Genomic DNA, 49,643 nt, shown 5'->3' on the forward strand with positions numbered 1-49,643 from the left:
CCCCCCCCCCCCCCCCCCCCACGGCTGTGCCCGGGCTCGTACGGCGGCGATTCGTACGGCACCAGGCTGTACGGCACCGGCCCGTGCGGCATCGGCCTGTACGGCGCTGGCGGCTCGTACAACATCGGCCCGTACGAGACCAGCCCGCTGCCCGCCCCCGGTGGGACCGCCCTGGTCGTGGGCGGGGGCGCGGGGTGCGGGTGGTCGTGTGGGGTGCCTCGGGGCGCCCCCGGTGTGCTCCCGAAGCACCCCCGGTGCGGTGCAGCGCCCGGCCGGCAGGCACAATCATGCTGATTCCCGTGCGGGGACCCGGCCGTCACGGGCCGGGACCGGCACGGCGCACCGTCGTGCGTTCCGGCCGCCGTGGGCAGCCGGAACGGTTCCGCCAGAAAGCAGAAGCCAGGCAAGCAGGCAGCCAGGCAGCGAGCGTGCCGGCCGGGCGGCCGGGTAGACAGCCGGCCAGCCGATCGGACGCCCGGCCGGCCGGCAAGGCGGGCAGCGGCCCGAGCGAGCCAGCCGCGTGTGCGGCCGGTGGGCGCGGGGCGGGCGAGCGCCTCCGGCTGCCGTCGCGGGCTCACGCTACGTTGCGTGGTTGCCGCGGAACGTCCGCATCGGGCCCGATCGGTGCCGTTCCTGGTGGTAGGCCCGGGCAGCGTGAGTCAACAAGTTTTCTGTCAACGGGCGTTCGGATATCGGTGACGACGTTCCGGATGTTGCGTTAACAGTCCGTTTCGCGGCTGTCTGTCTGCGATGCCTTTGTCCGGATTTCGGTACTCCGTCCCCGGGTGATGTGACCAAAGCGAGACCCTTTAAGTGTGGTTTACGAGCCAGGCGTGCTCAATCATGGGGTCCATTGAGCTCGGGTCAATGGGTCACGCGCTGTGGGGAGCGCCGACCTACGAGCACACTCGGGGTGCCGGGTCTTATGTCGCTGTCAGGGGTGTCAGCGCGTATCCGGTGCCCTCTCTCGTAGTGACAGTGGACTCCTGAGGAGGCAAACCCATGCGCGGTGCCAGTAGCGCCAAGTGGGTCGCGATGGCGGCGGTCGTGGCGCTGGCCGCGACGGCTTGCGGCGGCGGCGACAGTGACAGCGACGGCGGCAACAGCGGCCCGGTCGACAAGAGTGGCAAGGTCGTCTTCGACAACGGCGAGCCGCAGAAGCCGCTTCAGCCGGCGAACACGATGGAGTCGTACGGCAGCGCCGTCATCCGGTCGCTGTTCCAGGGCCTCGTTGACTACGAGGCGGGCACCGGCAAGATCGTCAAGGAGAACGCCGAGTCCGTCACCACGAAGGACAACAAGCTCTGGACGATCAAGCTCAAGAAGGGCTGGAAGTTCCACAACGGCGAGACGGTGACGTCGAAGTCGTACGTGGACGCCTGGAACTGGGCGGCTGCCACCAAGAACAACCAGCAGAACAGCTCCTGGTTCGCCGACATCAAGGGCTACGAGGACGTCCACCCGGAGAAGGGTGACGCCAAGAGCGACAAGATGTCGGGCCTGAAGGTCGTGGACGACACCACCTTCACCATCGAGCTCGTCACGCCGGTCCCGTACTACGAGTACAAGCTCGGCTACGAGGTCTTCTCGCCGCTCCCCTCGGGCTTCTTCCAGGACCCGAACGGCTACGGCCAGAAGCCGGTCGGCAACGGTCCCTACAAGTTCGTGAAGTGGGACCACAACAAGCAGATCGAGGTCGAGACCTTCGCCGGCTACCAGGGCTCCAACAAGCCCAAGAACGGCGGCGTGATCTTCAAGAACTACGCCAAGCCCGAGGCCGCGTACCAGGACCTGCGCTCCGACGCCGTTGACGTCATCCGCCAGGTGCCGCCGAACGACCTGCCGAACTACAAGAGCGACCTCGGCGACCGCGCGATCGACCAGGACTACTCGGCGATCCAGACGATCAACCCGGCGTTCTACAACACCCAGTTCAAGGACATCGACGTCCGGGTCATCCAGGGCCTGTCGATGGCGATCGACCGCGAGACGATCACCAAGACGGTGCTCCAGGGCACCCGCGTCCCCGCCACCGGCTGGGTCGCCAAGGACGTCCTCGGCTACCAGCCGGGCGCCTGTGGTGAGTTCTGCAAGTACGACCCCGAGAAGGCGAAGAAGCTCATCGCCGACGGTGGCGGCGTGCCGAACAAGGCCATCAAGATCCAGTACAACGCCGACGGCGGCCACAAGGAGTGGGTCGACGCGGTGTGCGGTTCCATCCGCAAGGCCGTGGGCATCGAGTGCGTCGGCGACGGCAAGGCCGACTTCCAGGCCGACCTGGAGGCCCGCGACAACAAGCAGGTCAAGTCGATGTACCGGTCCGGCTGGGTGCTGGACTACCCGTTCAACGGCAACTTCCTCCGGGACCTGTACGGCACCGGCGTCGCCGGTAACAAGGGCGCCTTCTCGGACAAGAAGTTCGACGACCTGGTGAAGAAGGCGGACAACGCCAAGACGCTGGAAGAGTCGGCCAAGGAGTACAACCTGGCCGAGCAGCAGCTCAAGAACACCTTCCCGGCCATTCCGCTCTGGTACTACAAGGTCAACTCTGGTTACTCGAAGAACGTTTCGAACGTGAAGTTCAACCAGAAGGGCGACCCGATCCTCACCGACATCACGGTGAAGCAGAAGTAATCGTCGGACGCTGATGCCAGGGGGCGCCCCGAACCGGGCGCCCCTTGGGCCACGGGGGCAGCCGGTTCCTTACCAGGAACACGGCTGCTTTCGGCCGACCCCAGGACGGAGGCACGATGGGGCGATACGTCGCGCGGCGACTGCTCCAGATGATCCCGGTGTTTATCGGGACGACTTTTCTCATCTTCTTCATGGTCCGGACCCTGCCCGGCGACCCCATCCGGGCGCTCTGGGGCGACAAGGAGCCCGACCCCACACAGCTTGCCGCGCTCCGTCATGAGTACGGGCTCGACGACCCGCTGTGGCAGCAGTACCTCGACTACATGAAGGGCCTCTTCCAGGGCGACTTCGGAACCACGGTCGGCGGCCGTCCGGTCTCCGAGATCCTGGGCGACGCCTTCCCGGTCACCATTCGGCTCGCGCTGATCGCGCTCCTCTTCGAGATGATCCTCGGACTCGTCCTGGGCGTCTTCGCGGGCATGAAGCGCGGCAAGGTCGTGGACCGCGCCGTGCTGGTGCTGACCCTGCTCGTCATCTCGATCCCGGTCTTCGTGCTGGCGTACATCTGCCAGACGGTGTTCGGCAACGAGCTGCAATGGACCAAGCCAACGGTCCAGGACTCGCTGGACATCCAACAACTCGTGCTACCAGGCATCGTGCTCGGTTCGCTGTCGCTGGCCTACGTGGCCCGGCTGACGCGCACCACCGTCGCCGAGAACCTGCGCGCCGACTACATGCGCACCGCACTGGCCAAGGGCCTGCCCAAGCGGCGCATCGTCGTCAACCACCTGCTGCGCAACTCGCTGATCCCCGTCGTCACCTTCCTCGGCACCGACCTGGGTGCGCTGATGGGCGGCGCCATCGTCACCGAGGGCATCTTCAACGTCCAGGGCGTGGGCGGTGCGCTCTATCAGGGGCTGCTCCGACGCGAGGGAAGCACCGTGGTGGGCATCGTGACCTGCCTGGTCTTCGTCTACCTCGCCATGTCCTTGATCATCGACCTGCTGTACGCGGTCCTGGACCCGAGGATTCGCTATGCCTGACATCACCAAGACGCCGGACTCCTCGGCGCCCAAGGCAGCCGACACCACCAAGGCCACGGCCACGGCCGCGGTGGCCGACGCCGCGCCCGAGAAGGTGCGCAGCCTGTGGGGCGACGCCTGGCGCGACCTGCGCCGCAACCCCTTCTTCATCATCTCGGCGCTGCTCGTGCTGCTGCTGATGGTCATGGCCTTCTTCCCCGGCTGGTTCACCAGCGCCGGGCCGCGGGACGCCGACCTCCAGAACCACTACCTGAGCAAGCCGGAGCTGGGGAAGTTCTTCTCGCCCGACTGGTTCGGCTATGACAACCAGGGCCGCAGCATCTACGCCCGCGTCGTGTACGGCACCCGCGCCTCCATCGAGGTCGGCGTCGGCGTCACCGCGCTGGTCACCATCTTCGGTGGCCTGATGGGCATGCTCGCCGGCTACTTCGGCGGCTGGCTCGACGCCCTGCTGTCCCGCATCACCGACGTGTTCTTCGGCATCCCGTTCCTGCTCGGCGCCCTCGTCGTGCTGAACGCGTTCACCGAGCGCTCGGTGCCGGTCGTCATCGGCGCGCTGGCCTTCCTCGGCTGGACCCAGATCGCCCGCGTCATGCGCGGTTCGGTCATCACCACCAAGCAGGCGGACTACGTGATGGCGGCCAAGGCGCTCGGCGCCGGCACCGGCCGCATCCTGCTCCGGCACATCCTGCCGAACGCCATGGCACCGGTGATCGTCGTCGCGACCATCGCGCTCGGCGGGTACATCTCGGCCGAGGCGACCCTGTCGTACCTGGGCATGGGTCTCGCGGAGCCGACGGTCTCCTGGGGCATCGACATCTCGACCGCGTCCCAGGTGGTGCGGAACAACCCGCACGCCCTGTTCTTCCCGGCCGGCATGCTGACCCTGACCGTCTTCGCGTTCATCATGCTCGGCGACGCGGTGCGCGACGCCCTCGACCCCAAGCTGCGCTGAGGGAGGCGTACGTGACCACCATCGACAAGACCGCGAGCGCCCCCAGCCGGCGCATCGAGGACGACGGCAACACCCCGCTGCTCGAAGTACGGGACCTGCACGTCGAGTTCAAGACCCGCGACAGCCTGGTCAAGGCCGTCAACGGCGTGAACTACAGCGTGCGAGCCGGCGAGACGCTGGCCGTGCTCGGCGAGTCCGGGTCCGGCAAGTCCGTGACGGCCCAGGCCATCATGGGCATCCTCGACATGCCGCCGGGCCGCATCCCGCAGGGCGAGATCCGGTTCCGCGGCGAGGACATGCTCACCATGTCCAACGAGGCGCGCCGGCAGATCCGCGGCCGGAAGATCGCGATGATCTTCCAGGACGCGCTCTCCTCGCTGAACCCGGTGCTCTCCGTGGGCTACCAGCTCGGCGAGATGTTCCGGGTGCACCAGGGGCTGTCCCGCAAGGCCGCCAAGGCCAAGTCCATCGAGCTGATGGACCGGGTCCGCATCCCCGCCGCCAAGGACCGGGTGAACGACTACCCGCACCAGTTCTCCGGCGGTATGCGCCAGCGCATCATGATCGCCATGGCGATGGCGCTGGAACCCGACCTGATCATCGCGGACGAGCCCACCACCGCTCTCGACGTCACCGTGCAGGCCCAGGTCATGGACCTGCTCGCGGAGTTGCAGAGCGAGTACAACATGGGGCTCATCCTGATCACCCACGACCTCGGCGTGGTCGCCGACGTCGCGGACAAGATCGCGGTGATGTACGCGGGCCGCATCGTGGAGACCGCGCCCGTGCACGAGCTCTACAAGCGCCCCGCGCACCCCTACACCCGCGGCCTGCTCGACTCGATCCCGCGCCTGGACCAGAAGGGCCAGGAGCTGTACGCGATCAAGGGCCTGCCGCCCAACCTGACGCGCATCCCCACGGGCTGTGCGTTCAACCCGCGCTGCCCCAAGGCGCAGGACATCTGCCGTACCGAGGTGCCCGCGCTGCACCCGGTGACCGAGCGGGACGGCGCCGACCTGCCGGGCCGCGGCAGTGCGTGCCACTTCTGGAAGGAGACGATCCATGGCTGACCCCGGAAAGAAGGACGAGGCGGCCGGCCAGAAGGGCGCGTCGCCGGACACCACCCCCAACGTCACCAAGGTGGAGGTCGTGGACGCCACGACCGAGGCCGAGGTGGAGGCGGTGCTGGACGCGCCGGTCGAGCGCGGTGAGCCGATCCTCCAGGTCCGCAACCTGATGAAGCACTTCCCGCTGACCCAGGGCATCCTCTTCAAGCGGCAGATCGGCGCGGTCAAGGCCGTCGACGGCGTCTCCTTCGACCTGTACCAGGGCGAGACGCTGGGCATCGTGGGCGAGTCCGGCTGTGGCAAGTCCACCGTCGCCAAGCTGCTCATGACGCTGGAGCGGGCGACCGCGGGCGAGGTCTTCTACAAGGGCCAGGACATCACCAAGCTGTCCGGCCGCGCGCTGAAGGCCGTACGCCGCAACATCCAGATGGTCTTCCAGGACCCGTACACCTCGCTGAACCCGCGCATGACGGTCGGCGACATCATCGGGGAGCCCTTCGACATCCACCCGGAGGTCGCGCCCAAGGGCGACCGGCGCCGCAAGGTGCAGGAACTCCTGGACGTGGTGGGCCTCAACCCGGAGTACATCAACCGGTACCCGCACCAGTTCTCCGGCGGTCAGCGCCAGCGCATCGGCATCGCCCGCGGCCTGGCGCTCAACCCGGAGATCATCATCTGCGACGAGCCGGTCTCGGCCCTGGACGTGTCGGTCCAGGCGCAGGTCATCAACCTGATGGAGAAGCTCCAGGACGAGTTCAACCTGTCCTACATCTTCATCGCGCACGACCTGTCCATCGTCCGGCACATCTCCGACCGGGTCGGCGTGATGTACCTGGGCAAGATGGCCGAGATCGGTACGGACGTCGAGATCTACGACCACCCGACGCACCCCTACACCCAGGCGCTGCTGTCGGCCGTCCCGGTCCCCGACCCCGACGCCCGCGACGGCCGCGAGCGGATCATCCTCTCCGGAGACGTCCCCTCGCCGGCCAACCCGCCCTCCGGCTGCCGCTTCCGCACCCGTTGCTGGAAGGCGGAGGACAAGTGCTCCAAGGAGGTCCCGCTGCTCGCGATCCCGCAGCGTTTCGTGGGCAAGAACACCCCCGCGGCACACGAGTCGGCGTGCCACTTCGCGGAGGAGAAGGACGTCGTCCACGCGTGAGCCGTGACGCCCGCCGCTGCGGCGGGCACCGGAGAAGTCCCACCGGGCGCCCGGGCCGATCTTTCGGCCCGGGCGCCCGGTGCGTAGGGGCCCTGCGGGGCGTCCGCAGGCGCGGTCGGCGTGGGCGCGGGGCGTTCTCGTACGGGCCGGCCGCAGGACGGCGCGGGGGCCGGCGTGCGTAGATGCCGCCCCCGGCTGCTGCTCACACCCGTCGCCACCGCGCCAGTGCCAGCGAGAAGAACCCGAACAGCACGAGGCCCACGGCGATCGCCGCCAGCAGCCACGGGCCGGCCGGGGTGTCGGCGAAGCTGCGCAGGGTGTCGTCCATGCCCTTCGCCTGCCCCGCGTCGTAGTCCAGCGCCGCCCGTACGGCGAAGGCACCGGCCACCGCGAACAGCGCGCCCCGCGCCACCCCACCGACGACGCCCAGCACGTCGACCGCCCGCCGCGCGGCCCGGGACATCCGCGCGTGCTTGAGGTGCTTGTGGAACGAGCGCCGGGCGGCCCGCAGGAGAATCCACACCCCGGCGCCCGCCACCACCAGCCCGGCGCCGGCCACCAGCCACTGCCCGGCGGGCCAGCCCAGGGCGTCGGCCGTCACGTCGCGGGAGCGTTCGTCGCTGGACCCGCTGCCCCGGTCGGTGAGGGCGAAGGAGATCATCGAGTACGCCGTGAACGCGTAGAACACGGCGCGCCCGGCGGACGCCAGCCGCTTGCGGGCGGTGTGCCCGTCCGGCCCGGCCGCCCCGAACAGCGCCTCCGACAGGCGCCACAGGGCGAGGCCGGCGATGCCCGCGCCGACGGCCCAGATGAGGAAGCCGCCGAAGGGCTGTCTGCCGAGTTCACGCAGGGCGCCGCCGTTGTCGGCCTGCTCGCCGCCGCCGAAGGCGATGCGCAGCGCGAGCAGCCCGACGAGGCAGTAGAGCACGCCGCGGGCGGCCAGCCCCCAGCGGGCGGCGGCGTCCATGGCCGTACTGTTCGCCGCCTTGCGGGCCGCGCCCCGGCCTTCCCGTACCGCAGTCATCGTCCCCATGCCGCACCTCCAGGGCCGTCCGAATCGGGGGAGAACCCTCTTCGGATGCCCCGGAGCGGGGCGGGCTAACGGCTGGTCGGGTCCCACCGGGTCAGGCGGCTGACGCCGCCGTCGCCAACGGGCGTACGTTGCGCGGCAGTTGGGTTCTCATCTGTGGCAAGCCGGCGGGGCCGGTTCAGCCGCGGTTCAGCGTCTCCCGGTGCGCGCGCCACTCCGGGGCCAGCACCGACCACACCTCGGCGTCACGGCGCTCGCCGTGCCGGACGAAGCTGCTGCGCAGCACGGCGTCGCGGCTGAGGCCGAGGCGCGCGGCGGTCTTCAGGCTCGCCGCGTTGGCCGAGTCCGCGTGCCACTCCACGCGGTGCACGCCGCGGACGTCCACGGCCCAGTCGATGAGATGGTGCAGGGCGCGGGTGATCAGGCCGCGGCCGGTGGCGGACTCCTCCAGCCAGCAGCCGACCTCGCAGGTGCCCTGCGCCGCGTCGAAGGTGCGGAACAGCACGCCGCCGACGAGCGTGCCCTCCAGCCAGATGCCGTAGATGCGCCCGCGGTCGGCCGCCAGCTTCTCCGCGTACGACTGGAGGAACGCGCGGGCCGCCGGCAGGTCGGCGGCGGCGTCGGCGAGCCCGATGTAGCGGCCGATGTGCGCGCGGGAACGATCGATGTGCGCGAGGTACTCCTCGGCGTGCCAGGGCTCAAGCGGCCGGAGCTCCGCGCCGTCGTCCCCCAGCGGTATCGCGAACATCGCATCCTCCACACATCGCCCCGACAACCGGCCAGCCCCGCGGCGGACCACCGCCCAGCGTGCCCCGGAGCGGCGGTGTGGATCAAGCGATTTCGGCCCCGGTGGGGGCCGACGGCCAGCGGTGACGGAGGTTTGCCAGGTGCCCGGGCGGGGGCCGTCCCCCTTCTCGCCCGGGCACCAGGGGTTCGAGGGCCTGCGGCGGCCTAGCGGGAAAGTCGCAGGTGCCAGCCGTCGGTACCTCGGGTGAGCACCGGGCTGTAGGTCTCGGGGGCGGGGCGGCCGGCTTCTTCCCAGGCGGCCAGCCAGCCGCGCAGGACAGCGAGAGACGAGGAGCCGGGGCGGTCGGCGAGGACCGTTCCGTCCTGCTGGAGGACGGCGGCCGTGGTCGTAGTGGAGTGCCCGATGGCTGACAGGCCCGGGGTGAGGCCGGCCATGGTGAGCTGAGGGTCGGCCTGGGCGGCGGCGAAGGTCCGCCAGGACGGCCAGTCGAGTTCGCCCTCGTCGTACGGCTCGGTGAGGGCGTCCCTGAGCAGGCGGGCGAGTGCGGTGCGGGCGCCGGTGCGGAGGCGGTCGTCGTGCTCGCGCCAGGCGATGGAGATCCAGGACGGGGCCGGGGTGCGGTTCTCCCAGTCCAACCACCGACCCGGTAGGTCGAGGTTGTCCTTGGGGGAGCCGGTCGCCTCGATGTAGCCGCCGTTGAACACCGCATCGACGGACGGCTCGCCGTCGGTGACGCGGATCTTGGCGACCACGGTCAGGTGGGGGACGGCCGCGATCGGGAGCGGGGCGACGATCACGCCGCCGTCGGCGACCTGGTCCACCCACGCCTGCGGCAGCAGGGGCGGGGTGCACCAGGCCACCATCCGGTCGTACGGGGCGGATTCCGCGAAGCCGGCGGTGCCGTCGGCGACATGGCAGCGGATGTGGTCGAGTCCGCGCTCGTGGTGGATGAGGTTCGCCCAGCGCACGAGGTAGGCGGCGATGTCGAGGCTGGTCACCGCGCCATGGGGACCGACGAGTTCGGCGAGCAGGGCGCCGGAATAGCCGGAGCCGGTACCGAACTCGACGACGTTCATACCGGTGTGGACATCGAGGGTGGTGAGCTCGCGGTGGATCACGGCCGGGTTGGAGCGGTGCGGGGTGGCGCCGCGGCCGTCGTGGTGGGTGTAGTGACGTTCGGGGACGGTCGTGGCGGCGTCGGTGACGGTGGTCACTGCTCACTCCTTGGCGCGGCTACGGGTACTCGTATGCGACAACTCCTCCGGGCGGGTGAAGGACACGCGCCCGGGGCCCGTTGCCGGGGTCAGACCGTCAGGGCGGTGTGGTGGTGCCACCCGGCGGCGGTGTACTCGCCGACGGGGCCGTGCCCGGGCACGGCGGCCCAGGCGTGGTACTCGACCGGCGGCGGGGCGAACCGGCACCCCAGACACCAGTCGAGACGACGGCCGAGTAGGGCGGCGGCTAGCACGGCACCCAGCGAGGTCTCCATGCAAGCGGCCCGCCCGGGCCACCAGCGGGCGGTGTGCCGTACGGCGCTGACCACGGCCGTGGCCTGGGCCGCTTCGAGCTCGCGCCGGCCCGGGCGGCGGGCGAGACGGACGGCCCGCACGGTGTGCCGGAAGGGCAGTCGCAGCAGCACCAGGGCGAGCGCGAACCCTGCCGCGGCGGCCAGGCGTTCGCGATGCGTGCCGGTGCGGGCGGTGGAGTACGCCTCCATGCTGGTCACGACGGCCACCCCCACCGCAGGCGGCGCGGCCGGGCTGGCGCCTGGCCGTTCAGGGCGAGGCCCTGTGCGACCAGCGCCTCGGCGACCGTGCGGACGTCGGCGGCGGCCTGCCCGGCGCCAATGCCGTACCGCTCGGCGTACCGATCAGTGGCTTCTTCCTGGCTGGTGGAGGTGAGCAGGAGCATCAGCGCGGCCGACGCGGTAGGCGTCAAATGAGTCCAGCGCCCGGTCTGCTCGCTGAGGATCGCGCCACCCTCGTCGGTGAGCACGGGGTGGGCGCCTTCACGCAGTTGCCACACGGCTGCTCCTCTCCTCCCACCAGGTTGGTGCGGCGGCGTGCTGCCGCAGCCACACCTCGGCGGCCACCACCAGGTGCAGGGCCCCCTGGGCGGTGGGTTGCCCGGCTGAGGCCCGGGCGAGCGCGTCGGCGACGGGTCGTTCGGTCACCAACCCGAGTGCGGCCAACTGTGACGACGGCCCCAACAGGGCCATCAGAACAGGGGCGTTGTCGCGCAGACCCGCGTACGCGAGCGCGTTGAACCCGCCCTTCGTCGTACGGGCCAGCACGGAGCCGGGCAGTACCCGGCTGCCGGCGAACGCTGCGTTCAGCAGCGGCTTGTAGGTGCCGGGGGCGCCGCGCTCGTCCGCGGGGACGGCGAGGCAGGCCCGGATCACCTCGTTGTCCAGGAACGGGGCGGCCAACTCGATGCCGTGTCCGGTGAGCGCGAGCGCCCGCCATCCGGCGCTGTCCGCGCCGACCCGTGCGAGGTCCTGCCGGTCGGACCACTCGGCCAGCCGGGCCGGCACTTCGGTCAGTGCGTTCGCGGCCTCGTCCACGGCGGCGGCGAGCATCAGCCGGGCGCCGTGGGTCATCCAGTCCGCCGAGGCCAGCAGCGGCGTCCAGGCGAGCGGGAGCTGGGCTTGGGGAATCCAGTCCCATGCGGGCCGGCGCAGTGCGGCGGCCGTCTGCCACCAGGCGCCGGCCAGGTCGATCTTGGAAGCCGGGCGGGCCCGGGCGAGTACGCGGAAGGCGGAAGTGTGCCGCAGCCGAGCGTGGGTGAGTGCGTGCCGCACGGCCCGGCGGTGCCTGCGCTCGCGCAGCAGATCCGCCAGGTAGGAGGAAGGGGCGGACAGGACGGCGTCGCCGGCCACGCCGGTGAAGTGCACCCCCGGGCCCGGGGTGCTCTCGGCGACCGCGTCCAGGACGGCCCGTTTGATCGCGGCCGTGACCACGTACGCGTTCGGGGCGTCGGTCACCGGCAGCCCCGACAGGTCGTCAAGCCCGGCGTAGTACACCGTGCCCGTGGAGCCGGGGACCGTGCGGTGGGTGAGCCCCGGCACGGTGGCCGCGGTGCGGACCGCGAACACGAGGTCGTCGTCACGCAGGCGTTCGTCGGCGAACGTCACCGCGGTCACCGGCCCCCGCCGGGCGGCCAGGCAGGCGAGCGTGGTGGAGTCCAGCCCCGCCAGATCCGCGCTGACCGGCCGGCCATCGCCCCGGGCAGCGACCGCCTCGACGAGTGCGGCCCGCACCACGGGGGCCCGCTCGCGCAGGCCCACCCGCGGGTAGGCGACGGGCTCGTACCGCTCCACCGCCGCCTCGCCCGGACCGAGCAGCAGCAGATGCCCACCGGGCACCCGCCGCACGTGGCGGAACAAGCTCCGGCCGGCAACGACGTCGGGCTGCCCGAAGGCGAGGTGGGCGGCGAGCGCGGTCACGTCGACGGGTGCGCCGTCCAGCGCAGCGAGCGTGGACGCGGCGGTCGACCACCACGTGCCGGCCGCACCGGTCCGGTAGTACACCGGATGCTGCCCGGCCAGGTCCCCGACCACCGCCAGTACCTCGCCGCTGCGGGCCACGACGAGGTACGAGCCGGGCCAGCGCGTCAGCGCCCGCCAACCCTTCGCCCGTACGGCCGGTAGCGCATCCCGGAGCCGGGCCTGGTCGGCGCCGCACTCGCCGATCACCGCCAGCGCCGCCCACTCGTCGCACACGACGTTGATTCGGGCGGCGGGCCATCCCGACGTCCATGTGCTGTCCAGGCCGGGGACCGCCCGGCCCGCAGCGGGCCGGCGGTCGCTCCGGACCGCCCCATACCATCCCGCGCTCCACCTCATCGGCCTCTCCTTTCTCCGTACGCGTCGGGAGGCGAAGGCGCCGGGCCGGCCCGCCCCCGTGCCCCAGCACGGATGCGAAGCAGGCCCGGGCCTCCTTGCCGGGGTCAGGGTGTGGTACTCGATCCCCACCGGGCCCCGGCCTTGCGCGGGTCAGGCGTTCTTGTACTGAGTGTCGTCGGCGGTGTCGAAGTTGTTGGTGCCCAGCGTCACCTCGACGGCGGCGCCGGCGTCGAGGACGACGGGGGGCTGGTAGACGGGGGTCGTGTTCTCGTCCACGGCGGGCTTCCTTCCGTTGGCTGCCCGGCTGTCCGTGGCGCCGGGCTGGTGACCACCAGTCAACAGGCGGACGCGGTCCGTGGGGAGCTGCCAGAATGTCTGCCAGCTGTAGGCCAGTTGTGAACCAGCACGACGGACGATCGGGCCGGACATGACCATCGGGGAACGCATCCGCGCCGCACGTGAAGCACGGCGGCCCAGGTGCAGCCAGGAGAAGCTTGCGGACGAGCTGTCAGCGGCGCGTTGGGGGAAGGCGGGGTTTCTCGACCGACAGCAGGTCTACCGGTGGGAGAAGGGCAGACGGGTCCCCCCGGGTGTGGCTGCCGTTCATCGAACAGGTCTTGCGCATCGATCTGTCCGAGGACAATGGGGGCCAGTCCGCCGACACCGTGACCGCGGTCATGCTCCTGGGAGGCACCGACGTGGACCGACGGCAGTTCCTCGCGGCGTCCGCCGCTGTCGGCCTGGCCGCGCTCGACCTGCCCGACGCCGAGGCGGTCACCCGTCGTGCGAACCGGCCCGGTCCCGTTGGCGTCGGCATGGGTGAGGTCGGCGCGGTCCGCACGATGACCACCACCCTGGGGGACGCCGCCTCTGAGCTCGGCGGCGGCCACGCTCGTCACCTCGCGGTCCGCTACCTGACGGTGGACGTCAAACGCTGGTTGGACGGCCGCTACACGGAGAAGACCGGGCGGGAGCTGTTCGCCGCCACCAGCGAGCTGGTGCATCTGATCGGCTGGATGGCCCGCGACGAGGGTAATCAGGGCCTGAGCCAGAAGTACCACCTGCACAGCTATCGGCTCGCAGCCGAGGCCGGCGAGAGCGAACTCGCCGCCACTGCCCTACGCGGGCTCGCGGACCAGGCCATCGACCTCGGGCACGTCCCCACCGCCGTACGGCTCGCCGAGGCGTGCGAGCAGCGGGGCCGGAGGCTGACCAACCCGAAGGCGCTCGCGTACTACCGCAACACCTACGCCCGCGCGGCAGCCGCCGACGGCGATCACGCCACCGCCGTGAGGCTCCTCACCTCTGCCCAGGCCGCGATCGAACACGCGCCGGCCCTGCCGGGGCAGTCCTGGGCGAGCCACTACAGCCACGGCCGGTGGGCGCACGAGTCCGGCATGATCCACACCCAGCTAGGTGACCTCGCCGCCGCCGAGGAACACCTCCACCTCGCTCTCGACATTCACGGCCTCGACCGGAGGAGGACGCGGGCGATCGTGCTCGCCGACCTCGGCCAGGTCCAGCTCAGGCGCGGCAACACCGAGGCGGCACTGTCCAGTTGGGGCGAGTTCCTCGACTGCGCCGAAGGCGTGCAGTCCGTGCGGATCAACGACGGTCTGACCAACATCGCCGCCCGCCTGCCCGGCATCCCCGACTGTCCGGCCGCCGCCGAGCTCGGCGAGCGCATCGCCGCCCGTGGGTGAGACGCCGGGAGACCACCGGCCGGCAGGTTGAGGGACCCACCCGCCGGGGTGACCGCTCGTCAGCGGCGCCACACGCTTCCCCCCCTCACCCCCGCCCCAGCGACTCCCGATGCGTGCGCCACTGTGGGGCGAATACCGCCCAGACCTCCATGTCGAGCCGTTCGCCGCGGTGTACGAAGCTCTCGCGGAGGACGCCCTCGCGCTGCATGCCGAGGCGTTGGGCGACGGCCAGGCTCGCGGTGTTGCGGGAGGCGGCGTGCCACTCCACGCGGTGGATGCCGCGGACGTCCACGGCCCAGTCGACGAGGTGGCGCAGGGCGCGGGTGATCAGGCCGCGGCCGGTGGCGGACTCCTCCAGCCAGCAGCCGAGCTCGCAGGTGCCCTGGGCCGCGTCGAACGCGAAGAAGAGGACCCCGCCGACCAGGGTGCCGTCGAGCCAGATGCCGTAGAAGCGGCCGGCGTCGGCCGCCTGGCTGTCCGCGTACCGCTGGAGGTAGGCCCGCGCCGACGGCACGTCGGTCGCCCGGTCCGGCAGCGGCACGTACCGGCCGATGTGCTCGCGCGAGCGGTCGAGGTGGGCCAGGTACTCCTCGGCGTGCCACGGCTCCAACGGCCGCAGCTCCGCACCGTCGTCCCCCAGTGATATCGCGAACATCGCTCTCCTCCACCGCTTCACCGCGCGGTCCCGCGCCGGTCTTCCCCGTCCGGCCCCGTTGCCGGCTGAGCTGCGCTCACGGTCTCCCATCCCGGTCCGGTGGGACAAGGGAGATTTCTGGGGCGGGAGGTTGGTACGGGGAGGGGCGGCGTGCCCGGCGCGGGTACGGGCCAGCGCCCGTGTGCCGGGGGTGGGCACACGGGCGCTGACGGATGAGGCCGCTACGGGTCCCGGCGGGCCCGGCGCCGGGCACCGTACGGGGGTGCGGTTCCCGGCGCCGGGGCGGGTCCGGGGCCCTGGGTAGCGGTCGTCGGTGGGCGGCCTGCTGCGGGCCGGCCCGTTGCGGCTCAGGCCCCGTCGGGGACCGGTTGGGCCGGCTCGTGGTCGCCCGCGGTGCTCAGCAACGAATCGTCGTGCACGCGGGCGCCGGGGAGCCGGTAGCGCGCGGTGATCAGCGCGGTGTCCACGTCACGGGTGCCGGTGGAGACGCACAGCGTGTACGCCACGTCGTCCATGCGCTGCCGTGCCGCCTCGTCACCGGCCTCGGCGTGCAGGGCGCGCAACGTCTCGTACTGCTCGACGAGCCGTTTGAGGACCGCGGGGTGGGCCATCAGCACGGGAGCTCCCTTCGTCGGTGGCGCCGCCGCAGGGGACGATCGGCGTCCGCTTCGCGGATACCCGGGTCGGCGGTGCGTATTCCCGGCGGTGGTGGGGCGGTTCGGCGGTCGGCGCCGTCGCGGGTGCGCCCCGGCCCGCCCCCGGCTCTCGTCCCGGCCCGCCTCCCGCCCCGGGCCCGGGCCCCCGCGGCCCGGGCCCCCGCGCCCCGTGCGCACCATCCCGGTCCCGTTCTCAGATGGCGGGCGTGAACCGTTCCCACACCCGGTGGTCGGCCAGCAACTCCGTGATCCGGTCGAGGGTGGCCCCGCCGCTCTCGCCGACGACCACGCCGGGCGCCTCGGTCGGCACACCCGCCGCCTCCAGTACCGTCTCCGCGCCGGCCCAGCCGCCGATCGCCTTGCCGTGCCGGTACGCCTCCGCGAGCAACAGCAGCACCCGCGGGTCGGACGCCGCAGCGCGGGCCGCGTCGGCGCCGCCCGCCTTGGCGTCCCTCGCCCCGTAGCCGTCCGCGCCCGGGCCCGGCACGCCGGCCAGCAGCAGCGCGTCGAACTCGGTGGAGCGGGCGGTGGCGAACGAGCGCTGGATGGCGATCGGCTCGCCCGTCGGGTCGAGTTGGCCGCCCGACGGTGCGACGACCAGCGGCACCATGCCCGCCTCCAGCACCGCCCGGCGCACCGCGCGCACCCCCTCCAGGTCGCCCGCGCCGCCGATGACGACGCCGACGATCCGGCCGTCCAGCGGCCACGTCCGGCCGAGTTGGGACAGGGCCGGGCTCGCCTCGGCGGGGGTCGGCGGCTCGGTGGGCTCGGGCACCGGCAGCCCGAGGCCGGTGGCGACCTGTTCGCACAGCTCCGGGTCGATGTTGGCGAGCACCCGGAGCTGCCGCTCCTTGACGGCCTGTTCGTCACACTTGCCGAGCTCGAAGGTGTACGCGGCGATGATGTGCTCGCGCTCCACGTCCGTCATGCTCTGCCAGAACAGCCGCGGCTGGCTGAAGTGGTCGTCGAAGGAGGGCGGCGCCCCGCGGACCTTGTGCGCGGCCGGCACCGGCACCGGCACCTCGACGTAGGCCCCGGTGTCCGCGCCGGCCAGGAACGGGCAGCCGCCGTCGAGCGAGTTGGGCCGGTAGGGGGCCACCCCGCGGTGCACCGCGTCCTGGTGGAAGCCGTCCCGCAGCATGTCGTTGACCGGTGCGTGGGTGCGGTTGATCGGGATCTGCCCGAAGTTCGGGCCGGCGAGCCGGGTGATCTGGGTGTCCAGGTACGAGAAGAGCCGCCCGGCGAGCAACGGGTCGTCGGTGATGTCGATCCCCGGGACGAGGTGGCCGGGGTGGAAGGCGACCTGCTCGGTCTCGGCGAAGAAGTTGGTGGGGTTGGCGGTCAGCGTCAGCAGCCCGATCGGCTGCACGGGCGCGATCTCCTCCGGGACGATCTTGGTCGGATCGAGCAGGTCGATGCCCCGGTAGCTCTGTTCCGGGGTGTCGGGGAAGGTCTGGATGCCCAACTCCCACTGCGGGAAGGCGCCCGCCTCGATGGCATCGGCGAGGTCGCGGCGGTGGAAGTCGGGGTCGATCCCCCCGATGAGCTGCGCCTCCTCCCACACCAGCGAGTGCACGCCCAGTTTCGGCTTCCAGTGGAACTTCACCAGCGTGGTCCGGCCCTCGGCGTTGACCAGCCGGAAGGTGTGGACGCCGAAGCCCTCCATCATCCGGTACGAGCGCGGGATGCCGCGGTCGGACATGTTCCACAGGGTGTGGTGGGTGGCCTCGGTGTGCAGCGAGACGAAGTCCCAGAACGAGTCGTGCGCGCTCTGCGCCTGCGGGATCTCCCGGTCCGGGTGCGGCTTGCCGGCGTGGATGACGTCCGGGAACTTGATGGCGTCCTGGATGAAGAAGACCGGGATGTTGTTGCCGACCAGGTCCCACACGCCCTCGGTGGTGTAGAACTTCGTGGCGAACCCGCGGGTGTCGCGCACGGTGTCGGCCGAGCCGCGTGAGCCGAGCACCGTGGAGAACCGCACGAACACCGGCGTCTGCACCCCGTCGGCCAGGAACGCCGCCTTGGTGACCCGCGCCGCCGTCCCGTACCCCTGGAACACGCCGTGCGCCGCCGCGCCGCGCGCGTGCACCACGCGCTCGGGGATGCGCTCGTGGTCGAAGTGGGTGATCTTCTCGCGAAGGTGGTGGTCCTGGAGCAGGACGGGGCCGCGTGGGCCCGCCTTGAGCGACTTGTCGCTCTCGTACAGCCGCGCGCCCTGGGCGGTCGTCAGGTACGGGCCGGCCTGGGCCGCCGTCGACGGGTCGGCGCCGGTGGGCTGGCCGGTGGGGCTGACCGTGGCCGGCGCCCCCTGGTCGGGTTTGGGAGGCAGTGGGTCGCGGGGCTCGGTCGGCTCGTCGACCGGTGGCGTCTCGCTGCTCGGTTTGCCGGGGATTCCGTCCGTCGGCCCGGCGTCGTCGTCGCGCAGTGCGGCGGCCAGCTTCTCGGCCGCTGCCTTCATCGGGTGGGGCTTGCCCATCGTTCCTCCGTGCCTGGGGGCGGTCTGGTGCGGTATCCGGTGCCGGCAACGCCACAGCCTTGGCCGTGCGGAGCGGACGCCAAACGGGCGGGCGTGCGGGGTTCAGTCCAACGGCACCTCCGGCGGTGCACTCGGGGGAGGGGGCCACGGCGCACCCGGTCGGCACCGGCCGGCCGCACCGGTGGGCCCGGACCGCGCGCCCGGGCCCACCCGCCGGCCTGCGGGGCCCGGGCCGGGCGCCGTCGTACGGGGAGCGGACACGGCGGCGCGAGTACCCGGGCGGCGACGGCTCACGCGCCGGATGCCGCGGCCGTCCGCGGCGTACCCGCGGGCCCCGGATGGCCCACCCCCCACCCCGGATGGCTCCCCCTGGCGTGCGGTTCAAGATCATTCGGGGTGATATCGGGTCCTAAGTGTGGTCCGGGACCTTGAGGAGGACGCCATGCGCGGAGTCAGGCGTGCCACGTGGGCGGGGTGTGGGCTGACCGTCGCCCTGGTGGCGACCGGTTGTGGCGGTGGCGGCGACAGCGGTGGCGGGGGCGGCGACGGGTCGGGCACCGTGCGGGCCTCCTGGGGCGACCCGCAGAACCCGCTGGAGCCCGCGAACACCAACGAGGTCCAGGGCGGCAAGGTGCTGGACATGATCTTCCGCGGGCTCAAGCGGTACGACCCGAAGACCGGCAAGGCCCAGGACATGCTGGCCGAGAAGATCGAGACCAAGGACGCCCAGAACTACACCGTCACCATCAAGAAGGGCTGGACCTTCAGCAACGGCGAGAAGGTGACGGCCAAGTCCTTCGTGGACGCCTGGAACTACGGCGCACTGCTCGACAACAAGCAGAAGAACGCCTACTTCTTCGAGTACATCCAGGGCTACGACAAGGTCCACCCGACCTCAGGCAAGGCCACCGCCAAGACCCTCTCCGGACTGCGCGTGAAGGACGACACCACCTTCACCGTCGCGCTCACCCAGAAGTTCTCCACCTGGCCGCAGACGCTCGGGTACGCCGCGTTCGCCCCGCTGCCCCGCGCCTTCTTCGACGACCACGACGCTTGGATCAGCAAGCCCGTCGGCAACGGCCCGTACATGGTCGGCTCGTACAAGAAGGGCTCGGCCATGAAGCTCAAGAAGTGGGACAAGTACTCCGGGCCGGACAAGGCGCAGAACGGCGGCGTCGAACTGCGCGTGTACACCGACGTCGGCACCGCCTACACCGACCTCCAGGGCGGCAACCTGGACCTGGCCGACGACATCCCCGCCGCCCAGCTCAAGAACGTCAAGCAGGACCTGGGCGACCGGTACATCAACCAGCCGGCCGGCATCATCCAGACGCTGACCTTCCCGATGTACGACAAGCGGTGGAACAAGGCCGATTCGGACAAGGTGCGGCGCGGTCTGTCGATGGCCATCGACCGCGCGCAGATCACCGAGCGGATCTTCGAGAAGACCCGCACCCCGGCCACCGACTGGACCTCGCCCGTGCTCGGCGCGGACGGCGGCTACAAGTCCGGGCTGTGCGGCGAGGCGTGCGAGTACGACCCGAAGAAGGCCAAGCAGCTCATCGAGGAGGGCGGCGGGCTGCCCGGCGGCAAGATGACGATCACGTACAACGCGGACACCGGCTCGCACAAGGACTGGGTGGACGCGGTGTGCAACAGCATCAACAACGCGCTGGACAAGGAGAACGCCTGCGTCGGCACCTCCATCGGCACCTTCGCCGACTTCCGGAACAAGATCACCGACCGGCAGATGCGCGGTCCGTTCCGGGCCGGCTGGCAGATGGACTACCCGCTGATCCAGAACTTCCTCCAGCCGATGTTCTACACCAACGCCTCCTCCAACGACGGCGAGTACAGCAGCAAGGAGTTCGACGACCTGGTCGACCGGGCCAACGCCGAGTCCGACCAGGCCAAGGCCGTCGCCACCTTCCAGGACGCCGAGAAGGTGCTCGCGAAGGACATGCCGGGCATCCCGCTCTGGTACCAGAACGGCAACGCCGGCTACTCGGACCGGCTCAGCGACGTACGGCTCAACGCCTTCAGCGTCCCGGTCTACAACGAGATCAAGGTCAACTGACCGCGCTCGGGCGGTAGTTCGGCCGGCCTCCGGCAACCGATCGCCCGCTGCCCGGTCCCGCCAGGCCCCCGGCCCGCCCGGCCCGCGGGGCCGGGAGCCGCCCACCGTCCGCCGCCGCGTGCCCCCCTCGCCGCACCATCACCCCCCGGAGCCAGCCATGGGACGCTATGTGATCCGGCGGTTGTTGCAGATGATCCCGGTGTTCATCGGCAGCACGTTCCTGATCTTCTTCATGGTGTACGCGCTCGGCGACCCGGTGGCCGCGCTCTTCGGCGACCGGGCGCCCGACCCCGCCACCGCCGCCCAGATCCGCAAGGACCTCTACCTCGACGAGCCCCTGTGGAAGCAGTACCTGCACTACATGGGGCAGATCTTCCAGGGCGACTTCGGCACCGCCTTCAACGGCCAGCCGGTCAGCGAACTCATGGCCGACGCCTGGCCGGTGACCGTACGGCTGACGCTGGTCGCCGTCGCCTTCGAGATCCTCATCGGCATCACGCTCGGCGTCCTCAGCGGACTGCGCAGGGGCCGCGCCGTGGACACCACGGTGCTGCTGCTCACCCTCATCGTCATCTCCATCCCCACCTTCGTCAGCGGCTACGTCCTCCAGTACCTGTGCGGCATCAAATGGCAGACCGTCAGCCCCACCGTCTCGCCCGACGCACCGCTGAACGAACTCCTGCTGCCGGGCGTCGTCGTCGGCCTGGTCTCCCTCGCCTACGTCACCCGCCTCACCCGTACCTCCATCGCGGAGAACGTACGCGCCGACTACGTCCGCACCGCCACCGCCAAGGGCCTGCCGCGGCACCGCATCATCGTCCGGCACCTGCTGCGCAACTCGCTGATCCCGGTGGTCACCTTCATCGGCACCGACATCGGCGGCCTGATGGGCGGCGCCCTGGTCACCGAGCGGATCTTCAACATCCACGGCGTCGGCTACCAGCTCTACCAAGGCGTACTGCGCCAGAACTCGCCCACCGTGGTCGGCTTCGTCACCGTCCTGGTGCTGGTCTTCCTCGTCGCCAACCTGCTCGTCGACCTCCTCTACGCCGTGCTCGACCCGAGGATTCGCTATGCCTGAACCACCGCACGGGCCCGCCCAGGGCCCACCGCACGGACCCACGGGCGGTGGCCTGCCGCCCGACCCGCACGCGGCCGTCGCCCCCACCGGCGGGCCCGGCCTCGACCTGGCCTCCAGCGAGGCCACCTCGCTGGAGGGCGGCACGGCGCCGGGCGGGCCCGGGCCCGAGGTGCGCGTCGGCAGCCTGTGGTCGGACGCCTGGCGCGACCTGCGCCGCAACCCGGTCTTCCTGATCTCCGCGCTGATCATCCTGTTCCTGATCGTGATCTCGATCTGGCCCTCGCTGATCGCCAGCGGCAGCCCGTACAAGGCAGACCTCTCCAAGGCCCAGCAGGGTTCGGAGCCCGGCCACCCCTTCGGCTACGACGTGCAGGGCCGCGACCTGTACACCCGCGTCGTCTACGGGGCGCGCGCCTCCATCGTGGTCGGCGTCTGTGCCACCACCGGCGCCGCGCTGCTCGGCAGCCTGCTCGGCGGGCTCGCCGGGTTCTTCGGCGGCTGGGGCGACGCCATCCTGTCCCGGGTCGCCGACGTGTTCTTCGGCATCCCGATCATCCTGGGCGGCCTGGTCTTCCTGTCCGTGATCACCAGCGGCTCGGTGTGGCCGGTGGTCGGCTTCATCGTGCTGCTCGGCTGGCCGCAGATCTCCCGCATCGCCCGCGGCTCGGTCGTCACCGTCAAACAGAACGACTACGTGCAGGCCGCGCGGGCGCTCGGCGCGAGCAACGGCCGGCTGCTGCTGCGGCACATCGCGCCCAACGCCGTCGCCCCGGTCATCGTCGTGGCCACCATCGCGCTCGGCACCTACATCTCGCTGGAGGCCACGCTCTCCTACCTGGGCGTCGGCCTGAAACCGCCCACCGTCTCCTGGGGCATCGACATCTCCGCCGCCTCCACGCACATCCGCAACGCCCCGCACATGCTGCTGTGGCCGGCCGGTGCGCTCAGCATCACGGTGCTGGCCTTCATCATGCTCGGCGACGCGGTGCGCGACGCCCTCGACCCCAAGTTGCGCTGAGGAGACCGCAGGTGACCGTCGTCAACGAGCCAACGCCCAACCCCATGGACGCCGCGGACCCCGATGTCCCCCTCCTCGACGTGCGCGACCTCCAGGTCGAGTTCCGGCTGCGGGACGGCGTCGTCAAGGCCGTCAGCGGCGTCAGCTACCAGGTACGGGCCGGCGAGACGCTCGCCGTGCTCGGCGAGTCGGGCTCCGGCAAGTCGGTCACGGCCCAGGCCATCATGGGCATCCTCGACTCGCCGCCCGGCTACGTCACCGGCGGCCAGGTCCTCTTCCAGGGCCGCGACCTGCTCGCCCTCGGCCGCGACGAACGGCGCAAGGTGCGCGGCTCCCAGCTGGCGATGATCTTCCAGGACGCGCTGTCCGCCCTGAACCCGGTGCTCTCCGTCGGCGCCCAACTCGGCGAGATGTTCCAGGTGCACCGCGGCCTGTCCCGCAAGGACGCCCGGAAGAAGGCCGCCGAACTCATGGACCGGGTCCGCATCCCGGCCGCCGCCCAGCGGGTGGGGGACTACCCGCACCAGTTCTCCGGCGGCATGCGCCAACGCATCATGATCGCCATGGCGATGGCGCTGGAACCCGCGCTGATCATCGCCGACGAGCCCACCACCGCGCTGGACGTCACCGTGCAGGCCCAGGTGATGGAGTTGCTGGCCGAGTTGCAGCGCGAAATGCGGATGGGCCTGATCCTCATCACCCACGACCTCGGCGTGGTGGCCGACGTCGCCGACAAGATCGCCGTGATGTACGCGGGCCGCATCGTGGAGACCGCCCCCGTCCACGACCTCTACCGGGCCCCCGCCCACCCGTACACCCGCGGTCTGCTCGACTCCATCCCGCGCGTCGACCAGCGCGGCCAGGAGCTGTACGCGATCAAGGGCCTGCCGCCCAACCTCATGCACATCCCCGCCGGCTGCCCCTTCCACCCCCGCTGCCCGCGCGCCCGGGACGTGTGCCGCGTGGACCGCCCGCCGCTGTACGAGGTGGCGCCGGGGCGGGCCAGCGCCTGCCACTTCTGGGAGGAGACCCTCAATGACGAGTGAGCCGATCTTGCAGGTACGGGACCTGGTCAAGCACTATCCGCTCACCCAGGGCATCGTCATCAAGCGGCAGATCGGCGCGGTCAAGGCGGTGGACGGGGTCTCCTTCGACCTCGCGCCCGGCGAGACGCTCGGCATCGTGGGCGAGTCGGGCTGCGGCAAGTCCACCGTCGCCAAGCTCCTGGTCCACCTCGAACGGGCCACCCGGGGCCAGATCCACTACCGCGGCGAGGACATCAGCCGCCTCTCCGGCCGCGCGCTGAAGGCGGTACGCCGCAACATCCAGATGGTCTTCCAGGACCCGTACACCTCGCTGAACCCGCGGATGACGGTCGGCGACATCATCGGCGAGCCGTACGAGATCCACCCCGAGGTCGCGCCCAAGGGCGACCGGCGCCGCAAGGTGCAGGAACTCCTGGACGTGGTGGGCCTCAACCCGGAGTACATCAACCGGTACCCGCACCAGTTCTCCGGCGGCCAGCGGCAACGCATCGGCATCGCCCGCGGTCTGGCCCTGCGCCCCGAGATCATCGTGGCCGACGAACCCGTCTCCGCCCTCGACGTCTCCGTACAGGCCCAGGTCGTCAACCTGCTGGAGAAGCTCCAGCAGGAGTTCGACCTCAGCTACGTCTTCATCGCGCACGACCTGTCGGTGGTACGGCACATCTCCGACCGGGTCGCCGTCATGTACCTCGGCCGCCTGGTGGAGGTCGGCACCGAGACCGAGATCTACGACCACCCCACCCACCCCTACACCCAGGCCCTGCTCTCCGCGGTCCCGGTCCCCAACCCCGAGGCCCGCGAGACCCGCACCCGCATCCTGCTCGCCGGCGACGTCCCCTCACCCGCCAACCCGCCATCGGGCTGCCGCTTCCGCACCCGCTGCTGGAAGGCCCAGGAACGCTGCGCCCTGGAAGTCCCCCTCCTGGCGATCCCCGCCGCCTTCCGCGACGCGGCGGGACCGGTGGCCCACGACTCGGCGTGCCACTTCGCGGAGGAGCGCGATGTGGTGCCGAGCGGGGAGCCGGATGAGGGGGCGGGTGGGGCTACGGGCCCGGGTGGGGAGCGGGGGGAGGGGGAGCGGAAGAAGGGGGACGAGCAGAAGGGTGAGGGGTGAGGGCCAAGTGAGTACGACTACTCATGTGGTCCCACTGGCAACCCTCCGTAGGATCTTCGCTGTTGCAGCAGGGGCAAGCGAGGGGCGGGACGTGGCGTGGGCGGATTCGAGTGCGGGGCGCCCCGGTGGGCCGCTGGGGGACGAGGGGCCCACCGGTGACGAAGGCGCGGAGCGTGAGGGGCGTCGCCGTCGCACTCGGCGCCCTGGTCTTGGCGGCGGGGTGCTCGGACGCGGCGGACAAGAAGGCCGATGAGAACGCGTGCGACCCCGCCCCGCGCACGGGCGAGCAGGTCGAAGAAGAAGTCGGCGCGTTGTCCAGTGGGGTCCTGGACGCCATGGGGATCAAGGCCAAGGTGACCGACATGAAGCCGATGGCTGGCCCCTACGACGGCGCCTCGGAAAAGGCCCGGACTCGGATCGTCCGGCATCCCTGGTCGGTGCACGGGGTGCGGAACGAGGTATTGCAGCGCGGGATGGACAACCTCGCCGTCGAATTGCCGAAACGCGGCTGGAAGATCGTCAAGAGCGGGCCCGACGCAAGCCGGAATCGGAACCTGGAGGTCTTGGCCGTACACCTCAAGACGCGTACCCAGCTTGAGATGACGTGGATGAAGGGGCTTGACGGGCATGCGGCGTTGATTTCGGTCGACGTCTACTCGCGCTGCTTCCGTGAACCTGATCGGGCCGAAAGGGCCGCGGGCGAGGGTTGAGTTCCGGAGGGGGAGGGGAGCGGACCCGGTGTCGGCTCAGAGGGGCGCCAGACAGGCCCGATGCCGGTTCGGTGGGTCCGTGTTCGGCTGGCCCATTCCACCCCACCCCCTCACCCCCCGCCCCCGCGGAGCGGCGGCGCCCCCGGGGGCTCCGGGAAGTGGCAGGCGGTCAGGTGGCCCGGGGGGTTGTCGGGGAGGTGGGTGAGGGGTGGGGTGTCTGTTGTGCAGCGGGGTTGGGCCTTCCAACAGCGGGTGTGGAAGCGGCAGCCCGCCGGTGGGCGGATGGGGGAGGGGACGTCGCCGGTGAGTCGGATGCGGCCCTGGCCGTGGGCACGGGGCGGGCCGCCCGACTTCGTGAGGGCGGTGCCCGGCGCGGGGGTGGTGCCCGGCGCGGGGTCGGTACGCGCCGCGGAGCCGGCGCCCGCCGCAGGGGCGGTGCCGCTCGTGGTGGCGGGGCCCGTACGCGGCCCGGGTTCGGGTTCCTCCTCCGCGAGCAGGGCCGTCGCGTCCGGCACCGCCGAGAGCAGGGCGTGCGTGTACGGGTGGCGGGGGCGGGTGTAGATCGCCTCGCGGTCGCCGACCTCGACGATCTTGCCGAGGTACATCACCGCGACCCGCTGCGCGAAGTGCCGTACCACCGCCAGGTCGTGGGCGATGAAGACGAAGGCGATGCCGAACTCGGTACGCAGCCGGTGCAGCAGGTTGACCACCTGGGCCTGGATGGACACGTCGAGCGCCGAGACCGGTTCGTCGGCCACGATCAGCCGGGGTTGCAGCGCCAACGCGCGGGCCACGCCGATGCGTTGGCGTTGGCCGCCGGAGAACTCGTGCGGGAAGCGGTTGTAGTGCTCGGGGCTGAGCCCCACCGTCTCCAGGAGTTCGCGCACCCGCGCCTCCCGGCCGCCCGGCGGTCGGATGCCGTTGATCTCCATCGGGCCGGAGATGATCGAGCCCACGGTCTGCCGCGGGTTGAGCGACGAGTACGGGTCCTGGAAGATCATCTGGATCTCCGGCCGGATCGGCGCCAACTCCTTCCGGGTGGCCCGCGTGATGTCCCGGCCGCGGTAGCTGAGCCGGCCGGCCGTCGGTTCGAGCAGCCGGGTCAGCAGCCGCCCCGTGGTGGACTTGCCGCACCCCGACTCGCCGACCAGGCCGAAGCTCTCGCCCGCGTGCACGGTCAGATCGATGCCGTCGACCGCCTGCACGGCGCCCACCTGCCGCTGGAACGGGAACCCGCCCATGATCGGGAAGTGCTTCGTCAGACCCTCGGCCACCAGGAGCGGGGCGCCGGCCTGGGAACCGGCCGACCCGGCGTCCGGGTCCGGGCACGGACGCGTATCCGTACCCGGCGCTGTACGCGGACCCGGCCCCGTACTCGTACCCGTACTCGTCTCCGCGTGCGGGCCCGGGGGCGCCGGGCGCGGGTCGTCCGCTGCCGCGCCGCGCCGGTGCCTGCCGTCGCCCGGGTCCTTGCTGACCTGCTGCTTCATCGGTCCACCGCCCCCGTCTCAGCACCGGTTTTACCGAGACCGCCGGCACCTTCAGGTCCATCCGCGCCGGCAGCCCGATGCGCCCCGTCAGCCCTGCCGGGCTTGCGGTGCCTGCCGGTCCCGCCACCGCCACCGCTGCCGGACGCGTCGTACGCGCCGTCCCCGAGCCCACCGCCCGCCGCGCGCAGCGCACCCGCCCGGTCCGGCCCCAGATGGCAGGCGGCCCCGCGGGTCGGCGGGAGGGCGGGGCGTTCCGTGGCGCAGCGGGTGCCGCCGACCGTGGGCGGATGGGCGCAGCGGGGGTGGAAGGGGCAGCCCGCGGGCGGGGCGAGCAGGCTCGGGGGCGTGCCGGGGATGGGGCGCAGAGGCACGTCCAGCGGGGTGCTGAGGCTGGGCATCGAGTCCAACAGGCCCCAGGTGTACGGGTGTCCGGGCGAGCGCAACACCTCCCGTACCGTGCCGTGCTCCACGGCCTGGCCCGCGTACATCACCAGTAGGTCATCCGCGGTCTGGGCGACCACCCCCAGGTCGTGGGTGATGAGGATGATCGCCGAGCCGAACTCCTGCTGGAGGTCGCCGAGCAGGTCGAGGATCTGGGCCTGCACCGTGACGTCGAGCGCGGTCGTCGGCTCGTCCGCGATGAGCAGGTCAGGGTTGCAGACCAGCGCCATGGCGATCATCGCGCGCTGCCGCATGCCGCCCGAGAACTGGTGCGGGTAGTCGTCCACCCGCCGCGCCGGATGCGGAATGCCCACCTTGGCCAGCATCTCCACGGCCCGCCGCCTGGCCTGCCGGGCGGTGGCGCCGGTGTGCTTGCGGTAGGGCTCGGCGATCTGCCGGCCGACGGTGTAGTACGGGGAGAGCGCGGTCAGCGGGTCCTGGAAGATCATCGCCATCTTGTTGCCGCGCAGCCGCTCCAGGGTGCGTTCGCCCGCGCCGACCAACTCCTGTCCCTCCAGCAGGATCTGGCCCTGCACGGTGGTGGTGCGCGGGTCGTGCAGGCCGAGCACGGCCAGGTTGGTGACGGACTTGCCCGAGCCCGACTCGCCGACGATGCCGAGCGTGCGGCCCCGGGCCAGCGTGAAGGAGAGCCCGTCCACGGCCCTGACCGGGCCGTCCTCGGTGGTGAAGCGCACCCGCAGGTCGCGGACGGACAAGAACGCGTCGGCCGCGCCGTCGGCCGGCGCCGGTGCGCTGCGGGGGACCGTGGTCATCTGCTGAGCCCTCCTAGGCGAGGCGTACGCGCGGGTCGATGAGGGCGTAGGCGGCGTCCACCACGATGGTGAACACCACGATCGCCGCCGAACTGATCAGCATCACGCCCATCAGCATGGGCAGGTCGGTCAGGCGCACCGAGTCCACCGCGAGCCGCCCGATGCCGTGCAGCGTGAAGGTGTACTCGGTGATCATCGCGCCGCCGAGCAGCGAGCCGAGGTCCATGCCGAAGAGGGTGACGATGGGCGCGATCGCCCCGCGCCAGGCGTATCTGAGGAAGACCGTGCGCTGCGTGAGCCCCTTGGCGCGGGCGGCGCGCACGTGGTCCTCCTGGAGTTGTTCGACCAGTTGGGAGCGGGTCATCCGGCTGTAGTTGCCCAGGAAGAGCATCGACAGGACCAGCCAGGGCAGCAGCATCCCGTCGAACCAGCGGACGGGGTCGTCGGTGATCGGGTGGTACGCCGGCTGGTCCATGATCTCCAGGCCGCTGACGAACCAGGCCAGGCAGAGCACCCCCACGAAGTAGACCTGGAGGGACTGGCCGAGCAGCGAGAGGGAGCTGAGCAGCTTGTCGACCCAGGTGCCCCGCCGCCAGGCCGCGACCATGCCGATGCCCACGCCGACCACGAGGAAGAGGGCGGCGGCGCCGAGCGCGAGCGAGAGCGTGGTGGGGAAGCGGTCCACGATGGTGTCCCAGACCGGTTCCTGGTTGACGAAGGAGTAGCCGAAGCAGGGCGCGTCGCAGTGCCCGATCGGGAAGTCGCGGCCGGCGACGATGCCGACCATGAACTTCGCGTACTGGACCGGTACGGGCTCGTCCAGCCCGAGGTTCTCGTTGACCAGGGCCATCGAGGCCGCGTCGCAGTTCTTGCCGCAGGCCAGCCTGGCGGGCTCGGCGGGCAGCGCGAAGAAGAGGAAGAACGTGATGGCGCTGATCAGGACGAGGATCACGACCGCGCCGAGGGAGCGGCGGAGCAGGAATCTCAGCATGGCATCGCGGCTCTTCCGATTCGATGGGCGCGGGGTCGGGGCGCGGGTGGGGCGGTAGGGGGGCCGGTACGGGTCCGGGGCGAGGGGCGCGCCACCGCCCCGGCCGTACGGTTACTGCACGTACCGCATGTACTGCACGTACTGCACGTACTGCACGTACTGCACGTACTGCACGTACTGCACGGACTGCGCGTACTGCACGGACTTCAGCAACGTGACGAACACGGCGGTCACTTCGCGCACCGCCGCTACTTCACGAACACGGCGGTCGGGTCCACGGCCCCGTACGGCTCGTGGAACTTCACCCCGCCGATGCCCGAGCCCCAGAGCGTGAACAGCCGGTTGTAGAAGACCGGGATCTGCGGGACCTCCTCGGTGAGCACCCGCTCGCCCAGTCCGATCCACTCGGTGGCGGCCCGGTTCACGTCCGGGACCTGCTCGATCCGCTCGATCTCCTTGTTGATCGCCGGCGCGTTCAGGTGGGAGTAGTTGGACGAGCCGTCGTAGACGTTCTTGCCGTCGTAGACGGGCGGTACGACGGTCGATCCGGACGGCCAGTCGGCGCTCCACGAGGAGCGGTACAGGTCGTAGCGGTTGTCCACCTTGCCGATCTGCGTGTAGTACGTGCCGCGGTCCAACTCCTTCTTCTCGACCTTGAACCCGGCCGCTTCCAGGGCCCGTTCGACCACGACGGAGGCGTCCTGCGCGGGTTTGTCGTTGCCGTAGGCGTAGACGATCGAGTAGCCCTCGGCGCCCGCCTCCTTCAGCAACTGCCTGGCCTTGTCGATGTTGCCGCCGGGGAACTTGCGCTTCTGGAACGGGTCGAAGCCCGGGCGGTAGCCCTTGAGGGTGGGCCCGACCAGCGAGCCGGCGACCTCGCCCGCCTTCGGCCCGCCGTACTGCTGGAGGTACTGGCCGGCGGGGAACGCCCAGGCCAGCGCCTCGCGGACCTTCTTGTCCTTGACCCGGCTGGTGTTGATGGTCATCACGTCCACGTACGGCTGGGTGCGGGTCAGCGAGCGCGCCAGCGCGCCCTGGTCCCGCAGCACGGTGCTGATCTGCGCCGGATCGACCGCGTTGTTCCAGGTCATGGCGTTCCGGTCGGCCCCCTTGTCGGCGAGCAGCCGACGCGTGGAGTCCGTCCACTGGTGCCCGAAGGACACGTCGAAGCGGTCCACGTACTGGTGCCTGACGGCATCGGTCTTCGGGTCCCAGTGCTCGTTGCGGACGAAGCTGATGCCCTTGCCCGGCTTGAAGTCCACGATCCTGTACGGGCCGGAGGAGACGGGCGCCTTGTTGTACCGCTCCTTGCCGTCCTTGGCCGGCGGCACCGCGCCGATGTTGGGCATCGCCACCGCGAACGGCACCTCGGCGCGCGGCTGGTCGAAGTGGAACACGACGGTCCTCGGGTCCGGCGTGTCCAGCACCGAAGCCGGCAGGTGGTCCCCGCCGTACGGGCCGTCCGGCAGCGCCTTGCGGTACGTCTGGCCCTCGCCGGACAGCCACTGTTGGAGGTAGGTGGGCCCGTTGGTCTGGAACCTGGCGTACAGCCGCTCGACGGCGTGCCGCACGTCCTTGGAGGTGATCGGGGTGCCGTCCTCGAACTTCAGCCCCTCCTTGAGCGTGTACGTCCAGGTCCGGCCGCCGTCGGACGCCTTGCCGATGTCGGTGGCCAGGTCGCCGACGAGGGTGGTCTTGCCCGTCTTGGCGTCCACCCGGTAGCTGGTGAGCGTGCGGTTGTAGAGCGTCTGCATGATCAGCTCGTCGCTGACGTAGATCTGGCCGGGGTCCAGGTACTCGTACGCGTCGCGCTGGAGGACCTGGACCGTGCCGCCCCGCTGGGCGCCCGGCACCTCGGGAGCCGGCCCGGTGGAGTCGGCGGCGGTGCCCAGGGCGATGCCCTGGGCCGCCATCGTCGGCTCCGCCGAGCGGTCGCCGCCGGACCCGCCGCCGCCCTCGCTGCACGCGGTGAGCGCGAGGGCGCCGGCGGCCAGGGCGATGGCGCAGGTTCTGATTCTGGATGTGCGGTTGACCGTCATGGCTGTGGATGCACCTGCCTCGTCGGACGGAACACTGCTGCACACTGGCTGGCTGGTACTGCCGCCACCGGGGCCTGCGGTGCCGGGCTGCGGGGGCGCCGGGCTGCGGCGTACCGGGGCCCGGGGCGGCGGGCGTCGGGCCCGGCGGCGGCCGGTCGGTTCATCTGCTGGTCTTGGGGTCCATGGCGTCCCGCACCGAGTCCCCGAGGAGGTTGAACGCCACCACGAAGACCACCATCGCGACGCCCGGGAAGACCATGTACGTGATGTCGCCCTCGTAGACCTCGGCGCCCTTGGCGAACATCCGGCCCCAGTCCGGGGTCGGCTGCACCACCCCGACGCCGAGGAAGGACAGCCCCGCCTCCGTGGTCACGAACATGGGCAGCATCAACGTGGCCTGCACCATGATCGGCGTGCCGAGGTTGGGCAGCAGCTCCTTGCGGATGATCCGCCACGGCGAGGCGCCCGTCACCCGGGCCGCCTCCACGAACTCCCGCTCGCGCAACGAGAGCACCTGCCCGCGCAACAACCGCGCCAACTGCATCCAGCCGAGCAGCCACAGCACCGAAATGAGCGCGATCACCCGGAACCAGGTCGGTGTTTCTTCGTCATCGCTGACGAAAAGCACGGTGAGCACCGGCATGAACGCCACGAAGAACAACTGCTGGGGAAAGGAGAGCAACAGATCGATGAGCCGACCCAGGAAGTAGTCGGTACGCCCGCCCAGATATCCGGCGGTCACCCCGACGATGATGCCGGTGAGCGTGGACAGGATGGTGGCGGCGAGACCGATGAGCAATGAGGTACGAATGCCGTAGACGAGCTGCGTCAACACGTCTCGGCCGAGACCGGGTTCGAGCCCGAACCAGAATTCGCCGTCGATGCCGCCATTGGGTTTCATGGGATAGCCGGTGACCGGGTCGAGGAGTTCTGGCCGACTGAGTCCGTAGGTGGTGTACGGGTCCTTGCCGTACAGCCAGGAGATCACCGGCGCCAGGGCGGCGACCGCGCAGAAGAACACCACCACGCAGCCGGCGACCACCCCCGCCCTGTCCCGCCGGAACCGCCGCCACATGAGCTGCCGCGGCGAACGTCCCGCCAACTCCTTGCCGGCCGGTTCCTTGGTCACCGAGGCCCCGCCCGGCGGCCCCGGGGCCGGTCCCGACGGCCCGCCGCCGGCGGGATCGGCGCCCCCGGCCGCGGCCTGAGAGGAAATCGTCATCGCGTAGCGCCCCCGCACTTCTCACTGGAGTGCCGTGCTCGTGGACTACCCGCGGACGTCTCGCGCATCAGCCGATGCACATCGCCCGATGATCGGGACTGTCGCAATGAATTCCCGACCCGGTCAAGAGGGCGTGGCACGGATACAACGCGTGCCCGGCCTTCTTGGCCGAACGTTTTGCCCAATTGAGGCGACCGCGTGCTTGACACGTGGGAATGGAGGGCGGCGAAAGAGTGACAGAAGGCGATGAAAGTCCCGTAAACCCCGGTGCGGCGAGAAAAATTGACCCCTGCCGCCCCGCTGGTCGTATGCCTCCGGCCACCCTAAGTCCCGCCCCGGCGGCGCGTGCGACCGGGGCCGTCGAACGCTGCGTGAGCGCTTTCCGAAGACCGGTCTCCTAAGGCCGGTCTCCTATTGCGCCGCACGGCTCGCGGACGAGGCCGCGCGGGAATGCGGGCCGGCTGCCGGAACATTTCTCGATTTGCTCACCGCGGGCGTACTTGAGCACGCCGGGTCCTGGGTAGACCGGGGGTGCCGGGCGGCGGGGGCCGCTCTTCACACCGGCACCGAGGGGGACGGCCATGACGGGCCAGGCACAACCCATCAGGCGCGAGGTGCGGATCTTCGGCGCGTTGTACTGCGCCGTGCTCGCCGCCGTCTCGCTGGCCTGGATCATCCGCGACCTGGACCACGTCGACGAGAGCTCCGACCTGTGGTGGCACTGGGGCGGCCTGCGATTCGTGGTCGACACCGGCCTGGAGGGCGTGCCGGGGTCCTCGACCCTGGACCTGCTGCTGATCATCCTCTACGTGGTGGTCGGCGTCACCGCACTGAACTCGGCGGTCGCGGGCAGCGCCCTGGTCACCGTGGCGGTCACGACGGCCGTGCTGCGCCTGCCCAGCCTGTGGAACCTGCACGCGGACTGGATGTCGGAAGAAGCCGGTGGCGGACTGCTGACCAAGGCCCAACTCGGCGCCTGGGGCGCGGTGCTGGCGAGCATCGCGCTGGTTATCGCGGTCTCCGTCACGCGCACGCCCGGCGGCCCCACCCCATCCGGACCGCACGGGGCTCCTCCGCGCCCGCACGACCCGCCGCGCCCGTACGACCCCGCGCAGCCGTACGACTCCCCGCAGGCGCACGCCCCTGCCCAGCCGTACGGTGCGCCGCCGCTGCCCGGCCGTCCGCCGGGGCCTGCGCCCGCCGGGCCCGGCTTCGGTGGTGCCGGCCGCGGGTTCGGTGGCGGTGGTGCTGGCGCCGGCCAACAGGCCTTCCTCGCCCTGGCGTTGGTCTCCGCGGTCCTCGCCGGTTGGGAGATCTACCTGGCCCAGGAGTACGGCTGGGACCTCTACGAGCGCCGGATCACCGGTGAGCGCAACCTGGGGTCGCTGCTCGACGAGCCCTCCTCCTGGGTGGTCTGGTCCATCGTCCTGCTGGCGGCCGTGGGCGGCCTCGCCGTGCGCAACCGCGCTCCGGACGCCCGCCCGGTCGCCATGACCGCCGCCTTCCTGGTGCTCTACATGGCCGTCAGCAACGTGTCCTACTTCCTCAAGCTCGACATCCTCGACCACATGGACGAGGTGGAAACCGCCGGCAAGCTGCGCTTCTACTCGTGCTTCGCGGAGGCGCTCGCCGGCCTGGTGGTGCTGCTGGCCCTGGCCCCGCGCGGCCCCGCCCCGTACGCCGCGATCCCCGCTGGCTGGGGCCCACCACCCGGCCCACCCCCCGGCACCCCCGGCTACGACTCCGGCCGCCCGGCCCCCGGCGGCTACGGCACCCCGGGTCCGTACGGCACCGCCGGCGGGCACGGCGCGCCCGGCTACGGCCAGCCGCCCGCGGGCCCGCCCGGCTACGGCCCGCCGCCCGCCCAACCACCCGCCCAACCGCCCGCCGACCCGCCGCCGCCCGCATCGCCGCCACCCGGACGGTGGTGACCCGGACGGCTCCCCCGACGGCGCACATCGCGCGCGGGCACACGCGTGTCGGAACGAGTCTCGGCAAAACCCGGTGGCCGACACACGAATTCGTTACGCTGCCGACGGCCGGCGATCACGGAAGGTGAGCCGGCCGTCACGCCTTCGGCCTGCTTGCCGCCGCGTACGCGCGCGCCGGCCTGCCGCGGGCCGGGGAGGCGGGGCGGCGGGGGGCCGCTCCGAACACCGGTAGCGGGGGGACGCCCACCATGGGCCAGTTACAGACCATCAGACGCTGGATACGGATCGCTGGCGCGGCGTACTGCGCCCTGTTCGCGGCCATCTCGCTGGCCTGGATCATCCGGGACCTGCGGCGGTTCGGCGGCGCCGACGACCTGTGGTGGAACTGGAGCGGTTTCCCGGGTCAACTCTCCTACGGCCCGCACGGCTCCGCGTACCAGGATCTGCTGCTACTGGTCCTGTACGTGACGGTCGGCGTCATCGCGGTGCGCTCGGCCGTCGCGGGCAGCGCGCTGGTCACCGTGGCCGTCGCCACCGTCGGCCTGCGGCTGCCCGGCCTGTGGAACCTGCACACGAAGACCATGGACTACGTGCCAGACGGCCTCCTCACCAGGGCCCGACTCACCTGCTGGGCGGAGGTGCTGGCGAGCGTGGCGCTGCTGGCCGCGGTCCTGAGCGGCAGGCGGGGGGCACGGTCACGGCCGCAGTCGCAGGACTCCGGGGCGCACGCGTCTGACGCGTACCGGCCCGCGCCGTACGCGGCTGCGGCCCCGTACGAGGAGCGCGCCCCGTGGGCCCCGCCGGCCAGGCCCACCCAAGTCGGGGCGACGATCGGCCTGTTCGCCCTGGCGGGCGCCGGCGTCGCGATGATCGGCTGGCAGCTCTACGTGCTCTCGCGTGTCCACTGGCACACCTATCAAAAGCTGCTCGTCGATGTCAGGTTCAACGTCTCGCTGCTCGACCAGCCGCCGGCTTGGGAGACGTGGTTCGTGGCGCTGCTCGCGGTGGTGGCGGGCTGTGCGGCGCTGCGCCGTGCCCCGTCCGTACGGCCGCTCGGCACGATCGCGGCGTTCCTGGTGGGCGGCTTCGCGCTGATGGAATTCAGCCTGCTCCTGAGGTTCGACATCTACGACTACTGGAGCGAACTGCCCACCAATGCCCAGGTGCGCGCCCTGTTGGCCCCCGCCGAGGTCGTCGCCGGCCTGGTGGCGCTGTTGGCGCTGGCGCGGCGCGGGCCCGAGGTGCCGGGGAGTGCACAGGGCCCCGAGGACGCGCGGGGCGGCGCCGCCCCACAGGACCCGGTCGCGCCGGCGCAGTCGGCGGCGCCGCAGTAGCCGGCCGGGCGGACCGCGTGCCGACCCGCGCGGGTGTTCGGGCGAAATCCGGCGGCGGGCGCGGGGATTCGTTACGCTGCGCCTGATCGACGATCACGGAAGGTGAGCCGATCGGCACGGCTTCGGCCAGCCGGGGCCCGTGCGCGGAGCGCGTACCGGGCCCGAACGGGCCGGAGGGACGGGGGCGGCGGGGGGTCGCTTCCCGCATCGGGAGCAGGGGGACGCCTACCATGGGCCAGTTGCAGACCATCAGGCGCGAGGTGCGGATCGCGGGTGCGGCGTACTGCGCCATGTTCGCGGCCGTCTCGCTGGCCTGGATCATCCGGGACCTGTCGAAGATCGAGGACGGCGGCAGCCTGTGGTGGCACTGGAGCGGCGTGGAGGGGCCCACCTTCCTGGCCGGCTCCGCCTACCACGACCTGCTGTTGCTCGTGCTGTACGTGGCGGTCGGCGCCGCCGCGCTGCGCTCAGCCGTCGCGGGCAGCGCACTGGTCGCCGTCGCCGTCGCCACCATCGGCCTGCGGCTGCCCAGCCTGTGGTACCTGCGCTCCGGGATCATGGACTACCTGCCGGACGGCACCGTCACCCTGGCCCAACTCACCTGCTGGGCAGCGGTGTTGGCGAGCGTGGTGCTGGTGGCCGCGGTCTTCGCCGGCAGGACGGGGGGCCCGGCGGCGGCCGGGCCCACGCCGCTCGGAGTGATGGCCGCCCTGCTCCTGTTGGTGGGCGCCGGCGGCAGCATGATCGGCTGGCAGTTCTACGTGCTCCACAAGGTGAAGTGGCAGGAGTACGAGGAGATGCTCACCGGCTACCGGTACCACCTGGCGCTGCTCGACCTGCCCCCGGCCTGGGAGGTCTGGTTCGTGGCGCTGCTCGCGGTGGTGGCGGGCTGCGCGGCGCTGCGCCGTGCCCCGTCCGTCCGGCCGCTCGGCCTGATCGCGGCGTTCCTGGTGTTCGGCATCGCGGTGTTCGACGTGGTCCTGTACCTGAAGTTGGACTACTTCGCCGAGTGGGGCGACCTGCCGACCGCCGGGAAGGTGAACTTGCTCCTGACGGTCGCGGAGGCCGTCGCCGGGCTGCTGGCGTTCTTGGCGCTGGCGCCGCGCGGGCCCGAGGCGTTCGGGAGCGCGCCGCCCGGGGCCGCCCCGGGCGGCGGGGCCATCGCCGGCTGGGGGCCGCCCGGCCCGAGCGGTCCGGGTGGCGGGGCCGGGCCCGCCGGTTCCGGTGGCTTCGGCCCTCCGCCCGGTGCCGCGCCCGGCGCCGTGCCCGTCGGCAGCCCCGTGCAGCAGTCGCCCGGCGACGCGCGGGCCGACGCACCGCCCCGGCCCTCGACGCCCCCGCAGCCCGGAACGCCTCCGCAGGACGCAGCGCCCTCGCCATCCGCACCGCCCCCGCCGCCCGCGTCCCCGCCGTCCGGCGGGTGAGGCACGGCGGCCGGGGCGGGCGGCGGCCGGCGGCGGGTGGCGGTGGCGGCCCGAGTGGCGCGGGCCGGGCGGGCGCCGCACCGGCGGCTACCGGTCGCCGCCGGCCCAGGCCCTGGCCCCGGTCTAGCCCTCGGCCCCGCCCGCGGACGCCGGACCCGGGTTCGGCAGCCCCAGCGACCGCCGGAGGAAGTCCACCTGGAGCAGCAGCAGGTTCTCCGCCACCTGCTCCTGCGGCGTCATGTGGGTCACGCCGGACAGCGGCAGCACCTCGTGCGGGCGGCCGGCCGCCAGCAGGGCCGAGGAGAGGCGCAGGGCGTGCGCCACCACCACGTTGTCGTCGGCGAGACCGTGGATGATCATCATCGGGCGGGCCGGCTCCACCGCCCCGGACAGGCCGTCGTCGGTGATCAGCGAGTTGCGCGCGTACACGTCCGGCTGCTCGTCCGGCAGGCCCAGGTACCGCTCCGAGTAGTGCGTGTTGTACAGCCGCTGGTCGGTGACCGGCGCGCCGACGACGGCCGCGTGGAAGACGTCGGGGCGGCGCAGCGCCGCGACGCCGGCCAGGAACCCGCCGAAGGACCAGCCCCGGATGGCGACCTTGCCGAGGTCGAGCGGGAACCGGTCGGCGAGCCCGTGCAACGCGTCGACCTGGTCCTGGAGCGTCACCGAGGCGAACTCGTGCAAGACCGCCTTCTCCCAGCCGGGCGAGCGGCCCGGGCTGCCCCGCCCGTCCGCGACGATCACCGCGAACCCCTGGTCGGCGAACCACTGCGAGGTCAGGTACGCGTTGTGGGCCGCGAGCACCCGCTGCCCGTGCGGCCCGCCGTACGGGTCGAGCAGCACCGGCAGCGGCCCGTCGGCGGCGGTGTACCCGGTGGGCAGCAGCACGGCGCACGGGATGTTCCGCTCGCCGGAGTAGACCAGGTGCGGCGCGGCCGTGAGGACCGGCCGCTCGGCGTGGTTGGCGATCTCGGCCAGCCGCTCCCAGTCGGCGGGCGCGCGCTCCTCGTCCACCCGCACGACCCGCACCCGTACGCCCGGCTCGGCCAGGGTCAGCGAGGGCAGCACCAGGACGTCGCCGCCGCGCGCCGCCGAGGTCACCGCGGGCCCTTCGACCACCGCGAGCGGCTCGTGGCCGGCGGGCACCCGGGGCAGCGGTGCGGCACCGGCCGGCGCGCCCTGGGCGGGCCGGAACCAGGCCCGGTAGACGCCGATCTCGCCCGGCACCGCCGGCAGTTCGGCCCCGGCGCCCGCCGCCGCGGAGAACAGCACGTCCCGCTCGCCGACCGAAAGGACCGCCCTGACCTGCAAAGTGTCCGAGGTGAGCCGCTGGTCACCGACGATCAGCACCCGGGCGCCGGCCTCGTCGGCGATCCGCACCAACTGCCCGTCCGGCGTCCACGCCGGCACCCCGGGGAAGAGTTCGAGCCACGCCCCGTTCTCGTCGTCCTCGTCCACGTGCACCGTACGGGTCTCGCCGGTGGCCGGGTCGACCGTCAGATAGCGCTGGGTGCGCTGGTCGCGGGACTGCACCAGGAGCAGCGGCGGCCCGTCGGCCGACCAGTGCACCCGCGCCAGGTACGGGAAGCGCTCCCGGTCCCAGACCACCTCGGTCCTGGTGCCGTCCAGCGTCAGGTGGACGAGGGTGACCTCGGCGTTGGGCGTGCCGGCCGCCGGATAGGCCACCTGCTCGGGCTCCCGGTCCGGGTTGGCCGGATCGGCGATCCACCAGCGCTGTACGGGACTGTCGTCCACCCGCGCGACCAGCAGGGCGTCGCTTGCCGGCGACCACCAGAAGCCGCGCGAGCGGTCCATCTCCTCCGCCGCGATGAACTCCGCCAGGCCGTAGCTGACGCCGGGCCCGTCCGGCTCGGCCAGCGCCCGGTCGCCGTCGCCGGTGCTGCCGATCACGCGCAGGGCGCCACCGGCCGCGTAGGCGACGTACCGGCCGTCGGGCGACGGCCGCGGGTCGATGACCGGCCCCGGCTCCCCGGTCAGCGCCAGCTCCCGGGTGGTCCCGGCGCGCAACTCGGCCACGAACAGCCGGCCCGAGAGCGCGAAGGCCGCCAACTCGACGACGCCGTCGGTCGCGTACCCGACCACCCCCGCCGCGCCCTCCCGGCTGCGTTCGCGCCGCGCCCGCTCCTCGGCCGAGAGCTCCTCGCTCGCGCCGCCGAGCAGCACGGCCGGGTCGGCGGCCGGATACTCGCGGCCCTCGGCCACGTCGAGCACCCACAACAGATGGCTCAGGTCGGTGCCGTGTCGGGAACGGAGGAAGGCGACGCGGGCGCCGTCCGGGGACACACTGAAGGCGCGCGGCGCGCCGAGGGTGAAGCGCTGCGTGCGCGCGTGCTGCCGAGGGAACGAGAGCTGTCCGGTCATGGGGCCGAGCCTACGGGCCGGACCTCCGTGGTGAGCGGGGGATTTCTGCCGCGCGCGGCCGGAGCCGCGGGTGGCTCGTCCGGCCGTGTCGACGGGAGGGGCCGGGCCGAACCGTCGCCGGGCTGGGGCGGACCGGGTGGGGGCGGGTCAGGAGGGGCCGGGCGGTGGGTCGGTCGCCGGGCGGGGCAGGGGACCGGTCGGCGGGCCGAGCGGTGGGCCGGGAGACAGCACGGCCGCTGACCATGGCGGTGGCACATCCGAACATGCATGCGCCCCTGTCATGCTCCCATGCATCACGATGTGCGAACCGACAGAAAGTTATGATCCCTTGCACATAGTGGGTATGCCTTGGAAGGTCTTAGGGCGAGCCCCGGCGCGGCGGGAGAAGACGGTATCTTCCCTGCGGCGTGTGCCAGTTGGGGCTGGAGTGGCGCATGGCACGGTGTGTCCATGGATGGATGTGCGGGAAGCGGGGTAGCCCTGGCCGACGGATGGCAGTGCATGGCCATGCACGGCAGGGCTGAGTACGGTGTTGCGGCGTTCGATGACCCAGGGCTGGGGAGGGGGACGGAATGAGCGGTGGTCATGTCCCGCTGGCCTCATTCCCGTGCTGGGGAACGCGGGTGATTGCCGGACAGATGTCCTGGACGGTCGTCATTGACACGGAATTCTGGAGGTGAGCCGCTGTGGTTCTGTCAGTATCGGCGGTATTGCTGCTGGGGATCATCGTCTTCCTGCTGGTCAAGAGGGACGGACTCAAGGTGCTCCACGTCTTGGCCTGCGTGATGTTGGGCTTCTATCTCGCCGGCTCGGACATGGCGCCCACCATCGACAAATTCGGCAACAACGTGGCGAACGCCATCGGGGACATCAAATTCTGACCCCGCCCCGGCCCCGCGTTCCGATCGGGAACTGAGCGGTTCGCCGGGCGCTGAGCGGTTCCAGGACCGGCCGCCCCCCGGCCGCGGTCCGTCGTGCGCGCGTACCCTCCGGGCCCCGTACGCGCGCGCTTCCGTCTGCCCTGACACCCACGGCTTCCGTACGCGCTGACGCGCTCCGCTCCCGTACGCGCCGGCGCGGGCGTTCCGGCCCGCCGGGCGGGGCGTTTCGGCGGTGCAGCGGGCGGGGCGCGGTGCGGGCACCGGGGGAGGGCGACCGGTGGCCCGCCCGCCGGGTGTGGGTCGCGTGGCCGGTCGATCGGCCGTACCTCCAGTGCTGCTGGTCTCCGGATCGGCTTCCCCGTAAGGGAGTTGGCGCGCTGCGGAATTCCCCTGGTGTTTCTCCCGCGTCGCGTTCCGCTTCTTCTCCGCGCTTCTTCTTCGGTGTCGACTGACGCGCTGGGCCATGGCCTTTGGTAGCAGGCGAAAGGGCGCCGGGAGCGTCCTGATCGGTGGCTACCGCATCGTCCGTGCACGCGTCGCCCGTCGATCTTCCCGCGTTCTTCGCCTCACTTTCGTCTCCTCCTCCCCCTCGCGCTGATTTCCCTGCGCCACCGTCTTTCTCCGCGTATTGCCGTACCGCGATGTGGCGCGCGTTCCCTCCAGGCAGTGGCCCGGGACGCGCCGGGCAGGGGCGCGGAAAGTGGTCATGCGCCGGCGTATTGGGCGGCGCGCTGCGGGCGGGGGCGGGCGCGAGGGGGCTTCGTGCGCCGTCCGGGCGGGGCGCTCCGTGCGGAGCGGCGCACTCCGGGGGCCGCCCGACGGCCGTGGCGGGAAGGGGGCTCGTAGGCTGTTCCCATGACCGTCCTTCCCGCCCGCCGTCTGCTCCTGGTGCACGCGCATCCGGACGACGAGTCGATCAACAACGGTGCCACCATGGCCGCGTACGCCGCGGCGGGCGCCCACGTCACGCTGGTCACCTGCACGCTCGGCGAGGAGGGTGAGGTCATCCCGGCCGACCTGGCCCACCTCGTCGCCGACCCGGCGCCCGGCGCCGCGCAGGTCGACCCGTCACGTCAGCCGACGTCGCCGTCGGGGATCGCGTTCTCGGCCGCCGGGGAGACCAGACCGCTCAGCGCCCTCGGCGCCCACCGGGCGGGCGAGCTGAGCGCGGCGATGAAGGCGCTCGGCGTCAGCGACCACCGGCTGCTGGGCGGCCCGGGCCGGTACCGCGACTCCGGGATGATGGGCACGCCGCAGAACCGGCGACCCGGCTCCTTCTGGCAGGCCGACACCGACGAGGCGGCGACCTGGCTGGTGGAGATCGTCCGCGAGGTCCGGCCGCAGGTGCTCGTCACGTACGACCCGCAGGGCGGCTACGGGCACCCCGACCACATCAAGGCGCACCGGGTGGCGGTCCGGGCGGCGGAGCTGGCCGCCGAGCGCGGGTTCCGGCGCGACCTCGGCGACGCGCACGACATCGCCAAGATCTACTGGAACTGCCTGCCCCGCTCGGTCGTCGAACCCGGCCTGGCGCGGGCGGCCGAACTGGCCGACGGCTCCGCCGGCGCGCCCTTCACCGGCGTCGCTGCACTCGCCGAACTGCCGGGCGTGGTCGAAGATGACCAGGTGACCACGGTGATAGACGGCTCCGCCCAGGCGGCGGCCAAGACGGCGGCGATGCGCGCGCACGCCACCCAGCTCACCGTGAGCGGCGACTTCTTCGCCCTCTCCAACGGCCTGGGGCAACCGCTGCCCAGTACGGAGTACTACCACCTCGCCCAGGGCAGCCCGGGCCCGGCCGGAGCCACCGGCGCCGCCTGGCCCGGCCGCGAGGACGACCTTTTCGCCGGAGTGGTGACATGAGCACGAACCCGGGTGCGGGCAAGGGCGCGGGCCAGGCCGGGAACGCGGCGGCCCCCTCCAGCGCGGCCAAGGGCGCCCGGAGCCGACAGGTCGCCCGGACGCCCGCGCGCAGCGGCGCCGGAGCCGCCGGCGCCCGCGGCCCGGGCGGTTCAGGTGGTTCCGGCGCCGGCGCCAGTGTCGCGCCGGGCGCCCCGTCCGGTGGCGGCGCCTGGCTGGCCAGGCCGTTCAGCCCGGCCCGGATCGCGGTGTACGCGCTCCTCGTCGTGGTCGGCGCGCTGGTCGGGATCGCCGGGGCGCTGGTGCAATCGGCGTGGTTCCCCGGCGGGTTGCTGCTGGCCCTGCTCGGGCTGGTCGCGCTCTGCGTCGGCGGCCTGTACGCCACCCGGGCACGGGCCGGCGCCTGGTCGTCCGCCGGCGGCTGGCTGGTCGTGGTGCTGTTCCTGACCGCGACCAGGCCCGAGGGCGACTTCGTGTTCGGGTCGGGAGTCGGCTCGTACCTCTTCCTGCTGGGCGGGATGTTCGCCGGTGTGATGTGCGCCACGGTCCCGAAGGTTCCGCAACCACAGGCCCCCGCCACCCGACTTGAGAAGTGACGTCCCTCTTTGGGAGTGACGTCCCAATGGACCCGGGCGCGGCCCCGTGTACTCGCTTGGAGTGGGGAAACGGCAGCCGACAAGTGTCGATCGGCCGTGCCCAGTATGGTGGTGCGCGCCGCCGAGCCTGCCCTGGCCTACGGCATGGGGAACCCCAGTGCGAGATGGGGGGCGGCGGAGCTAACTGGGAGAACCTGCTTTGAGCCGTGAATCTGACAGTTCGTCCTCCGGGCCCCAGGGTCGCGGCGACGCCGCCTACCCGTCGGGAACCCCGCCGTACGGATCGCGCCAGTATCCGTCGCCGCACCCGACCCAGGAGGCCCCGTACGACAACGCCGACGCAGCGCGTCCCCGGGCGTCGTCCGTGCCCGAGGAGCCGAAGACCGAGACCACGCTGACCACCCGCATCCGGATCAACATCCCCGGCTCCCGGCCGATCCCGCCGGTCGTGGTCCGCAAGCCGGTGGGTGACGAGGAGGCCGCGGGCTCGGGTGCCGGTGCGGCTCAGCCGAACGGGGCGGGTCGCGGCGGGCAGCGTTCGAGCAGTGCGAAGGGCGGCGGCCAGGACGGTTCGCGGCCGGGCGGCGCCGCCGGCGCTGGCCAGGGCCGGCCGCAGGCTGCGGGCCAGGCGCCCACCGGAGGCACCGCGTCCGGTGCCGGTTCCGGTGCGGTCGGCGGCGGTGACGCCGCGGGCAAGGGCGAGCCGGAGCGCAAGTCGGGCGAGCGGACCAGCGACTGGTTCGCGCCCAGGAAGACGAAGGGCCCGGCGGCCCCGGCGGCGCAGCAGCCGGCCGCCCCCGCCCCCGGCCCCTCGCCCGAGACCACCCAGGAGACCACCCAGCCGTTCCCCGCCTTCGGTGCGGACGGCCTGCCCGGTGACGGTCCCGCGGACGACGGTTACGTGGCCCGCTCGGAGCGGCCGGGACCGCTGGACCACCCGGGCCAGGGCGGCTACCAGGGCGCGCCCGGCTACGGCGAGCACGACAGCTTCGGCGGCCCCGGCGGGGTCGCGGGCGCCGGCGGCGGCCAGCCGTACTACTCGGACTACGCCGACGGCCCGTACGGCGGGGCGCCCGGCGGCGGCCAGCCCGATCCGCTGACCGACCCGTTGCCCGATCCGCTGACTGATCCACTGCCCGACCCGCTGACCGATCCGCTGGGCGGCTTCCCCGGTCCTGACCCCGGGCAGGGCCCCGGCGGCGGGCCGGAAGGGCCCGGCGCGGGCTACCCGCCGCCCGGCCCGCCGGCGCCCGGCGGATTCCCGTACGAGGACCAGGCGCAGCGCACCGACACGCCGGCCGACGGCTTCGCCAGCCCCTGGGCCGGCGGCGCGGGCCAGGCCGGCCCCGCAGGTCCTGCCGGCGGCCCCGCCGGCCCCACCGGCGGTCCCACCAGCGGCGACATGCCCGTACCGCCGCCGAGTTTCCCGCCGGGAGCGACCCCGCCGCCGGGCCTGGCGGCCGGCGGAGCACCCTTCGACGGGCCGGGCGGCGGCCCGGGCGCGCCCTTCGGGCAGGGCCCCGGCGGCGCGGGCGACCCCTTCGGCGGCCCGGGCGGTTCCGCTGGTTCCGCGGGACAGGGCGGTGCTGCTGGTGCGAACCGTTCGGCCGGCGCGGCCGGTCCCGCGGGTGCCCGGGACGCGTTCGCGGCGCCCGGCGCCCCGGGCTTCGACGGTCCGGGCGACCCGTTCGCCGGGCCGGCCGGCTCGGCGGGTGCGGGCGGCCCGGCGGGTTCCCCCGCGGTGGGCGCCGGTGGCGACACCACCCGGCTGACCCCGCAGCAGCCCCGTAAGAAGAAGGCCAAGGGCAAGGGCGGGGCGCAGGCCGGTGCCGGGGCGCCGCCCGGGCCGGCGGCCGGTGGCACCGGCGGGCTCGGCGCGACCACCCGCGGTGGCGAGAACCGGGCGCCCGGCGAGCCCGAACCGACCGACAGCGAGCGCGCCGCCAAGGCCGCGCTGGACGCGCTCGCCGCCGGCAAGCGCCCCAGCGGCCCGCCGCCCTCGGGGAACACCGTGGTCAGCGGCGTGCCCGCGGCCCCGGGCAACGCCGGAGCCAAGCCGCCGACCGGTGGCGCGGGCCAGGCGCCCGCCGCCCCCGCGCCGGCCCCCGCCCCGGCGCCCGCGCCCAAGCCCAGCGGTGCCAAGCCGAAGAAGAAGGGCCGTTCCAAGCTCGTCATGGCGGCCGTGGGCGTGGTCGGCGTGGTGTGCGTCGCGTACGGGGCGGGCCTGGTGCTCGGCCACGCGGACGTGCCCAACGGCACCACCGTGCTCGGCATCGACATCGGCGGCACGTCGAAGGAGGAGGCGGTCAAGAAGCTGAACACCAGGCTCGGCGACCGCACCACCGCCCCGATCAAGCTCTCCGTCGACGGTGAAGAGTTGGAGCTCAAGCCGACCGTCGCCGGCCTGTCGATCGACACCGAGGCCACCGTGCGGGAGACCGCGGGCCGGGACTACAACCCGGTGACCGTGATCGGCTCGCTGTTCGGCGGCTCCCGGGAGGCCGATGCCAAGGTCAAGGTGGACGAGGAGAAGCTGCGGGACGCCCTCGGGCGGCTCGCGGGCGACGGCTCGGGCACGGCGCGCGAGGGCAACATCACCTTCAAGCCGGGTGAGGCGGTGCCCTCCTACGGCAAGGCCGGCAAGTCGCTGGACGCCGACAAGTCGGTCGACGCGGTCGCCCAGGCGTACCGCGACCGGGCCGAGAGCGGCACGAACCGGACGGTGACCTTGCCGAGCGCGACCAAGCAGCCCGTCATCAGCAACGCCGAGGTCGACCGCAAGATGGAGACCTTCGCCAAGCCCGCGATGTCAGGGCTGATCACCGTCCGGGCCGGCGGCAAGTTCATCAACTTCGGCCCGGACCGCTCGCTGCCGCAGATCCTCTCCATGCGGGTCACCGACGGCAAGCTGGTCGAGCACTACGACCTGGACGCCATAAAGCAGCTCTACGGCGGCGTCTTCGACGGCGTCCTGGTGGAGCGCGGCAACGGCTCCAAGACCGGCGTCACCCCGACCGACGTGGCCGTCGCGATGGGCCGCGCCCTGGTCGGCAAGACCCAGGCCGAGCGGGACGTGGAGATCCCCAACGCCACCCTGGGCGGCTGACCCCGCCCCGCCCACGGGCCGTACCCGTCCGCCCGCCTGACGCCCCGCCACCATCCTGGTGAGCGGGGCGTCGGCGCTTGGTCGCCGGTGGCCGTGGGGTGTGGCCCGTGGTGGCGGTAGGGGGCGGCGCCGTCGGGGCCGGTGTCGCCGCTGGTGTCGTGGCGGCGCGTACGGCTGCGGGGCGCGCCTTCTCCCTCGTACGGGGGATGAAACGTGTTTTCTCGTACGGGGGATGGGGCGGGCCTTCTCGTACGAAGGGCGAGACGGGCTCGCTCGTACGGTGGCCTCGGCTGCGGCACGGGGCGCGGGTTCGTATGGTCCCGAACGCGCGCGGCCCCGGGGCGGGGCGGGCCCGCCTTCGGCCGTCGGACCGCCTAGTTGAGCAGGGCGCGGGCCGCGCGGGCCTCGCGGCGTACCGTTTCGGCCGAGCTCGGCTCCATGGCCGCGATGACCCTCGCGTACTCCTCAAGCTCGGCCGCCCCGCCCCTGAAGTCGCCGCGCTGGACGAGGAGTTGGGCCCGTTCGTAGCGCAGCCTCGCCGGATGGCTGGGCAGCAGCAGGGAGAGTTCGACCGCCCAGAGCTGGACGTCGGTGCGCTCGGGGCGGGCGGCGGCCCAGGCGCGGATGTTGTTCAGCACCCGCAGCACGATGTCCAGCGGGTCGGCGGGCGCGAGCAGGGCGGGCGAGAGCGGCGCCCCGGTGGTGCCCGCCACCAGGACCGCGGCCTCCTCCTCGGTCAGCGGCCGGCCGCCGTGGAAGGGGTCGACCAGGACGTGCCGCCCGGCGGGGTCGCCGAACCCGACGACGAAGTGGCCCGGCAGCGCCACCCCGTACACCGGCGCGCCCGCCCGTCGGGCCACCTCGATCCAGACCACCGACAGCAGGATCGGCAGCCCGCGGCGGCGCCGCAGCACCTGGTGCAACAGCGAGGAGTCCAGGCGCCGGTAGTCGGCCGGCGTGCCGTGGAAGCCCTCGGCGCCGCCCAGCAGTTCGGCGGCTGCGTCGGCCCAGGCGGCCCCGTCGCCGGGGGCGAAGGGCAGCAGTCCGGCGAGCCGGTCGAGTTCGATCTGTGCCGCGTCGAGGTCGTCCTCGGTGAACTCCGCATCGGCCTCCGCGCCCACCAGCAGGCACAGCAGGGCGAGGTCGGGGCGTTCGGCGCGCGCCGCGTCGGCGAAGAGCTTCCGTCGGTCCGTGCTGTCGTCCATGGCTGCCTCGTACCCGTCGTATGGCCGTTCAGCGGCTGTCGTCCTGCGGCGCGCGCCAGTGGTGGTAGGCGTGGTGGGGGGTGAAGCCGAGGCCCGTGTAGAGCGCGTGGGCCTGCGGGTTCTCGGCCTCGACTTGAAGGTAGGCGGCCGAGGCGCCCTCGGCCAGCGCAGCCTGTGCGAGGGCCGTCATCACCGCGGTCGCCAGGCCCAGGCGCCGGTACGCCGGAGCCACCTCGACCGCCGTGAAGCCGGCCCAGCGACCGTCCACCACGCACCGGCCGATCGCCACGGCCTCGGCCCCGGGCGCCGCACCGGCCCCGCCGGGCGCCGCACCGGCCCCGCCGGGCGCCACGGCCGCAGGCTCGCCGGGCGCCGCCGTCGGCGTGCCCGTGCCGGTCGCGCCCCCTGGCGCCGCCCCCGATCCGTCCTGCCCGCCCGCGCCCGCCCCGGAAGCCGCCCCTCCGCCCGGCTCGGCCCACACCGTGGCGAACCGTACCGACGGGCCGCCGGTGAGCACCGCGCGCACCTCCGGGGCGGGGCGCCCGAAGCGCTGGTAGCAGGAGAGCCAGGCGTCGCTGACCGTGCGGGAGAGCTCCATCCGCAGCCGCGGCCCGCCCGCGGGGCCGGCCGGTCGGCCACCGTCCGGCCACGGCTCGCGGTCGGCGAGCGGCGCGAGGGCGGCGATCCACACGTGCGCGCTGCCCTCCCGGGTCCAACCGCGGTCGGCCAGCTCGCCGCTCAACTCCCGCGGGGCGCCCGGGGCCCCGGTGCTCACCTGGAGGTAAGCGGGGAGGCCGCGTTCGGCGTACCATGCCCGCACCCGGTGCAGGGCCTCGTCGAGCGGCAGCCCGGGATCGCCGAGCGGCAGGACGGAATTGGCGCGCCGGGTGAAGCCGCCGGCCGCCCGCAACTCCCAGCCGACGCCGCAGCCGGGGCCGGTGTCCACGGCGCCGGCGGGGGCGAGCAGGGCCCGCTCGGCCGGTGGCCAGGCCCGGGCGGCGACGCGCTCCAGCTCCTGCACGTCGGTGGCGGGTATGCGCCGGCGGACCGGGGGGCGGCCGGCGCGGGCGCCGGGGGAGGGCGGAATGACCTTGCCGGCGACGAGCGTGGCTTCCGGAATGTGGACCACCTCGCCGTTTTTGCGCGTGATCCGCACCACACCCCCTGACCAGGATGCGAGTACCCCTACCGTGTCCGTGAACTTCTGGGGGCCGCCCCCTGGATCGTTCAGACGCCGAACCGAGACGCGTTTTCCCACGTCAACCGGGGAAATCCGGACCTCAAGTCGTCCGCCAGTGGTGAACTCCACAGCTCTGTCCGCCCCTCATGTTCGTCTCCTGCCCCGGAACGGAGATACTAGGTGTGGGCATCGACGACGCCGCGCTCCCGCGCGCCACGCGGCGGGTCCACCGACCGGTCCCGCCAGCCCTACCGAGGAGGAACGACAGCGTGACCTACGTCATCGCGGAGCCTTGTGTTGACCTGAAGGACAAGGCCTGCATCGAGGAATGCCCCGTCGACTGCATTTACGAGGGCTCGCGGTCCTTGTACATCCATCCTGACGAATGCGTCGACTGCGGTGCGTGTGAGCCGGTCTGCCCGGTCGAGGCCATCTTCTACGAGGATGACACTCCCGAGGAGTGGAAGGACTACTACAAGGCGAACGTCGAGTTCTTCGACGAGCTCGGCTCGCCCGGCGGCGCATCGAAGCTCGGCCTCATCGAGCGGGACCACCCCTTCATCGCAGCGCTCCCGCCGCAGAGCCACGACGAGTAGTCTCCGATTGCGGCGAGTGACCACGTTGCCTCGTCCCACTCCGCTAGGCTCCGCGCGGTGAGCGCGGTCTCGGTCCCGCACGGCCCTCCCCGCCCCCTGGGCGTGAGTGACGGCGCCGCGCGGGGCCGAGATGTTTTTACGGCGGGTCCCCGCACCCCGGGGCTCTGCGCGCCGGGTCTCCGTACGCTGATTCTCCGTACGCCCAGGCCCCGACCGGACCGGCGACCTCGGCAACGCCACCGCGCCGGGGCCGGCGCGTGCGACAGGGCCCCGCAGCCGGCAGGGCAGGTGGAACGCGACGGGCCGCGCGGCGCCCCGCCGGGCAGGTCATCCACCGCGCACCGCAGCCACGGCACGCACCGCAGCACCACCCGCACCACCCGCACCACTCGCACCACAGGACCGTAGGAAAGAGGCACCCGTGTCCCCCGTCACCGACCGCCTTCCCGTCTTTCCCTGGGATCGGCTGGAGCCGTACAAGGCCACCGCGAACGGACACCCCGACGGCATCGTGGACCTCTCCGTCGGCACCCCGGTCGACCCCGTCCCCGCCGCGGTCCAACGCGCGCTGACGGACGCCGCGAACAGCCCCGGGTACCCCACCGTCTGGGGCACGGTCGCGCTGCGGGACGCCATCTCGGGCTGGGTGGGACGGCGGCTCGGCGCCGGCGCGGTCACGCACGCGCAGGTGCTGCCCGTGGTCGGCTCCAAGGAACTGGTGGCCGCGCTGCCGACACAGCTCGGGCTCGGCCCCGGTGACGTGGTCGCCTTCCCGCGGCTCGCCTACCCGACGTACGAGGTGGGGGCGCGGCTCGCGCGGGCGACGCCGGTCGCGTACGACGAGGACGTCTTCGCCGACGAGGCGAAGCTGGCCGCGTTCGACCCGACCGGTCTGAAGCTGCTGTGGCTCAACTCGCCGTCCAACCCGACCGGCCGGGTGATGTCGGCCGACGAGCTGCGCCGCGCCGTCGCCTGGGCCAGGGAGCACGGGGTGCTGCTGGTCAGCGACGAGTGCTACCTGGAGCTCGGTTGGGAGGCCGACCCGGTCTCGGTGCTGCACGCGGACGTGTGCGGCGGTTCCTTCGACGGCCTGCTCGCCGTCCACTCGCTCTCCAAGCGGTCCAACCTGGCCGGCTACCGGGCCGGGGGGGGGGGGGGGGGGGGGGGGGGGGG

Annotated in this window: 40 protein-coding genes; 21 read left to right on the plus strand and 19 right to left on the minus strand. The window is 72.4% G+C overall.

Annotation, left to right across the window (positions count from 1 at the left end; translation table 11 throughout):
• The first annotated feature begins 1,002 nt into the window (after window positions 1–1,002).
• The 5 genes from ACMA1D_RS25135 to ACMA1D_RS25155 all read left to right on the plus strand — a co-directional run bounded on the left by ACMA1D_RS25135 (window position 1,003) and on the right by ACMA1D_RS25155 (window position 6,861).
• Window positions 1,003–2,634 (plus strand): peptide ABC transporter substrate-binding protein, encoded by a 1,632-nt coding sequence (locus ACMA1D_RS25135; RefSeq protein WP_414726279.1) that lies wholly within the window; start codon window positions 1,003–1,005, stop codon window positions 2,632–2,634.
• A 116-nt stretch (window positions 2,635–2,750) separates the two neighbouring features.
• The gene (locus tag ACMA1D_RS25140) at window positions 2,751–3,677 is read left to right on the plus strand and encodes an ABC transporter permease (protein ID WP_414726280.1); all 927 of its coding nucleotides are present in this window, start codon (window positions 2,751–2,753) and stop codon (window positions 3,675–3,677) included.
• Complete coding sequence (locus ACMA1D_RS25145; RefSeq protein ID WP_414726281.1) at window positions 3,670–4,632, plus strand: ABC transporter permease; 963 nt, start codon at window positions 3,670–3,672, stop codon at window positions 4,630–4,632. The genes ACMA1D_RS25140 and ACMA1D_RS25145 overlap by 8 nt, the downstream gene beginning before the upstream one ends.
• A gap of 11 nt (window positions 4,633–4,643) precedes the next feature.
• On the plus strand, window positions 4,644–5,702 hold the full coding sequence (locus ACMA1D_RS25150; protein WP_414726282.1) for an ABC transporter ATP-binding protein: 1,059 nt from the start codon (window positions 4,644–4,646) through the stop codon (window positions 5,700–5,702).
• Entirely contained in the window at window positions 5,695–6,861 is a 1,167-nt protein-coding gene (locus ACMA1D_RS25155) for an ABC transporter ATP-binding protein (protein ID WP_414726283.1), read from the plus strand. Before ACMA1D_RS25150 ends, ACMA1D_RS25155 begins: the two co-directional genes overlap by 8 nt.
• 202 nt (window positions 6,862–7,063) lie before the next feature.
• On the opposite strand, the gene ACMA1D_RS25160 is transcribed toward ACMA1D_RS25155, so the two are convergent.
• From ACMA1D_RS25160 to ACMA1D_RS25190, 7 genes are all read right to left on the minus strand, one after another.
• On the minus strand, window positions 7,064–7,894 hold the full coding sequence (locus ACMA1D_RS25160; protein ID WP_414726284.1) for a DUF1206 domain-containing protein: 831 nt from the start codon (window positions 7,892–7,894) through the stop codon (window positions 7,064–7,066).
• A gap of 175 nt (window positions 7,895–8,069) precedes the next feature.
• Window positions 8,070–8,639, minus strand: a complete 570-nt coding sequence (locus ACMA1D_RS25165) for a GNAT family N-acetyltransferase (RefSeq protein ID WP_414726285.1) — start codon at window positions 8,637–8,639, stop codon at window positions 8,070–8,072.
• Between the two features lie 203 nt (window positions 8,640–8,842).
• Window positions 8,843–9,853, minus strand: a complete 1,011-nt coding sequence (locus ACMA1D_RS25170) for a protein-L-isoaspartate O-methyltransferase family protein (RefSeq protein WP_414726286.1) — start codon at window positions 9,851–9,853, stop codon at window positions 8,843–8,845.
• An 89-nt stretch (window positions 9,854–9,942) separates the two neighbouring features.
• Entirely contained in the window at window positions 9,943–10,356 is a 414-nt protein-coding gene (locus ACMA1D_RS25175) for a lasso peptide biosynthesis B2 protein (RefSeq protein WP_414726324.1), read from the minus strand.
• Window positions 10,357–10,361: 5 nt separating this feature from the next.
• Window positions 10,362–10,664 (minus strand): PqqD family protein, encoded by a 303-nt coding sequence (locus tag ACMA1D_RS25180; RefSeq protein ID WP_414726287.1) that lies wholly within the window; start codon window positions 10,662–10,664, stop codon window positions 10,362–10,364.
• Complete coding sequence (locus ACMA1D_RS25185; protein WP_414726288.1) at window positions 10,648–12,483, minus strand: albusnodin/ikarugamycin family macrolactam cyclase; 1,836 nt, start codon at window positions 12,481–12,483, stop codon at window positions 10,648–10,650. The genes ACMA1D_RS25180 and ACMA1D_RS25185 overlap by 17 nt, the downstream gene beginning before the upstream one ends.
• A gap of 150 nt (window positions 12,484–12,633) precedes the next feature.
• Window positions 12,634–12,759, minus strand: a complete 126-nt coding sequence (locus ACMA1D_RS25190; protein ID WP_414726289.1) for a lasso RiPP family leader peptide-containing protein — start codon at window positions 12,757–12,759, stop codon at window positions 12,634–12,636.
• Window positions 12,760–13,073: 314 nt separating this feature from the next.
• Here ACMA1D_RS25190 and ACMA1D_RS25195 point away from each other — a divergent pair, with 314 nt between their 5' ends.
• On the plus strand, window positions 13,074–14,186 hold the full coding sequence (locus ACMA1D_RS25195) for a tetratricopeptide repeat protein (RefSeq protein ID WP_414726290.1): 1,113 nt from the start codon (window positions 13,074–13,076) through the stop codon (window positions 14,184–14,186).
• Between the two features lie 85 nt (window positions 14,187–14,271).
• Here ACMA1D_RS25195 and ACMA1D_RS25200 read toward each other — a convergent pair whose 3' ends face one another.
• From ACMA1D_RS25200 to ACMA1D_RS25210, 3 genes are all read right to left on the minus strand, one after another.
• A complete protein-coding gene (locus ACMA1D_RS25200) occupies window positions 14,272–14,841 on the minus strand; it encodes a GNAT family N-acetyltransferase (protein ID WP_414726291.1) in 570 nt (189 codons plus the stop codon).
• Window positions 14,842–15,188: 347 nt separating this feature from the next.
• Window positions 15,189–15,458 carry a DUF5133 domain-containing protein gene (locus tag ACMA1D_RS25205; protein ID WP_414726292.1) on the minus strand — a complete coding sequence of 90 codons (270 nt, stop codon included), beginning with the start codon at window positions 15,456–15,458 and terminating at the stop codon, window positions 15,189–15,191.
• A 232-nt stretch (window positions 15,459–15,690) separates the two neighbouring features.
• Window positions 15,691–17,973, minus strand: a complete 2,283-nt coding sequence (locus ACMA1D_RS25210; RefSeq protein WP_414726293.1) for a catalase — start codon at window positions 17,971–17,973, stop codon at window positions 15,691–15,693.
• Window positions 17,974–18,415: 442 nt separating this feature from the next.
• On the opposite strand from ACMA1D_RS25210, the gene ACMA1D_RS25215 reads away from it, so the two are divergent.
• From ACMA1D_RS25215 to ACMA1D_RS25240, 6 genes are all read left to right on the plus strand, one after another.
• The gene (locus ACMA1D_RS25215; RefSeq protein ID WP_414726294.1) at window positions 18,416–20,050 is read left to right on the plus strand and encodes a peptide ABC transporter substrate-binding protein; all 1,635 of its coding nucleotides are present in this window, start codon (window positions 18,416–18,418) and stop codon (window positions 20,048–20,050) included.
• Between the two features lie 157 nt (window positions 20,051–20,207).
• The gene (locus tag ACMA1D_RS25220; protein ID WP_349996708.1) at window positions 20,208–21,131 is read left to right on the plus strand and encodes an ABC transporter permease; all 924 of its coding nucleotides are present in this window, start codon (window positions 20,208–20,210) and stop codon (window positions 21,129–21,131) included.
• A complete protein-coding gene (locus ACMA1D_RS25225; RefSeq protein ID WP_414726295.1) occupies window positions 21,124–22,149 on the plus strand; it encodes an ABC transporter permease in 1,026 nt (341 codons plus the stop codon). The genes ACMA1D_RS25220 and ACMA1D_RS25225 overlap by 8 nt, the downstream gene beginning before the upstream one ends.
• A gap of 44 nt (window positions 22,150–22,193) precedes the next feature.
• Entirely contained in the window at window positions 22,194–23,195 is a 1,002-nt protein-coding gene (locus ACMA1D_RS25230) for an ABC transporter ATP-binding protein (protein ID WP_414726325.1), read from the plus strand.
• Window positions 23,185–24,309 (plus strand): ABC transporter ATP-binding protein, encoded by a 1,125-nt coding sequence (locus ACMA1D_RS25235; RefSeq protein ID WP_414726296.1) that lies wholly within the window; start codon window positions 23,185–23,187, stop codon window positions 24,307–24,309. The genes ACMA1D_RS25230 and ACMA1D_RS25235 overlap by 11 nt, the downstream gene beginning before the upstream one ends.
• Before the next feature lie 155 nt (window positions 24,310–24,464).
• A complete protein-coding gene (locus tag ACMA1D_RS25240) occupies window positions 24,465–25,019 on the plus strand; it encodes a hypothetical protein (protein ID WP_414726297.1) in 555 nt (184 codons plus the stop codon).
• 110 nt (window positions 25,020–25,129) lie between these two features.
• Here the strand turns inward: ACMA1D_RS25240 and ACMA1D_RS25245 are convergent, their stop codons facing one another.
• The 6 genes from ACMA1D_RS25245 to ACMA1D_RS25270 form a co-directional block, all read right to left on the minus strand.
• Window positions 25,130–26,260, minus strand: coding sequence for an ABC transporter ATP-binding protein (locus ACMA1D_RS25245; protein WP_414726326.1), 1,131 nt, complete (start codon window positions 26,258–26,260; stop codon window positions 25,130–25,132).
• 245 nt (window positions 26,261–26,505) lie between these two features.
• Window positions 26,506–27,723, minus strand: coding sequence for an ABC transporter ATP-binding protein (locus ACMA1D_RS25250; protein WP_414726298.1), 1,218 nt, complete (start codon window positions 27,721–27,723; stop codon window positions 26,506–26,508).
• A 13-nt stretch (window positions 27,724–27,736) separates the two neighbouring features.
• Window positions 27,737–28,714: an ABC transporter permease gene (locus ACMA1D_RS25255; RefSeq protein WP_414726299.1), complete on the minus strand. Its 978-nt coding sequence runs from the start codon at window positions 28,712–28,714 to the stop codon at window positions 27,737–27,739.
• Window positions 28,715–28,825: 111 nt separating this feature from the next.
• A complete protein-coding gene (locus tag ACMA1D_RS25260) occupies window positions 28,826–28,957 on the minus strand; it encodes a hypothetical protein (RefSeq protein ID WP_414726300.1) in 132 nt (43 codons plus the stop codon).
• Window positions 28,958–28,962: 5 nt separating this feature from the next.
• Window positions 28,963–30,753 carry an ABC transporter substrate-binding protein gene (locus ACMA1D_RS25265; protein ID WP_414726301.1) on the minus strand — a complete coding sequence of 597 codons (1,791 nt, stop codon included), beginning with the start codon at window positions 30,751–30,753 and terminating at the stop codon, window positions 28,963–28,965.
• 160 nt (window positions 30,754–30,913) lie between these two features.
• Window positions 30,914–31,975: an ABC transporter permease gene (locus ACMA1D_RS25270; protein WP_414726302.1), complete on the minus strand. Its 1,062-nt coding sequence runs from the start codon at window positions 31,973–31,975 to the stop codon at window positions 30,914–30,916.
• 581 nt (window positions 31,976–32,556) lie between these two features.
• Between ACMA1D_RS25270 and ACMA1D_RS25275 the strand changes: the two genes are divergently transcribed.
• The 3 genes from ACMA1D_RS25275 to ACMA1D_RS25285 all read left to right on the plus strand — a co-directional run bounded on the left by ACMA1D_RS25275 (window position 32,557) and on the right by ACMA1D_RS25285 (window position 36,664).
• Window positions 32,557–33,906 (plus strand): hypothetical protein, encoded by a 1,350-nt coding sequence (locus tag ACMA1D_RS25275; RefSeq protein WP_414726303.1) that lies wholly within the window; start codon window positions 32,557–32,559, stop codon window positions 33,904–33,906.
• 248 nt (window positions 33,907–34,154) lie between these two features.
• The gene (locus tag ACMA1D_RS25280) at window positions 34,155–35,240 is read left to right on the plus strand and encodes a hypothetical protein (protein ID WP_414726304.1); all 1,086 of its coding nucleotides are present in this window, start codon (window positions 34,155–34,157) and stop codon (window positions 35,238–35,240) included.
• A 239-nt stretch (window positions 35,241–35,479) separates the two neighbouring features.
• Window positions 35,480–36,664 carry a hypothetical protein gene (locus ACMA1D_RS25285; RefSeq protein ID WP_414726305.1) on the plus strand — a complete coding sequence of 395 codons (1,185 nt, stop codon included), beginning with the start codon at window positions 35,480–35,482 and terminating at the stop codon, window positions 36,662–36,664.
• Window positions 36,665–36,787: 123 nt separating this feature from the next.
• On the opposite strand, the gene ACMA1D_RS25290 is transcribed toward ACMA1D_RS25285, so the two are convergent.
• A complete protein-coding gene (locus ACMA1D_RS25290; protein WP_414726306.1) occupies window positions 36,788–39,046 on the minus strand; it encodes an alpha/beta fold hydrolase in 2,259 nt (752 codons plus the stop codon).
• Window positions 39,047–39,732: 686 nt separating this feature from the next.
• Here ACMA1D_RS25290 and ACMA1D_RS25295 point away from each other — a divergent pair.
• From ACMA1D_RS25295 to ACMA1D_RS25310, 4 genes are all read left to right on the plus strand, one after another.
• Window positions 39,733–39,927, plus strand: coding sequence for a hypothetical protein (locus ACMA1D_RS25295; RefSeq protein ID WP_349995263.1), 195 nt, complete (start codon window positions 39,733–39,735; stop codon window positions 39,925–39,927).
• An 855-nt stretch (window positions 39,928–40,782) separates the two neighbouring features.
• Window positions 40,783–41,790 carry an N-acetyl-1-D-myo-inositol-2-amino-2-deoxy-alpha-D-glucopyranoside deacetylase gene (mshB, locus tag ACMA1D_RS25300; protein WP_414726307.1) on the plus strand — a complete coding sequence of 336 codons (1,008 nt, stop codon included), beginning with the start codon at window positions 40,783–40,785 and terminating at the stop codon, window positions 41,788–41,790.
• On the plus strand, window positions 41,787–42,383 hold the full coding sequence (locus tag ACMA1D_RS25305; RefSeq protein WP_414726308.1) for a DUF6113 family protein: 597 nt from the start codon (window positions 41,787–41,789) through the stop codon (window positions 42,381–42,383). Before mshB ends, ACMA1D_RS25305 begins: the two co-directional genes overlap by 4 nt.
• Window positions 42,384–42,582: 199 nt before the next feature.
• Window positions 42,583–45,489, plus strand: a complete 2,907-nt coding sequence (locus ACMA1D_RS25310; RefSeq protein ID WP_414726309.1) for a peptidoglycan binding domain-containing protein — start codon at window positions 42,583–42,585, stop codon at window positions 45,487–45,489.
• A gap of 374 nt (window positions 45,490–45,863) precedes the next feature.
• Here the strand turns inward: ACMA1D_RS25310 and ACMA1D_RS25315 are convergent, their stop codons facing one another.
• Window positions 45,864–46,694 (minus strand): tetratricopeptide repeat protein, encoded by an 831-nt coding sequence (locus ACMA1D_RS25315; protein ID WP_414726310.1) that lies wholly within the window; start codon window positions 46,692–46,694, stop codon window positions 45,864–45,866.
• A gap of 28 nt (window positions 46,695–46,722) precedes the next feature.
• Window positions 46,723–48,003 (minus strand): GNAT family N-acetyltransferase, encoded by a 1,281-nt coding sequence (locus ACMA1D_RS25320; protein WP_414726311.1) that lies wholly within the window; start codon window positions 48,001–48,003, stop codon window positions 46,723–46,725.
• A 140-nt stretch (window positions 48,004–48,143) separates the two neighbouring features.
• Here ACMA1D_RS25320 and fdxA point away from each other — a divergent pair, with 140 nt between their 5' ends.
• Entirely contained in the window at window positions 48,144–48,470 is a 327-nt protein-coding gene (fdxA, locus tag ACMA1D_RS25325) for a ferredoxin (RefSeq protein WP_176163910.1), read from the plus strand.
• A 421-nt stretch (window positions 48,471–48,891) separates the two neighbouring features.
• The coding region (dapC, locus tag ACMA1D_RS25330; RefSeq protein WP_414726312.1) for a succinyldiaminopimelate transaminase at window positions 48,892–49,643 on the plus strand (752 nt) is incomplete at its 3' end.

This window comes from Streptomyces sp. 796.1 (assembly GCF_047525675.1).
Classification (GTDB): Bacteria; Actinomycetota; Actinomycetes; order Streptomycetales; family Streptomycetaceae; genus Streptomyces.

Coding starts and splice junctions, on each gene's coding strand:
- ACMA1D_RS25135 (WP_414726279.1), top strand. CDS start 1,003: ATGCGCGGTGCCAGTAGCGCCAAGTGGGTCGCGATGGCGGCGGTCGTG.
- ACMA1D_RS25140 (WP_414726280.1), top strand. CDS start 2,751: ATGGGGCGATACGTCGCGCGGCGACTGCTCCAGATGATCCCGGTGTTT.
- ACMA1D_RS25145 (WP_414726281.1), top strand. CDS start 3,670: ATGCCTGACATCACCAAGACGCCGGACTCCTCGGCGCCCAAGGCAGCC.
- ACMA1D_RS25155 (WP_414726283.1), top strand. CDS start 5,695: ATGGCTGACCCCGGAAAGAAGGACGAGGCGGCCGGCCAGAAGGGCGCG.
- ACMA1D_RS25160 (WP_414726284.1), bottom strand. CDS start 7,894: ATGGGGACGATGACTGCGGTACGGGAAGGCCGGGGCGCGGCCCGCAAG.
- ACMA1D_RS25165 (WP_414726285.1), bottom strand. CDS start 8,639: ATGTTCGCGATACCGCTGGGGGACGACGGCGCGGAGCTCCGGCCGCTT.
- ACMA1D_RS25175 (WP_414726324.1), bottom strand. CDS start 10,356: ATGGAGGCGTACTCCACCGCCCGCACCGGCACGCATCGCGAACGCCTG.
- ACMA1D_RS25185 (WP_414726288.1), bottom strand. CDS start 12,483: ATGAGGTGGAGCGCGGGATGGTATGGGGCGGTCCGGAGCGACCGCCGG.
- ACMA1D_RS25200 (WP_414726291.1), bottom strand. CDS start 14,841: ATGTTCGCGATATCACTGGGGGACGACGGTGCGGAGCTGCGGCCGTTG.
- ACMA1D_RS25210 (WP_414726293.1), bottom strand. CDS start 17,973: ATGGGCAAGCCCCACCCGATGAAGGCAGCGGCCGAGAAGCTGGCCGCC.
- ACMA1D_RS25215 (WP_414726294.1), top strand. CDS start 18,416: ATGCGCGGAGTCAGGCGTGCCACGTGGGCGGGGTGTGGGCTGACCGTC.
- ACMA1D_RS25220 (WP_349996708.1), top strand. CDS start 20,208: ATGGGACGCTATGTGATCCGGCGGTTGTTGCAGATGATCCCGGTGTTC.
- ACMA1D_RS25225 (WP_414726295.1), top strand. CDS start 21,124: ATGCCTGAACCACCGCACGGGCCCGCCCAGGGCCCACCGCACGGACCC.
- ACMA1D_RS25230 (WP_414726325.1), top strand. CDS start 22,194: ATGGACGCCGCGGACCCCGATGTCCCCCTCCTCGACGTGCGCGACCTC.
- ACMA1D_RS25235 (WP_414726296.1), top strand. CDS start 23,185: ATGACGAGTGAGCCGATCTTGCAGGTACGGGACCTGGTCAAGCACTAT.
- ACMA1D_RS25245 (WP_414726326.1), bottom strand. CDS start 26,260: ATGGGCGGGTTCCCGTTCCAGCGGCAGGTGGGCGCCGTGCAGGCGGTC.
- ACMA1D_RS25250 (WP_414726298.1), bottom strand. CDS start 27,723: ATGACCACGGTCCCCCGCAGCGCACCGGCGCCGGCCGACGGCGCGGCC.
- ACMA1D_RS25255 (WP_414726299.1), bottom strand. CDS start 28,714: ATGCTGAGATTCCTGCTCCGCCGCTCCCTCGGCGCGGTCGTGATCCTC.
- ACMA1D_RS25265 (WP_414726301.1), bottom strand. CDS start 30,753: ATGACGGTCAACCGCACATCCAGAATCAGAACCTGCGCCATCGCCCTG.
- ACMA1D_RS25270 (WP_414726302.1), bottom strand. CDS start 31,975: ATGACGATTTCCTCTCAGGCCGCGGCCGGGGGCGCCGATCCCGCCGGC.
- ACMA1D_RS25275 (WP_414726303.1), top strand. CDS start 32,557: ATGACGGGCCAGGCACAACCCATCAGGCGCGAGGTGCGGATCTTCGGC.
- ACMA1D_RS25280 (WP_414726304.1), top strand. CDS start 34,155: ATGGGCCAGTTACAGACCATCAGACGCTGGATACGGATCGCTGGCGCG.
- ACMA1D_RS25290 (WP_414726306.1), bottom strand. CDS start 39,046: ATGACCGGACAGCTCTCGTTCCCTCGGCAGCACGCGCGCACGCAGCGC.
- mshB (WP_414726307.1), top strand. CDS start 40,783: ATGACCGTCCTTCCCGCCCGCCGTCTGCTCCTGGTGCACGCGCATCCG.
- ACMA1D_RS25305 (WP_414726308.1), top strand. CDS start 41,787: ATGAGCACGAACCCGGGTGCGGGCAAGGGCGCGGGCCAGGCCGGGAAC.
- ACMA1D_RS25315 (WP_414726310.1), bottom strand. CDS start 46,694: ATGGACGACAGCACGGACCGACGGAAGCTCTTCGCCGACGCGGCGCGC.